Raw genomic sequence first — 46,986 nt, 5'->3', positions numbered from 1 at the left:
TGGGTGATGGCCTGCCAGTTCGAGCCGACGAGCACTGCATTGGCTGGCAACGCCGAATCCGCCCTTGACGCCTATAGCGGGGGATCATCGGCACTCTCCGGAAGATGCGGGCGCTGGGTCTCGGGCGCTGGGTCGGGGGTGGCTTGCGGGTCTCAAAGCCACGCGCGCGCGACCATAGCCGTGCCGGGGGGCGTTTTAAAGCCTCACGATGCGCCGTGCCCGACCCGGCCCGGACCTGGCCACGAGCGGGCGCCGGCGGCGGCCTGCGGCGTCATTAATCTTCACGGTCGAATCGTTGCCGGCCGAAGGGAATCCGCGCCTAAGATTGAATGGACCGACTTTCCGGTGATTCCCTGTCCGTTCGCCGCGGCGCTACCCCATGGCGATCCAAGGGAGAGGAAAACAGTCAAAGAGTCGCGCCGTGGTGGATTTGATTCGCTTGCAGTTGAATCGGAACGAGCATTAAGCAACACTTGCACAGCGCATCGGGGCCGGCCCAAGCCCGCATCCGGAAAGCCTATCCGAAGGGAGCCCTTCTTGTCCGACCCCGTCGTCGAACTGGTCCGTGCGCCGTCGCGCTCGTCCGACGAGGCCCGGCTCTACCGCCTGCAGTTCCTGGCGTCGATGGCGCTGGTGTCGGCGCTCGTCCTCGGGCTTGGCTTCTACTTCGTCTGGCAGCATTGGGCCGACCTGGAGCACGACCTGCACCAGAGCGAGACGCGCTATCTCCAGGAGCAGCGTCAGACCTTGATGCAGGAGGTGGAGAACGCGCAATCCTATCTCGCCTACATGCGCTCGCGCGTCGAGCCGCTGCTGAAGGACCATCTGCGCACCCAGGTGAACGAGGCCTATGCCATCGCCCGCAGCGTCCATGACCGGGAACGGAACATCCTGCCCGAAGCGGCGGTGAAGGAATCGATCAAGCAGACCCTGCGGCCGCTGCGCTTTTCCGGCGGTCGCGGCTACTACTTCATCCACGACATGAACGGCAACTCGGTCCTGATGCCGGTGGATCCGTCGAGGGAGGGGACGCCAAAGGACGGGACGTCGCCCTCCGCCGTGCCCGACACGGCGGAGGATTCGGTCGTGGGCGAGCTGATGCGGGCGGCCCATGACCCCAACCGGCGCGGCTTCGCCCGCTATCGCGTGAGCCAGCCCGACGATCCGACGCAGACCGTCGACAAGCTGGCCTTCGTCCGCCTGTTCGAACCCTATGACTGGCTGATCGGCGCCAGCGATTCTCTGAGCGCCGTGGAGACGCGGCTGCAGCATGAATCGCTGGATCGCCTGCGCGCCTTTCGGTTCGGCGAGACCGGCTTCATCGGCGTGCTGCGCCAGGACGGGCAGGTGCTGCTGTCGCCCACCGCCCCGGCGTCGGAGGGGATGAGCGCCCGCGACCTGCCATGGAAGACCGAGCGCGACATCGTCACACGCATGCTGGACGTCGGGCGCCAGGGCGGCGGCGAGCTGCGCTACGACTGGATCCATCCGGTCTCGGCGCGGCCGACGCCGAAGATGGCCTATGTCTCCGCCCCCAACGTCTGGGGCTGGATCCTGGTCGCCGGCTCCTACATCGACGATGTCGGCCGCGAGATGGAGGCCCGCCGGGCGGAGATCAGCCGCGGCGTCAACCAGCGGGTCTGGACCACGGTCGCCGTGCTGGGCGTGGCGCTGGCGGCCTCGGTCGGCGTGTCGTGGCTGGTCACCGGCTGGATCCGGCGCATCGTCGGCAGCTATCAGTTGCGGGTCCGGCACAGCGACAGCATGCTGCGCGAACGGGCGCGCCAGCTCTATCTCGCCAACTTCTTCATCGACCACGTGTCCGAGATCGTCGTGCTGGCCGATGCCGGCCTGCGCATCGCCTACGTCAACCCGTTCGGCTGCAAGGCGCTGGGCGGCAGGCTGGACGATCTGGTGATGGGGCAGGCCGACCTGCTGAAGCGCTTCGCCGCGGAGGGGGAGGACGCGGCCAGCCATTACGAGACCGCCTATCTCACCGCCGACGGCCGCATGCTGGAGCTTGAGGTCACCGCCAGCCGCATCACCTACGAGGGCGACGTCTATTACTCCGCGATCGCCCGCGACATCAGCGAGCGCAAGCGGGCGGAATGGCAGCTGCGGCTGTCGGCCAAGGTGTTCGACAACGCGGCGGAGGGCATGTTCGTCGCCAACGAACACCGGCAGATCGTCGCCGCCAACGACGCCTTCTCCCGCATCACCGGCTATGGGCGGGACGAGGTGCTGGGCCGCGGCCCGGAATTCCTGCGCTCCGACCGCAACCCGCCGGACTTCTATGAAGAGCTTTGGGTGCAGCTGCGCGCCGAGGGCCATTGGGCCGGCGAGATCTGGAGCACCCGCAAGAACGGCGAGGTGTTTCCGGAATGGCTGAGCGTCAAGCTGGTCAGGAACGAGGACGGCGCCGTCGCCAACTACATCGCCGCCTTCACCGACATCACCGAGACCCGCGCGCAGGAGGAGCGCATCCGCCACCTGGCGCAGTTCGACTTCCTGACCGACCTGCCCAACCGCTTCCTGCTGCGCGACCGGCTGGAGCGCGCGATCCTGGCCGCCGGCCGCCACGGCACCAAGGTGGGGCTGCTGTTCGTCGATCTCGACCGCTTCAAGACCATCAACGACAGTCTGGGCCATCAGGTCGGCGATGGCCTTCTGCGCGAGGTGGCGGTGCGGCTGAGCGGCACCGTGCGGGCCAGCGACACGGTCAGCCGGCAGGGCGGCGACGAGTTCATCATCCTCATCAGCGACATGGACAGCCCGGACGCCGCCGGCACCGTCGCGCGCAAGGTGCTGCACGCCCTGTCGGAACCCTATCTGATCGACGGGCACGAGCTGCAGGTCACGCCGTCCATCGGCATCGCGATCTATCCCGACGACGGCACCGGCATCGACGCGCTGCTGAAGAGCGCCGACATGGCGATGTACGCCGCCAAGGAGGCCGGGCGCGCGACCTACCGGTTCTTCACGCCGGAGCTGAACCGCCGCGCGTCGGATCGCATGTGGACGGAAAACAACCTGCGCCGCGCCTTGGCCAACAACGAGCTGGAGCTGCATTTCCAGCCGCAGTTCTCGCTGGACGACCGCCGGCTGGTCGGGGCGGAGGCGCTGGTGCGCTGGCGCCAGCCCGACGGCACGCTGATCATGCCCGGCCAGTTCATTCCGGTGGCCGAGGATACCGGCCTGATCCTGCCGCTCGGCGATTGGGTGCTGGGCGAGGCTTGCCGCCGGGTGTCGGAACTGCTGCGCCACCGCGACCTGCTGATCGCCATCAACCTGTCGGCGGTGCAGGTGCGCCGCCCCGGATTGGCCGAGCGGGTGGCGGGCTGGCTGTCGGCCTACGGCATCCCGCCGTCGGCGCTGGAACTGGAAGTGACGGAAAGCGTCCTGATGGACGAGTCCGACGTTGTCTCGGAAACCTTCTCGCAGCTGCGCGAGATGGGCGTGCCGCTCGCCATCGACGATTTCGGCACCGGCTATTCCTCGCTGGCCTATCTGAAGCGCTTCCGCGTCGACAAGCTGAAGATCGACCGCAGCTTCGTCAGCGGCCTGCAGGCCGACGACCCGGACAGCGGCGCCATCGCCGAGGCGATCATCGGCATGGCCCGGTCCTTGCGCATGCAGACGCTGGCCGAAGGGGTGGAGACGGAGGAGCAGTACGACTGCCTCGCCGGGATGGGCTGCGACCAGTGCCAGGGCTATCTGCTGGGCCGCCCGATGCCCTACGAGGATTTCCTGGAGTTCGTCCGCCGCGATGCCGCCGCGGCCGGGCTGCTGGTGGCGGAGGTGGTGGACTAGGCGCCCATACCCGCACTGCGATCACCCGTAGCGCAGCAGCCTTGTCCCGTTCGCCTTCAGCCATGCCCGCGGCCATTCCACGCCGGTGCCGTCGGTCAGGCTGGCGCACAGCGCCCAGAAGCGCGGGGAATGGTTCATTTCGCGCAGATGCGCCACCTCATGGCCGACGACATAATCCAGCACCGGTTCGGGCGTCAGGATCAGGCGCCAGGAGAAGGAGAGCCGGCCGGTGGACGAACAGCTGCCCCAGCGGCTCCTGGTGTCGCGGATGGTGACGGCGGCGACGCGGGCGCCGATGGTCGCGGCCTTCAACCGGGCGCGGGCCGCCAGTTCGCGCTTGGCCTCGGCGGTCAGGAAATCGCGGATGCGGCGGGCGATGTGCTCGGGCTGGCCGCCGACCAGCAGGGCGCCGTCCTCGATCCGGGTCGCGCCGCGCAGGGCCGGGTCGTGGCGGATGACATGCTCGACGCCGAGATAGGGCACGCTGGCGCCGTCGGCGAAGGGCAGGGAGGGCGGCATCGCCGCCAACCGTGCCCGCAGCCAGCCGTCATGGCGGCCGACGAACTGGCGGGCGTCGGTTTCCGACACGCCGACCGGCACCACCACCTGGACCAGCCCGCGGCCGGGATCGACGCGCAGGGTCATGCGGGTGGCGCGCGCGCTCTCCCGCAACTCCAGCGGCATGGGCAGGCCGGAAATCTCCAGCGCCCGCGGCGGCTGGGGCGGCCGGGCGGCGGATCGCTTGCGGCGACGGGACGGGGCGGGGCGGCGTTGCACCATGGGCGTCTTATAGCGCGGCCGACGCCGGATGCGGAAGCGTCCTCCGCCCTTTGTCGGAATGGCGCAGCGGCCCGGCTTCTGATCTAAGTCTTAAGGCTTTCGAACGAACTTAGGCCATGGGGTGGACTGAGGTCACATTTGACACGATCGATTGGAGCACAAGATAAAGCAGAGGTAACGCGGCGGTCAGTGGACCTCCCTTTTATCGCCGGTCCTGCCGTCCGTTTTCCTGTTGTTGGTCTTTCCCGTAGCCTTGCCGAGTACACGCCAATGCCTCTCATCCCAGAACAAACGCCGACACGCGAGGATTGGTTGGACGCCCTGCTGTCGGCCGGCGGATCGCCTCAGGCCCTGCTTGGTGAGGATGGGCGCGTGCTGGTGGCGAATCGTGCCTTCGCCGATGCTCTCGGCTGCCCGCCGGACGCGGTGGAGGGGAAGACCCTGGTGGAGGCCGGTCTGCCCGCCGGCACTGCCGACGGGATCGAGGGGCTGCGGCGGCAGGTGATGGAGACCGGGATAGCGGCCAGCGCCGCCGGCCCGCTCCCCGGCCTGCCGTCTGCGCTGGCGCTGTCCCCGGTGGCGGACGCCGGCGGGCGGATCCGCGCGGTGGCGCTGGCGGCTGATGCCCCTGCAGCCGATGCCATTGCCGCCGCCTTGGCCGAAGCACGGGCGGAGACCGCGCAGGCGCGTGCCGATGCCGAACGCGCCCGCACCGCCAAGGGCAAGTTCCTGTCCGCGGCCAGCCACGACCTGCGCCAGCCCTTCCAGGCGATGCACCTGTTCCATCATCTGCTGAGCGGCCGGCTGACCGATCCTGCCTCCATCGAGTTGGCAAACAAGCTGGAGCAGGCGATCATCGGCGGCGAGACCCTGCTGCGCGCCCTGCTGGAGGTGTCGGCGCTGGAAGCCGGGCTGGTCACCGCCAAGCCGCAGACCTTCCCGGTCGACGAACTGCTCGCCAAGATGCTGGAGGAGTTCGGGCCGGAGGCGGAGGCCAAGGGGCTGCGCTTCAACGTCCATCCGCTCGACGCCGAGGTGACCAGCGATCCGGTGCTGATGGAGCGGCTGCTGCGGCCGATCATGGCCAACGCCCTGCGCTACACCCTGAAGGGCGGCATCCTGCTGGCGGCGCGGCGGCGCGGTGCGAACCTGCGCATCGAGGTGTGGGACACCGGCGTCGGCATCGATCCGGCCAACCATGCCGTGATCTTCGAAGACTTCCACCAGCTCGGCAATCCCGGGCGCGACCGTAAGCAGGGGCTGGGCCTTGGTCTCGCCATCGTGCGTCGTCTGGCGCAGGTGCTGGGGCATCCGGTGACCGTGCGCTCCAAGCCCGGCAAGGGCTCCGTCTTCGCGGTGGAGGTGCCGCTGGCCGGCCATGACGGCGACCGGTCGGGTGACGACTCCGCCGACAGCGACCCTGACCCGGCGGTCGGCCAGTCTGCGTCCGCAACTCCGACGGCGGCCGGTACGGTGCTGGTGATCGAGGACGATGCCATGCAGCTGGAGGGGATCGGGCTGCTGTTGCAGGGCTGGGGCTATGCCGTCATCCCTGCCCGCGGCATCGACGAGGCCTGTGCCGGGCTGGACGGGGGCGCCGCCACTCCCGACCTCGTGCTGTCCGACCTGCGCCTGTCGGGGCCGGAGACCGGCATAGACGCCATCCAGGCGGTGCGTGCCCGCTGCGGCCGGCGGGTGCCGGGCGTCATCGTCACCGGCGACACCGATCCCGACCGGCTGCGCAGCGTCGACCGCAGCGGCTTTCCCATGGTCCACAAGCCCTGCGACCCTGCCGCCCTGCGCCGCCTGCTGAGCCACAGCCTGAAGGCCGGACGGGGAGCCCTCCTGGCCGGCGGGCGGCGGCCCGACACCGCCTGCAACACCGGCTGCTCGCGTTAGGCAATCCGCGTTCGTCCATTTTCGTTCCGCAACATTTTATCGGTGCGGTTTTCACGTCATAAAACTGTAAAGCGGCGTCTTGACAGACCCTGGTATGCGTGCGCAGTGTGACGGTTAGAGCAACCAAACAGTTTCGAAAACGATCATCGTACCGCCGGTCTTTTTCGCAACCGCACACAGCGCCGTATGCGTTTGCCACCAAAACTTCACGAAAGCGTCGCGGGATGGCAACCCGTTGCCCTCATGACAACCGCGCACCATACCGGGATAGGGAGACCCACCGCATGTTGACCCGCCGCAAGCTTGCCCTCCTGACGGGCGCCGCCACCGCCACCGCGCTGCTGTTCGCCGCCGCCCTGCCGGGCTCGGCCATGGCGCAGCAGAAGACGGTGGTCGATTTCTGGCACGGCCTGCCGCAGCCGCTGGGCGGCCAGCTGGAGCAGATCGTCAAGGACTTCAACGACAGCCAGCAGGCGGTCCAGGTCAATGCCTCCTACAAGGGCAGCTATCCGGAGACGATGCAGGCGGCCATCGCCGCCTTCCGTGCCGGCAACGCGCCGCACATCGTGCAGATGTTCGAGGTCGGGACCGCCACCATGATGGCCGCCGGCCCGGCGGTAAAGCCGGTCTATCAGCTGATGCAGGAGACGGGGGCGTCCTTCGACGCCAATGCCTACATCCCGGCGGTCAAGGGCTATTACTCGTCCAAGGACGGCAAGATGATGGCGCTGCCGTTCAACAGCTCCACCACCATCATGTTCTACAACAAGGACGCCTTCCAGAAGGCCGGCCTCGATCCCAACAAGCCGCCGGTGACCTGGCCGGAGATGATCGAGGCGGCGAAGAAGCTGAAGGCGTCGGGCTCCACCTGCCCGCTGACCACCTCCTGGCCGGTGTGGGCGCAGTTCGAGCAGCTGGGCGCCATCCACAACACGCCCTTCGCCAGCCAGGCCAACGGCTTCGGCGGCCTGAAGGCCGAGCTGAAGATCAATGCGCCGCTCTACGTCAAGCATGTCCAGACGCTGATCGACATGCAGAAGGACGGTCTGTTCAAGTATGGCGGCCGCGACAACAAGCCTGACGCCCTGTTCCCGTCGGGCGAATGCGCGATGATCCACGCCTCATCGGGCCTGCGCAGCCGCATCCTGAAGGAGGCGACCTTCGCCTGGGGTGCCGCCCCGCTGCCCTACTGGCCGGAATTCGCCAAGGATGGCCCGAAGAACAGCATCATCGGCGGCGCCGCCTTCTGGGTGATGACCTCGCCCAAGCGCACGCCGGCCGAATACAAGGCGGTGTCGCAGTTCTTCACCTACCTCGCCCGGCCCGAGGTCGACGCCAAGTGGCACATGGACACCGGCTATGTCCCGGTGACGATGAAGGGCTTCGAGCTGACCAAGGCTCAGGGCTATTACGAGAAGAACCCCGGCGCCGACGTGCCGGCCGCCCAGCTGACCCGGACGCCGACCACCGAGAACAGCATGGGCCTGCGCCTGGGCAACCTGCCGGAAATCCGCAACATCATCCAGGAAGAGCTTGAGAAGGCCTTCCAGGGCCAGCAGGACGCCAAACAGGCGCTCGACGCCTCGATCAAGCGCGGCAATGCCGTGCTCCGCAACTTCGAGCGGGCCAACAAGGGCTGATCTGCTGAACGTAGTTTCCCTCTCCCGCCCCGGGAGAGGGAAGGGGCCCGCGAAGCGGGAAGGGTGAGGGGGTGTCCAAGGAACCATGTGGTTCTGGATTCTTGCCTTACCCCTCACCCTCCCCACCGCTTTGCGGCGGGTCCCCTCCCTCTCCCGGGGCGGGAAAGGGCATAAAAGAGAAAGACCAACCTTTGCAGCGTCGCGTCACCTTCGACAGCCGGCTGTTGCCCTATCTGCTGCTTGCGCCGCAGGTTGCGGTGACGCTGGTGTTCTTCATCTGGCCGGCGGCCCAGGCGGTTTGGCAGTCGGTGCATCTTCAGGACGCCTTCGGCATCCGCAGCGAGTTCGTCTGGTTCGAGAATTTCACCTATGTGCTGGGCGATCCGAACTATCTCGACACGCTGAAGACCACGGTGATCTTCAGCGTCGCGGTGACGGTGCTGGCGATGGGGGTCGCGCTGCTGCTGGCGGTGCTCGCCGATTCCAAGATCAAGGGCGCCAGCGCCTACAAGACGCTGCTGATCTGGCCCTATGCGCTGGCCCCGGCCGTCGCGGCGGTGCTGTGGATGTTCATCTTCAATCCCGACATCGGGTCCTTCGGCCGCGCGCTGCGGGCGCTCGGCTTTGATTGGGACTACCGGCTGAACGGCGGGCAGGCGCTGCTGATGGTGATCCTCGCCGCCAGTTGGAAGCAGGTGTCCTACAACTTCATCTTCTTCCTGGCCGGGCTGCAGGCGATCCCGCGCTCGGTGATGGAGGCGGCCAGCATCGACGGCGCCGGGCCGGTGCGGCGGTTCTGGACCATCACCTTCCCGCTGCTGTCGCCGACCACCTTCTTCCTGCTGGTGGTCGACATGGTCTATGCCTTCTTCGAGACCTTCGGCACCATCCACGCCCTGACCCAGGGCGGGCCGGGCAAGGCGACGGAGACGCTGATCTTCCGCGTCTATCAGGACGGCGTGGTCAACAACGACCTCGGCGGGTCGTCGGCGCAGTCGGTGATCCTGATGGTGATCGTCATCGCGCTGACCGCGGTGCAGTTCCGCTTCGTCGAGCGCAAGGTCCATTACTCATGAAGCAGACCCGTTTCATCGATCTGGTGCCGCACATCGTCCTGATCGTCGGCGTGCTGATCTTCGCCTATCCGATCTACGTGACGCTGATCGGCTCCACCTGGGATGCCGGCACCATCGGGCGCGGCGGGCTGCCGCTGTGGCCGGGCGGGGAGGGGGCGGCGAACTACGCCCAGGCCTGGGTCGGCGAGGCGGGCGAGCGCGCCATGTACACGCCTGTCCGCACCATGATGCTGAACAGCCTGGTGATGGCGCTGTCCATCGCGCTGGGCAAGATCGCCATCTCCATTCTGTCGGCCTATGCGGTGGCCTTCTTCCGCTTCCCGCTGCGCATGGCCTTCTTCTGGCTGATCTTCATCACGCTGATGCTGCCGGTGGAGGTGCGGATCATCCCGACCTACAAGGTCGTCGCCGATCTGGGCCTGATCAACACCTATGCCGGGCTGGCGATTCCGCTGATCGCCTCGGCCACCGCGACGCTGCTGTTCCGCCAGTTCTTCCTGACCATCCCGGACGAGCTGCTGGAGGCGGCGAAGATCGACGGCGCCGGGCCGGTGCGCTTCTTCATCGACGTGGTTCTGCCGCTGTCGCGCACCAACATCGCGGCGCTGTTCGTCATCCTCTTCATCTATGGCTGGAACCAGTATCTCTGGCCGCTTCTGGTCACCAGCAGCGGCGACATGGAGACCATCGTGACCGGCATCACCAAGATGATCGGTACCGGCGAATCGGCCAACGACTGGCACATCATCATGGCGACCACGGTGCTGGCGATGCTGCCGCCGGTGGCGGTGGTGGTGTTCATGCAGCGCTGGTTCGTCAAAGGTCTTGTGGACAGCGAAAAGTAAGCGCGGGCGAAGGGAAAGAAGAACAATGGCAACCGTTGAAATCCGCAACGTCCGCAAGTCCTACGGCCCGGTCGAAGCGATCAAGGGCATCGACATCGCGATCCAGGACGGCGAATTCCTCGTCCTGCTTGGGCCCTCCGGCTGCGGCAAATCCACCCTGCTGCGCATGGTGGCCGGGCTGGAGGGCATCACCGGCGGCGAGATCGCAATCGGCGGGCGCGTGGTCAATCAACTGGACCCCAAGGACCGCGACATCGCGATGGTGTTCCAGAACTACGCGCTCTACCCGCACATGACGGTCTTCGACAACATGGCCTATGGCCTGAAGATCCGCGGGATTCCAAAGGCGGAGATCCGCGCCCGTGTCGGCAAGGCGGCGGAGATCCTCGAACTCGGCCGTTTCCTCGACCGCCGGCCGAGCCAGCTGTCGGGCGGCCAGCGCCAGCGCGTCGCCATGGGCCGCGCCATCGTGCGCGAACCTGCCGCCTTCCTGTTCGACGAGCCGCTGTCGAATCTGGACGCCAAGCTGCGCACTCAGATGCGGGTGGAGATCAAGCGGCTGCAGGACCGGCTCGGCATCACCAGCCTCTACGTCACCCACGATCAGGTGGAGGCGATGACGCTGGCCGACCGCATCCTGGTGATGAACCATGGCGTGGCCGAGCAGATCGGCACGCCGCTGGAGGTCTATCAGCGCCCGGCCAGCCTGTTCGTCGCCGGTTTCATCGGCTCGCCGCCGATGAATGTGCTGGACGGCCGCATCGACGACCGTGGCGAGGCCGTGCTGCTGCCGCGCGGACAGCGTCTGCCCCTGCCGCAGCCGCGCCCGACCGATGCCGGCCGACCGGTGAAGCTGGGCATCCGGCCGGAGCATCTGGCGGTCGCCGCGGACGGTTTCTCCATCGAGATCGAACTGGTGGAGGCGCTGGGGGCCGACACGGTGGTCTATGGCCGTCTGCCGGACGGCGAGACCCTGCTGGTCCGCATGGCCGGCATCCCCACCGTGCGCGAGCGCGACCGGCTGACGGTCGCCCCGCAGGACGGCGCCCTGCACCTGTTCGACGCGGTGACGGGGCGTCGGATGGAGTGACCGGGGGGAGTTAATCTCCGATCAGAAGTCCGAACAGCGCCCCTTGAACTCCCAGTCGCCGTAGCGGGTCGGCTCCGGCCCCTTCGGGCCGCCGATCTCGCCGGGCTTCTGCTCGGGGCCTTTGGCTTCCGTCCCCTCGGTGGCGGTGTTTTCGGCCACCGCCTCGGCGGCGTCCTGCTGCGGCTTGGTCTGTTCGGTCATCATATCCATCGCGATACTGCGGACATCTTGAACGGGGGCGCGGATCGGGCCCATATCTCGGATCAGGGCGGGTTACCCCGCCTCGGCCCATCCTGAACCGATATGGCGATCATGACCAGCTATCTGAAGACCACCATTCTCCTTGCCGGCCTGACGGCGATCTTCATGGCGGTCGGCTTCCTGCTGGGCGGCAAGACCGGCCTGATCATCGCCTTCGTCATGGCGCTGGGCATGAACCTGTTCAGCTACTGGAATTCGGGCGACATGGTGCTGTCGATGTACGGCGCCCGCGAGGTCGATGGCTACTCGGCTCCCGAATTCCACGGCATCGTCGCCCGGCTGGCGGAGCGCGCCGGCCTGCCGATGCCGCGCGTCTACATCATCGAGAACGACCAGCCCAATGCCTTCGCCACCGGCCGCGATCCGGAGCATGCGGCGGTCGCCGCCACCACCGGCCTGCTGCAGCGGCTGACGCCGGAGGAGATAGCCGGCGTGATGGCCCATGAACTGGCCCATGTGAAGAACCGCGACACCCTCATCATGACCATCACCGCGACCATCGCCGGTGCGGTGTCGATGCTGGCCAATTTCGGCCTGTTCTTCGGCGGCTCCAGCAATGACGAGCGCGGCGGCAACCCGCTGGGCATGGTCGGGGCGATCCTGGCCGCCATCCTCGCCCCCATCGCCGGCACCCTGGTGCAGATGGCGATCAGCCGCACCCGCGAGTTCGAGGCCGACCGCATCGGCGCCGAGATCTGCGGCCGTCCCAACTGGCTGGCCGATGCCCTGACCAACATCCACAACAGCGCCACCCACATTCCCAACTATCAGGCGGAGGCGCATCCGGCGACCGCCCACCTGTTCATCGCCAACCCCCTCAGCGGCGCCAGCATGGCCAGCCTGTTCTCCACCCATCCCGACATGGGCGAGCGGGTGGCACGGCTGCGCGCCATGGCGGCCCAGACCGGCAGCTTCGGCGGTGGTGGGTTCGGGGGTGGCGGCTTCGGTGGCGGCCACACCCCGCCGCGCGATGGCCGCTCGCCCTGGGGGGCGCCGCCGCAGGGTGGCAATCAGGGTGGAACTCAGGGCGGGCAGGGCGGCTTCATGCCGCAGAACCGCCGCGGCCCGTGGGGCTGATCCGGGGCTGATCTCCGCAACGGTCCTCTGGTAAAGCATTGCGCGCCGAAGGGGTAGGCGACTACCCTTCCGGCACGCGCTCAACCATGACGGTCGCCAGGGGAAGCTTGCATGTCCGACGCCGCGAAATACCGCCTCGTTACCCGTTCCGATTTCGACGGGCTCGTCTGCGCCGTCCTGCTGAAGGAACTGGGCATCCTCGACGAGATCAAGTTCGTCCATCCCAAGGACATGCAGGACGGCAAGGTCGAGATCACCGGCCGCGACATCACCACCAACCTGCCATATGTCGAAGGCGCCCATCTGGTGTTCGACCATCACCTGTCGGAGACCATGCGCGTCGGCGAGAAGCCGAACCACATCATCGACCCCAAGGCCCCGTCCGCCGCCCGCGTCGTCTATGATTACTATGGCGGGAAGGAGCGCTTCCCCACCATCTCCGACGAGATGATGCTGGCGGTCGATCAGGCCGACTCGGCGCAGTACCAGCGCGACGACATCCTGAACCCCACCGGCTGGACCCTGCTGAACTTCATCATGGACGCGCGCACCGGCCTGGGCCGCTTCCGCGAGTTCCGGGTGTCGAATTACCAGCTGATGATGGACCTGATCGACTACTGCCGCAGCCACTCCATCGCGCAGATCCTGGAACTGCCCGACGTGAAGGAGCGGGTGGAGCTTTACACCCAGCATGCCGAGCTGTTCGTCGACCAGCTGAAGCGCTGCGCCACCGTGCGCGGCAACGTCGTCGTGCTCGACCTCCGCAAGGAGGAGACGATCTATGCCGGCAACCGCTTCATGATCTACGCGCTGTTCCCCGACACCAACGTCTCGATCCACGTGCTGTGGGGCCTGAAGCAGCAGAACACCGTCCTGGCCTGCGGCAAGTCGATCCTGAACCGCAGTTCGAAGACGGACATCGGTCCGCTGATGCTGCAATATGGCGGCGGCGGCCATCAGGCGGCCGGCACCTGTCAGGTCGACAACGACCGGGCCGAAGAGGTATTGGAGGCCATCGTCGCCCGCATGCGCGCGGACGGCTGACCTTCACTGGCAGAGCCCCCACTGACAAAGCGTTGAGCGATTGAGCGCCTTTCCTCCCTTCCCCGACGGCACCCTGTTCGACGCCGGCTGGCTGTCCGCCCTGTCGGATGAGGTGCCGAGGGCGGAGGCGCTCGACCATGCCCGCCCGGTGGTCGCCGATGCCATCGCCCGCACCGACGCCGCCGGGACGGCGGCGCTGGCCCGCATCGACGCGCTGGTGAGGGGTGCGGCGCTCGACGCGATTCCTGCCCTGCTGGCGGCCGAGACGGTGGAGTTGCCGGATGCCGCCGCGACCGCCGAACGTTCGATCCATGATCTGATGAGCCGCGTCGCCTACAAGCGGCGGGAGCTGATGCCGCTGTTCCCGGACCTGATCGAACGTGTCGCCGCCGTCCATGCCGCCGCGGTGCAGGCTTGCGGCATCGCGCGCTGGCGCCTGATGGCGGCGCGGGCGCGGCTGCAGCCGGGCCGGCCGTCCAGCCCGATCCAGGGTGCCGGCACCCGCTATGTGAAGAGCGACCGCTTCGACGCCCGCGCCGCCGAGAGCCTGCCCGCCATCGACCGCACCCGCGCCGACCGCATCCTGAAACGGCTGGGCGAGGCTCCGGTGCCGGAGGAATTGGAGCTTCGTCCGCTGGATGAGGGCGGCGACCTCTGGACCATCAAGGCCGGCGGGATCAGCCGCTTCATCCTGCGGGTCGAGCGCGACCGGCGGGGACCGTTCTATATGGTTGAGGATGTCGGGCCGCAGGCGGCCTGAACCCTCACGATGCCTGCCGCGACCGCATCTGTTCCCGATAGAAGATGTAGACGCCGCTGCCGACGATGATGATCGTGCCGGCGATCGTCGACAGGCGCAAATCCTCGCCGAACACCATCAGGGAATAGACCGCCGCCCACACCAGCGTCGTGTAGCCGAAGGGCGCCACGGTGGCGGCGGGCGCGGCGCTGTAGGCGCGGATCAGGCAGAAATGGCTGATGCCGCCCAGCGTCCCCAACAGCACCATCAGAGCTGCCGCCGTCAGGTCCGGTGTCACCCAATTGAAGGGCAGGGCCAGGGTGCAGACCACGGTGCCGGCCATGCCGGTGTAGAAGATGGTGGTGGTCGGCGAATCCGCGCCTCTCAGCTTGCGCGTCGCGATCTGGTACAGCGCGTTGCTGAATGCCGCAGCCAGCGGCAGGCCCAACGCCCATTGGAAGGTGCCGCCCACCGGCCCGACGATGATCAGCGCCCCCGCCATGCCCGCCAGCACGCCGACCCAGCGCCGCCAGCCGACCTTCTCGCCCAGCAGGGGGACCGACAGCGCCGTGATCAGGACCGGCGCGGCGGCGGCGATCGCCTGCACCTCGGCAAAGGGGATGCTGCGCAAAGCCAGGACGGCGAACAACGTGGTCGCCAGCAGCAGACAGGAGCGGACGAGTTGCAGGGGCAACCGGTGCGACACCATCAGATGCGGGCTGTGCCATGCGACGACCGCGCCCACCAGGATCATGTGGACCGCGAAGCGCGCCCAGGCGACCTCCACCACCGGATAGCTTCGGGTCAGAACACGGATGGTGGCATCCTGGGTGACGAACAGCAGCGTCGTCAGCATCATCCAGAAGATGCCGGCCCGCCCCGACCGCCGCTCGGCCAATGAATGCTCTGCCTGCGTCGCGTCGCCGGCTGGCGTCCCCACAGCCGTCGTCTCCCCCGTCCCCATGGCCCCACTTTCCCCAAGGTTGCCATACTAGTATATGGACGATGGGGGCGCGGTGCCCTGCCAAGGGCGTGACATTGCCGTGTCGGTTGTGCAGGGCTGCGGAGCGTCAGATCCCCGCCACGCCCCACAGCAGCAGCGCCACCAGCCCGACCAGCAGCAATGCTGCGACGGCGGAGAGGGCGAGCGCTCGCCCGATATCGCCGGGGGTGGCGCGGGCTCGGCCGTCGCCGATCCAATTCTCGGTGATGACCACCCCGCCGTCGCGGTGCGGGCCGCCCAGCGCCAGCCCCAGAGCGCCCGCCATCGCGGCGATGGGCCAGCCCATGTTCAGCGACGGGTGCTTGCGCGCGTCACGGCCCAGCGCACGGAAAGCGGCGCCGGCCTTGGCAGTGCCGATGAAGGGCGCGGCCAGCGCCAGCAGCAGACCGGCCAGCCGGGCGGGCAGGGCGTTCAGCGCATCGTCCAGCGTCGCCGCCGTCAGGCCGAAGCGGCCATGGCGGACGCCGGGGCTGCCCAGCGCGGCGTCGGCGCCGTCCAGCGCGGTCCAGACGAACAGGCCGGGCACGCCGAGCAGGGCATAGCCGAAGACCGGCGCCACCAGCTTGCGGTCGAAGGCGCGGGCGGCGGCCTCCACCGCGGCGCGGGCGATGCCGTGCTCGTCCAGGCCGTAGACATGGCGGCGGGTCAGCGACTGGATCGCCTCCTGGGCGGGCACCCGCCCACCGCTTTCCAGCGCACGGCGCACCGCGCGGATGCGCGTCCAGGCGGCCCGGCCGCGCAGGCCGCAGAGCAGGGCCAGCAGTTCGACCATCCAGCCGCGGCCGATGGAGCCGATCCACTCGACCAGCAGCCCGGCCGCCACCGCGATCAGCACCAGCGCCAGCACCACCAGCGCCCCGCGGATCACCTGGGCCGACTTGCCCCGCTCCGCCCGGTTCAGCCGGGCATCGGCGGCGTTGCAGAATCGCCGCGCCAGCCCTGCCGGGTCGGGCAGGATGCGGTCCAGCCAGTCGCCGAACAGCGCGTCGATCCCAAGCGCCAGCAGCAGGAGCAGCAGCGGGCCGGGACCGCCGAAGGCCGAACCGAACATGAGGTCTCCGCGAAGTAGAGTCCGGCTGTCAGCGCGCGCCGGCTTGGCGCAGCAGGGTGCCGACGCGGGCGTTGCGGCTGTCCTGCGCCCAGTTCAAGGCGGTCCGGCCGGTGAAGTCGGAACGGTCGACCTGCGCACCGGCCTTCAGCAGCCGGTCCACCACCTCGGCCCGGCCGCTGCGGGCGGCGACCATCAGCGGGGTCATGCCCTCGCGGTTCTCCATGTCGACCTTGGCGCCCTTTTTCAGCAGCAGGTCGATCAGCTCCGGATTGCCGTTCTCCGCCGCTGCCAGCAGCGGGGTGTTGCCGGCCTTGTCGGCGCGGTTGACATTAGCGCCGCTCTCCAGCAGCAGCTTGGCGATGGCCGGGCTGGAGCGGTCGACGGCGGCCAGCAGGGCGGTCTTGCCGTGGATGTCGGCCTGATTCGGGTTCTCGCCCCGCAACAGGGCGCCCTTCGTCTTGGCGACGTCGCCGTCATTGACCGCCTGCATCAGCCCGGTGTCCTGGAACAGGCTGATCTGGGCGAGGGCCGGGGCGGCGGAACCGGCGGACAGGCCGGCGGCGAACAGGGTGGCGAGCAGGAGCCGCTTCATGGCGGGTATCCTTCCTTGACAGCAGGGGTGCCGGATACTAGCCAAAAGACGGGTCCTTTTGCCAGATCGGCATTCATCTCCAAGCCTGCTGCATCGACAGGTTGAAGCTCATGCTCCGCAATCCGCTGGCCCGCCACATCGCGCTCTTCCTGCTGGTGAAGGCCGTGCTGATCGGGTTGGGCCTGTGGTGGTTCCTGGGCGCCATGCCGGAACCGCGCGGCATGGTGTCTCCGCCGGTCACATCGTCGCGACCCTGAGCGGAACCTTATCCCCGCTTTGCGGTTGGATCCGGATTGTTCGGACTTCCTGCGAAGCGAAGGGGTGGAGGCATGATCGAGAGCCGCGACCAGAACCCGACCACGATCGATTCCAGCGCCTGGACTGGAGACACCGGAAGCTCCGGCACCGATGCCGCGGTGCGCGAGGCCGTGGCGGTCTTCGACAGCCGCGACGCCCTGCAGAGCGCCATCGACGACCTGACGCTGGCCGGATTCCAGCGCCACGAGCTGAGCGTGCTGGCCAATGACGAGACGATCCGCGAGCGTCTGGGCGGCGTGCCCGACGATGTCGGCAGCCTCGCCCACGATCCCAACGCGCCGCGCCAAGCCTACATTTCGCCGGAGGATGTCGGCAGCGGCAAGGGCGCCGCGGTCGGCTTCCCCGCCTATGTCGGGGCGATCATCGCCACCGGCGCGGTGCTGGCCACCGGCGGCACGGCGCTCGCCGCCGCCGCGGCTGCTGCCGCCGCCGGGGTGGGCAGCGGAGCGGCGGGGTCCTTCCTGTCGCAATGGATCACCGACAAGCGCAACGAGCCCATGCTGCAGCAGCTCGACAAGGGCGGCATCCTGCTGTGGGTCAATGTCGGCGACGCCGCGCGCGAACGCATCGCGCTGGAGGTCCTGAACCGCCACGCCGCCCATCCGGCCGAGGTCCACGAGGTTCGCCAGACCGGATCCGAGTGATCGCTCTGCGGATCGTCACCCCCGCCGGCCACGGCGGACCAGGGCGTCGGGGGTGAAGTCCTGCGGCGTCAGCGGTGCGCCGAACACCGCCGGCGGCAGTCCGTTATCAAGGCCGCGGGCGGTGTAGCGGTCGGCGGTCAGGTCGAAGGCGAACTCCACCGCCGGCACAAGGGCGGGGATCTGCCAATGCTGCACCGGGTGCGCCTCGGCGTAGCGCAGCAGGTCGCCCTTGCCGTCGTAATGCTCCGACGCCAGGATCTGCCAGCTGTCCTCGTCCAGGTAATAGGTGCGGTCGGGCAGGGCGTGCTGGAAATTCGACTTCAGCCGAGCATCGACCACCCAGACCCTGTGCATCTCATAGCGCAGGAACTGCGGGTTGGGATGCCCCGGCCACAGGATGTCCCGCATCGTCAGGCCGGGGTTGGACAGCCGGTAGGCGTTGTAGGGCATATACATCTCGCGCCGCGTCACCAGCGTATAGTCGAAGCGGTCGAGCGCGCCGCTGAACATGTCCAGCATGTCGGCGGTGCAGATGCCGCCCGTCACCGGGTCCGGCGTGTCATAGGCGAAGTCGGGCGCCCTCACCACGCGGCCACGTTCCCCTTCCCGCGCCCAGGCGTGGGTGCGCGCGGCGATGGGGTCGAGGGTCCCCTGCAGGATCAGGCTGCTGCCGGCCTGCTCCTTCGGTTCCAGGATGGTGCGGCGATAGAGCAGCGGCGGTGCCGCCATGTCGCCGTCGGCATAGGGGGAGGCGAACTCCTCCCGCAGCTTCGTCATCGAACGGCTGCCGTCGCCGGACTGGACCACGGTCAGGCTGGTGCGCGACACGCTGCCGCCGCGCCAGCGCAGCTTGTGGTTCCACATCGCCTGCACGCCGTTGGCCGGAATGGGAAACGGCACGCCGACCGACGCATCGCGCAAGGCCAGACCGTTTTCCCCCAAACCGGCGCGATCGGCGTTGGCGAGCGTGGCGTCATAGATCCGCTGCGGTGCGGCGGCGCTGCGGTGGCAGGGGAACAGCGCCAGTTCGAAGCTTTCCGGATATTTCGCCAGCAGCGCCTGCTGCCCGGCGGTCAGTCGGACCTTGTAGCGCTCGACATCGGCGGCGCCGACGGTGAACCAGCGGACATCCTCGATATAGGGGTCGGGCGAAGGGCGGCCGGGCACATAGCCGCGCGGCGCCTCGGTCAGGCCGCCGGTCCAGCGCGGGATCGCCCGCGTGCGGTTGCCGGCCTGTACCGCGCCGAAGGGGGTCAGCTCCTCGCCCAGCCGCGGGACCCCGACATCGGGCGGAGCGTCCTGGGCGAAGGCAGGCGGGGCGGCGGCCGTGGCGGCAACCCCCAGCAGCAGGCCGAGAGCCTCCCGCCGGCCGGGCCGGAAATCGAGTCGGAAATCCGTCGGTTCACTCATACCGGATCGCTCATGTCCTTAGCCGCTCCGTTCCGGCGAGGTCCTGTTCGATGGCGCCGCAGGTCGCGGCGAAGCTCTCGCTCAGCCGGTCGGCCGCTTCCGCCAGCCGGTCGAGCGGAGCGCCTTCGGTGGCGGCCAGTTCCAGAAGGCGGGCCGCCTCCGCCAGCGGTTTGGCGCCGGCGTTGCGGGAGGAGCCCTTCAGATTGTGGGCGCAGGCCCGCACCCAGTCACGGTCGCCGTTGCCGAGCGCTGTCATAAGGTCGGCAAGCACGCCGCGGCCGATGGTGACGAAATCGTTCAGCAGTTCCGCCAGCATCGCCGCATCGCCGCCGCACAGCGCGCGCAGAGTGCCGAGATCGACCAAAGCGTCGCTGCCGGCGGCAGTCGGCGTCGTTGGTGCCGGCGAGGGCGTCACCATGGCGGCATCGGCCGGGGCCGGCGGCATCCAGCGGGCGAGCGTCACCGCCAGTTGCGACAGTTCCAGCGGCTTGCTCAGCACATCGTCCATGCCGGCTGCGCGGTAGCTCTCGATGTCGGCCGGTGCGGCGTTGGCGGTGATGGCGACGATGGGCAGGCGGCGGCCCGCGCCGCCCGACGCCTCGCCGCTGCGGACCTGACGGGTCAGTTCGAACCCATCGATCTCCGGCATCTGCACGTCGGTCAGCAGCATGGCGTAGCGGCGCCGGCCCTGCCGCATGGCGTCGAGCGCCGCCAGCGCCTCCGCCCCGCCCGGCGCCATCTCCGCGGCATAGCCCAACGCCTGCAGTTGCATCTGCAGGACCTTGCGGTTCACCGGGTTGTCTTCCGCGACCAGGATCAGCCGCCCCTGGGCCATCGCCTCCTCGACGCTGGGCGCTCCCTGGCCGTTGGCAGGGCCGGCCGTGCCGCGCCCGGCCCTGGTCGAGGACTGTGCCGTCGAGGAACGGTGGGGGTGGGTCTGGGCCGCCGGCTGGGAAGGGCACAGACGACCCGCGGCGATGGCCACCGCGCGCAGCAGCACCAGCCGGCGCAGCGGCCGGCTCAGCACCATCGTGCCCGGCTCCGCGCCCCGCGTGCCGGGGAGGGAATCGGGACCGGGCTTCCCACCGGTTTCGTGGCAGAGCAGGACCACCGGCGGCCGGGCCTCGCCGCTGCGGCGACCCAACTCCTCCGGTGCGCAGGCGGCGGCGGGGATGTGCAGCGCCTCGTCGATGGCGACGACCCCGACGGCGCAGCCGGCCTCGCGCGCGATACGGGCCTGGGCCGCCAGTTCGGGCGGCGAGGCGGCGGGCAGCACGCGGGCGCCGGCCTGCTCCAGATAGCGGGCGAGGAAGCCGCGCTCCATGTCGTCGGGCACGCCCAGCAGGACCGTCAGCCCGTCCAGCCCGATGGCGTCCTGGCTGTCCTCCGCCGACGCCGGACCGGCGGCGCGGTCCATCGGCAGGCGCAGCCAGAAGGTGGAGCCTTCGCCGGGCTTGCTCTCCACCCCGATCTCGCCGCCCATCAGCGCCGCCAGCCGCCGGCTGATCGACAGCCCCAGCCCGGTGCCGCCGAAACGCCGGGTGGTGGAGCTTTCGGCCTGGGTGAAGGGCTGGAACAGGCGCTGGCACGAGGCCTCGGCGATGCCGATGCCGGTATCGGACACGGCGATGCGCAGCAGCGGCTCGGCCTCGGCTGGCTCCAACTCGGCGCGCAGCACGACCCGGCCGGCTTCGGTGAACTTGATGGCGTTGCCGGCCAGGTTGAACAGGATCTGGCGCAGCCGCACCGGATCGCCCAGCACCGCCTGCGGAATCGCCGGGTCCACATAGGTCAGCAGCGTCAGCCCCTTGGCCCCGGCGGCGGGCGCCAGCGTTTCCGCCACCCCTTCGACCAGGGCCGGCACCGACATCGCCACCCGCTCCAGATCCATCTTCCCGGCTTCGATCTTCGAGAAGTCCAGGATGTCGTCGATGATCCGCAGCAGGGCGTTGGCCGATTCGCGCATGGTGCCGACGGTGTCGCGCTGCTGCTCGTCCAGGTCGGTCCGTTCCAGCAGGCCCAGCATTCCCAGCACCCCGTTCATCGGCGTGCGGATCTCGTGGCTCATGGTGGCGAGAAAGGCGGATTTGGCCCTGGTCGCCTCTTCCGCCTGCTCGCGGCTCTCGCGCAGCTCGCGCGTGCGCTCCGCCACCCGGGTTTCGATCGACTGGATCTGGTCGAAGGCGCGCAAGGCCGCGATCACCGCGGTGAACAGGCTTTCGGCCGACAGATCGGCCTTCGGCTTGTAGTCGTTGATGTCGTAATCGACGATCACGTCGCGCTGCGGCGCCTGTCCCGGCTGGCCGGTGCGCAGAATGATGCGGATGTCGCGGTTGCCCAGTTCGTCGCGGATCCAGCGCACCAGCTTCAGGCCGGAATCGTCCTCCTCCATCACCACGTCCAGCAGGATCACGGCGATGTCGCGCCGGTGTTCCAGCACGTTGCGGGCGTCCGCCGCGGTGAAGCTGCTGATCAGGTCCAGCCGCCGCCGCTGGAAGGTGACGTCGGCCAGCAGCAATCCGGTCATGGAATGCACGTCGGACTCGTCGTCGACCACCAGGATCGGCCAGGGCGGTGCCGCCGGGTCGACGATGGCCGCACGGGCCGCCGCCACCGCGCCATGCCCGGCCGCGGCACTGTCCGCCTCTTCGTCGGCGAACAGAATCTCGTCGTCGTCGTAGGCGCCGCTGCTCATGCGGGTTCCTTCTCCAGCGATACGGGCTCCAGCGAAACGGGCGTCGTCGTGAGCGAAGCTGTGGGGGGCGAGGCGGTTGCTGCGGTCTTCGGGATGCGCAGCGTGAAGGTAGTTCCATCGCCGGGAACGCTGTCAACCGAGATCCGCCCGCCCAGCGACTGCGTCACCAGATTGAAGACGATGTGCAACCCCAGCCCGCTGCCGCCCGACCCGCGCCGCGTGGTGAAGAAGGGCTCGAACACCTTCGGCAGGTTCTCCGTGGGGATGCCGACGCCGTCGTCGGCGAAGCGGATCTCCACCTCGCCGTCCGCCGTCTCGTCCACGTCGATGACCATGTGCCCCTTGCTGTCGGCCGGGAAGGCGTGGGTCAGCGCGTTCATCACCAGATTGGTCACCACCTGGCTCAGCGCGCCGGGGAAGCTGTCCATCACGATGCCGGGCGAACAGGCGATGGCGACCCGGTGGCGGCTCTTGCGCAGGGTGGGGCCGAGCGAGGTGACCACCTCCTCCAGATAGGCCAGCAGGTCGAAGCGGCGCCGCTCCTCGCTGGTCTGGTCGACGGCGACGCGCTTGAAGCTCTGGATCAGCTCGGCCGCGCGGGTCAGGTTCTGTTCGATCAGGCGGGAGGATTCGCCGGCGGTGGCGACATAGGCGGCGAGTTCGGACTTTTTCATCGTTCCGCCTTCGAACGCTTCGGCCAGCGTCGCGGTCCGCCCCGACAGGTGGGTGGCGCAGCCGAAAGCGATGCCGATGGGGGTGTTGATCTCGTGCGCGACGCCGGCGACCAGCAGGGCGAGCGAAGCCATCTTCTCCGCCTGGACCAGACTGGCCTGGGTCTCCTTCAGGTCGGCATAGGCGCGTTCCAGCTCCTGCATCGCATTGAAGATCTCCTCGGCCGAGCGCGCCTCCACCGTCACGTCGGTCAGGGTGCGGACGAAGCCGCCCTCCGGCAGCGGGTTGGTGCGCACCTCGACGATACGGCCGTCGGGGCGGCGGCGCTTGAAGGTGAAGGGCTGGTCGATCATCCCCGCCGGCTCGCCCAGCGGGATCCCGAACCCATCGTCGGACGCCGCTCCGGTGGCCGCCATACCGGTGCCCCCTGGGCCGGTTCCGAAACTCAGATACAGGTCGGGATCGTCGCCCATCTCGCCGAACTCGCCCTGGCGGCGCTGGATCGCCACGATGTCGGCGAAGCGCGGGTTGCCCGACAGCACCTCCGGCGCGATGTTCAGCAGTTCCGCGGCGCGGCGGTTGGCCGTCACCACCCGCCCGTCGCCGTCGACCTTGATGATCCCCTGGTCGGTGTTGTCCAGCGTCACCTGCAGCACATTGCGTTCATGCGCCAGATCCAGTTCCGCCCGCACCCGTTCGGTGATGTCGGACATGGTTCCGGTCAGGCGCAGCGCGCGGCCGTCCGCGTCGCGCTGGGCGGTGGCGCGATCCTCGATCCAGGCCCATTGCCCGTCGCGCCGCCGCATGCGGTAGACGGCGGTGTAGGCCATGGCGTGATCGCGCAGGCGCCGTCGCGATTCGGCCATCACCCGTTCCGCCTCGTCCGGGTGCAGCAGCGAAGACCAAGTCTCCGCCGTCATCGGCAATTCGCTGGAGCCATAGCCGAGCAGGGCGGGAAACTCCTTCGACCACCAATAATGCCCGGTGTGCAGGTCATAGTCCCAGACGGAGGAGCGGGTCGCGGTGATCGCCAGCGCCAGCCGCTGCTCGCTCTTGCGCAGGGCCGCCTCCTCCTGTCCCAGCCGGGCGAGCATCGCGTTGTAGGCCTGGATCACCCGGCCCAGCTCGTCGGCGGCAACCCAGTCCACCGGCTCGTGGCCGCCGCGCTCCGCTTCCAGGATGGAGGCGATCAGCCGCCCCAGCGGCCGCCCGACCGTCAGCCGCAACGCCGCCAGCGCCGCCGCGATGGTGCCGGCCAGCATCAGCAGAAGCAGTGTCGCGGTGTTCATCACCTCCTGCCGCAGCTGTTCGCGCACGACGTCCTGGCTGTAATGCAGCGTGAGGGTGCCGACCTGGAGATTCTGCACCCGGATCGCACGGCGCTCGACAAGGGCGTCGTCGGCGGCCGGGCAGTCCGATCCCGGCCAGACGAACCGCCCCTCCGCCAGATCGTCGCTGACCTCGACGCAGACCAGTTCCCGGTTGGCGCCGATGGCCTGGATGACGTTGCGGATCGCCGGGACGTCGAAGGTCCACAGGCTGTTGGTCAACGCCGCCGCGTTGATGTCGGCGATGGCCGCCACCTTTTCCCGCAGCCCGGCCCGAAGATCCTTGTAGCGGTCGTAATAGAACAGGGCAGAGCACAGCGAGACGGCCACCACCAGACTCGGCACGAGGATCAGAAGGAACTTGGCGGATACCGTCGGGACACGACGCCACGCCTCAGCGATCCTGGTCATGCATTGCCGTTCCGGAGGTTCTTGGTGAAGGCGATTGGGCGGGACGTGCGGACTGGGCGGGGCCCGGCGGTGGACGCCCGCAACTGATGTATCTTGAGCCGGCGATGCCGGTTCGGCACGCGGCGCGCGTGCCTTCCCGGATATGTTCTACTCCCTTGCGTGCAACCCGTCCATGGGGGTGAATCCCGAGGCCGGCCATGGAAGCAATGTCGCAGTTCCGGGAAATACTGCGCAGCCGCAGTATCGACACTTGAGACAAGGCGACGGAATGCACTACTGTGCATAAGCAATGTGCCTGGGTTTCGCGCGCATTCGTATGGATGCGGCCAAGGCTGCGGACCAGTTGAGGGGATTTATGGATTTCAAGACGACCAATACAGGCGATGCGACCGAAGTCAGGCTGACCGGCCGCCTGGAATTTACCGATCATGACAAGCTGCACGAACTGGTGGACCTGTTGGGGCATACCAGCACACGGCGCTTCGTCCTCGACCTGTCTGCGCTGGAGTTCGTCGACTCCGCCGGTCTCGGCATGCTGCTGATCCTCCAGGACGAGGCCGAGAACCACGAGATCAAGCTGGTGGTTCGCGGCCCGGCGGGAGACGTCAGGCGGTCGATCGAACTCGCGCGGCTGAGCGAGATCATCACCATCGAGCCCTGAGCGGCCGAATTCGAACCGCGGGGACGGAGCGATCCGATCCCGCCTGCCTGCCGGTTTCCGTCCGATGGGAGTTTGCCGCATGGACGCCGCTCATCACGACCGCAGGGCCGAGCCTCCGGCCGAAGCGGCTTTGCGTGGCTTCAGCCTGCTGCGCGACCGGGTGCCTGCCGACATGGCCGCCCGCGTCCTTGCGCGCTTCTGCGGAACGGACCAGCAGCCGGGCGACGGTCCTGCGTCCCCGGACGCGCGGCCGGGGGAGCGCTCAGGCGAGCGGCCGAGCGAAAATGTGGTGGAAACGCTGCTGATGGACCGGGCGGACCGCGACCGGCTGCGCGCCGCCTTCGACCGCGGCCCGTTCCTGACGGTGGAACTGGGTGAGGGTGCCGACGAGGCGGCGGCCCTGCTGGACGACTGGACGGGCGCGCCGGCGGCGGACCATCCGGACCTGCCCGGATTCTATCTATCGCTGACCACCGGTACCGCCTATGGCCTGCAATGCCCGGTGCTGGTCTGCGACGAGCTGGTGCGGCGCGGCGCGCTCGATCCGCAACGCCGCTCCAACGTGGAGCTTTGCCTGCACGAGGCGGTCGCCAACGCCATCGTCCATGGCAACCTCGGACTTTCCAGCGCGGTGAAGGGGGAGCCGGGCGGCTACCGCCGCTTCAGCGAGATGATGCGCGACCGGCTGGGCGATCCCGCCGTGGTGCGGCGCCGGCTGGACATCTTCTGCCGCTGGAACGAGCGCAGCATCGCCATCGCGGTGGTGGACCAGGGCGGCGGCTTCGACACCGAACTGGCTCCGGCCATCAGCGGCAACAAGGCGCGGTCGGGCCGCGGCTTCGTCTTCATGCGCACGCTGGCCTCGCGGGTGACGGTGACCGATGGCGGGCGCTGCACCGTCCTGCAGTTCGAGCGCTGACGGAGCGTCCATGGCCGGGCCCGCCCTGTCGCTGTCGGACTGCCGCGTCCTGATCGTCGACGACAACGAATTCAACCGCAAATCCCTTGCCCTGGTGATCCGCCGCGCCGGCATCACCGACATCGCCTTCGCCGAGAATGGGCGGGAAGGGCTGGCGGCCGTCGACCGCTTCCGTCCCGACCTCGTCCTGCTCGACGTCGACATGCCGGTGATGAACGGCTGGCAGATGTGCGAGGCGCTGCGCCGCAACGCCACCCACGAAGAGCTTCCGGTGCTGTTCCAGACCGCGCTGGACAGCGACGAGGAGCAGGTGCGCTGTTTCGAGGCCGGCGGCAGCGACTTCATCTCCAAGCCGATCAAGCCGGGCGAATGCGTGGCCCGCGTCCGCCACCAGCTGGAGAAGCGCAAGCTGTTCGGCGACCTTGCCGCCTTCCGCGAGCGGGTCCAGCGCGAGCTGTCGCATGCCCGCGCCATGCAGACCTCGCTTCTGCCGGAGAACCGCCGGCTGGCCGAGGTGGCCGACCGCTATGGCCTGACGCTGGATGCGCATTTCGAGACGTCGTCGGAACTGGGCGGCGATTTCTGGGGCCTCTACCCGCTGGGCGACCGGCGGCTGGGGCTGCTGATGGTCGATTTCGCCGGGCACGGCATCACCGCGGCGATCAACACCTTCCGCCTGCACACGCTGATCGACCGCTTCCCGATGCAGCACATGGCGCCGTCGCAATGGCTGGTGCAGTTGAACTCCGCCCTGAAGGACGTGCTGCCGACGGGTCAGTTCGCCACCGCCTTCTTCGGCATCCTCGACCTTGCCATCGACACGCTGACCTTTGCCGCGGCCGGTTCGCCCAACCCGGTTCTGGGAACGCCGTCCGCCACCAGGGGGAACGCGCCGGATATCCGCCTGCTCGATTCGGCGGGGCTGGTGCTGGGCGCCTCGCGCCGGGCGCAGTATGTCGACCAGAGCCATCGCCTGCCGCGCGGCGGCTTCCTGTTCCTGTACAGCGACGCCCTGATCGAATGCGGTGGTGAGGAGTGCGGCCCGCTGGGGCAGGACGCGGTGCCCGACTTCGTCCGCGACGGGCTGGCCCGTGACCGCCAGCGTCCTCTGCGCCCGATGATGGACAGCTTCTATGCCCGCACCAGCCTGCCGCTGCGCGACGACCTGACCGCCGTCTGGGTCGCCAGACGGGCGTGAGAGGGCGTGAGCTTTACGGCGCGAACTGCTCCTTCAGGATGCGTTCTTCGAAGTTCAGTTCGGGGTCGAACAGCAGGGTCAGGCCGACGTCGCGGCATTCCTGCACTTCGACCCGCAGGACCTCGCGCACCTCGGTGAAGTCGGCGACGGCGCTGACCGGGCGCTTGGTCTCCTCCAGCACGTCGAAGCAGATGCGGGCGGCATGGGGAAGCAGGGCGCCACGCCAGCGCCGCGGGCGGAAGGCGCTGATCGGGGTCAGGGCCAGCACGCCGGCGTTCAGCGGCACGATCGGGCCATGGGCCGACAGATTGTAGGCGGTGCTGCCGGCCGGCGTCGCTACCAGCGCGCCGTCGCAGATCAGCTCCGGCAGCCGGACCACCCCGTCGATGGTGATGCGCAGCTTCGCCGCCTGCCGCGTCTCGCGCAGCAGCGATACCTCGTTGATGCCCAGCGCCTCCACCCGCTCGCCGTTGACCCGTGTGGCCACCATGCGCAGCGGGTGCAGGCGGACATGCTGGGACGCGACGATGCGCTCCGCCAGATCCTCCTCGCGGTAGACATTCAGCAGGAAGCCGACCGACCCGCGGTTCATGCCGTAGACCGGCGTCGGCCGCTGGCGGTTGCGGGTCAGCGCCCGGTGCAGCGTTTCCAGCAGGAAGCCGTCGCCGCCCAGCGCGACGATCACGTCGGCCTCGTCCGCCGTGGCGTTGCCGTAGCGGTGGACCAGCCGGGTACGGGCCGCCCGCGCCTCCTCCGTATCGGCGCAGGCGAAAGCGATGCGCAGCGCGTCGGGCGCGGGCATCAGCGGCGCCTGCGCGTCGGCGGAGTGGGGAAGGGCGGGCGCAGCGGCGGACTGCATGGCGACGGGATCGGTCATGCCGCGACCATAGCGCAGTCCGGCAGTCGCGCAAAAGTATCGCGCGATGACGAGGCGATGCAAAAGAGCGCATCCATCTGTCGCACAACGAAAAAGGGGACCGCGGACGGCCCCCTTTTTTACGATATGGAACGGATCGGCCGAGGTTACTCGACCATCTCCGACACCATCTCCTCGTCATCGTCGCCGGAGGTGCGCTTCGGCCGGTTGCCTTCGGCATAGTCGAAGGCCGGCTTGTCGTCCTTGACGGTGACCTTGACCAGACCGCCCTTGCTGAGCTTGCCGAACAGCAGCTCTTCCGCCAGCGGCTTCTTGATGTACTCCTGGATCACGCGGCCAAGCGGGCGGGCGCCATAGAGCGGATCGTAGCCCTTCTTGCCCAGCCACTCGCGCGCCTCTTCGTTCAGCTCGATGGACACGCCGCGGTCTTCCAGCTGCGCTTCCATCTGCATGATGAACTTGTCGACGACGCGGTTGATCACCTCCTGCGTCAGCGGCGCGAACGGGATGATCGCGTCGAGACGGTTGCGGAACTCCGGCGTGAACATCTTCTCGACCGCTTCGATGTCCTCGCCGACCCGGCGGTCACGCTCGAAGCCGATGGCGGGCTTGGCCATGTCGGCGGCCCCGGCGTTCGAAGTCATGATCAGGATGACGTTGCGGAAATCGACGATCTTGCCGTTGTGGTCGGTCAGCTTGCCGTGGTCCATGATCTGCAACAGAATGTTGAACAGATCCGGATGGGCCTTCTCGATCTCGTCCAGCAGCAGGACGCAGTGCGGGTGCTGGTCGATGGCGTCGGTCAGCATGCCGCCCTGGTCGAAGCCGACATAGCCCGGCGGGGCGCCGATCAGGCGCGACACCGTGTGCCGCTCCATGTACTCGGACATGTCGAAGCGGGTCAGTTCGATGCCGAGAGTCATGGCGAGCTGGCGGGCCACCTCGGTCTTGCCGACACCGGTCGGGCCGGTGAACAGGTAGTTGCCGATGGGCTTCTCCGGCTCGCGCAGGCCGGCACGGGCCAGCTTGATCGCGGAGACCAGCGCGTCGATCGCCTTGTTCTGGCCGAAGACCATGGTCTTCAGGTCGCGCTCCAGGTTCAGGAGCGTTTCCTTGTCGTCGCGGCTGACCGACTTCGGCGGGATGCGGGCGATCTTGGCGACCACCGCCTCCACGTCCTTCACGCCGATCTTCTTGCGGCGCTTGTTCTCCGGCAGCAGCATCTGCGCCGCACCGACCTCGTCAATGATGTCAATGGCTTTGTCGGGCAGCTTGCGGTCGCCGATATACTTGGCCGACAGCTCCACCGCGACGCGGATGGCGTCGTTGGTGTAGGTGACCTTGTGGTGCTTCTCGTAGTAGGGCTTCAGGCCTTGCAGGATCTTGATCGCATCCTCGACCGACGGCTCGTTGACGTCGATCTTCTGGAAGCGGCGGACCAGCGCCCGGTCCTTCTCGAAGTAGCTGCGGTATTCCTTGTAGGTGGTCGACCCGATGCAGCGCAGCGAACCGGAGGCCAGGGCCGGCTTCAGCAGGTTCGAGGCATCCATCGCCCCGCCCGAGGTGGCGCCGGCGCCGATCACCGTGTGGATTTCGTCGATGAAGAGGATTGCCCCCTCCGTCGCCTCAAGCTCCGACACGACGGCCTTCAGCCGCTCCTCGAAATCGCCGCGATAGCGGGTGCCGGCCAGCAGCGAGCCCATGTCGAGCGCGAAGATGGTGGCGTTGCGCAGCACCTCCGGCACTTCCTGCTGGACGATGCGGCGGGCGAGGCCCTCGGCGATGGCGGTCTTGCCCACACCGGGGTCGCCGACGTAGAGCGGGTTGTTCTTCGACCGCCGGCACAGGATCTGGATGGTCCGTTCGACCTCCTGCTCCCGGCCGATCAGCGGATCGATCTTCCCGCCGGACGCCTTCTTGTTCAGGTTGACACAATACGCCTCTAGCGCTTCGCTGCCTTTTTTCACGACCTTCTCCGCCGCCGCCTCGTCGTCAGCGCCCGAGACACGCTTTGTTTCCGAGCGGCCCGGAGCCTTCGCGATTCCGTGAGAGATGTAGTTGACCGCGTCGAACCGGGTCATCTCCTGCTCCTGCAGGAAATAGACTGCGTGGCTCTCGCGTTCAGAGAACAAGGCAACGAGCACATTTGCTCCCGTCACCTCCTCACGTCCCGACGACTGGACGTGGATGGCCGCACGCTGCAGAACCCGTTGGAAACCAGCCGTCGGCTTGGCATCATCAGGCCTGTTCGTGATAAGGTTCGCCAGTTCGTTGTCGAGGTAATCCGACAGTTCCGCGCGCAGACGGTCGAGGTCGATCCCGCAAGCGCGCAAGACGGCGGTAGCATCGGAGTCTTCGGTCAACGCGAGCAGAAGATGTTCGAGCGTCGCGTATTCATGCCTGCGCTCGTTCGCGTGGGCCAGGGCTCGGTGCAGCGTCTGTTCCAGGTTACGCGACAGCATGTGTGGGTCTAATCCTTTTCTAACGTGCATTGCAGCGGATGCTGGTGCTGGCGCGCAAAGTCCATCACCTGCGTGACTTTCGTCTCCGCCACCTCGTAGGTGAACACGCCGCACAACCCCACACCCCGCCGGTGCACATGCAGCATGATCTGGGTCGCTTCCTCCCGCGATTTGCTGAAGAAGCGTTCGAGAACGAGAACGACGAACTCCATCGGAGTATAATCGTCGTTCAACATCAAGACCTTATACATCGACGGCTTTTTGGTCTTTGGCTTGGCCTTTACGACCACGCCGCTGTTCGTGCCGTCGTTGCCCTGCTTGTCAGAGTCGGCCATGGTCCCAGTCGAATGTCATCGCGATGCACTGTCACTGTGAATGATATGGTCATTTCGGGCGCGGTGGGAAGGGGCCGTTTTCGGTCTCTCTCCATTTGGCAGACCCTCCTTTGGTCCGGTCGGCCGTCCGATACCCCGAATTAGGAGACACCCCTTCCGGTTGGGCCGCAATCGGCGGGAAACCCTAAGCCTTTGTGCGGTATCGCGAGGGCAGGGGGCCAGGGCAGGGGGGCTTCCGGACGCAAAACGGCCCGGCACCCCTGTGCGGGATGCCGGGCCGCTGCGATGCGGTCGGTCAGGTGGGCATGGGACGCCCGCCGGTCAAGCCGGGAGGATCAAATCCCGGCCCGTGGGCGCCGGTCAGGCGGCGACCTGCTTCTTCGACAGGACCTCGACCGTGGCGTTGACGCGGGCGCTCAGCGGAGCCAGCGCCTCGTTGGCGACCTTGACGGTCAGCTCATGCAGCTTGGTGCTCTCGGACACGAAGGCGTCGAGGCTGGCCTTGGTGTAGGCCTTCTGCAGTTCGACCAGTTCCTGGATCGTCTTCACCGCCAGCATGGACTTGGCGTTCGACACGCCCTTCTCCAGCGAGGACTGGGTGAAGGCGGCGACCTGCTTGCCGGCCTCTTCCGCGCCCTTGGCGACGACGGTGCCGGACTGCACGAACGCGTCGACATTCCCCTTGGTGAGGGCGGTCAGCTCCTCATAGCCCTTCATCACCTGGGCGGAGGCCTTTTCCATCTGCTCCTGCTGGGCCTTCACGAGGCCTTCCAGGTTCTGCTTGGCGGTGGCGATGGCGTCTTCGACGGACTTGGTGACGGCGGCGATCTGGTCGGACATGGCTATGCTCCTCGCGCTCTCTCAGGGGTCAACCGCGCGGCCCCGACGATGCGGCGACCGGGCGCGGAGTGGGTTGAGGCCCTCGGACCCCGAAGGACCGGGCGCCCGAGATATGCTGCACTGCAACATGAGCAGAATGTAAGGAACCCCGGGCGCGGAGTCAATGGGTATTGTGCACTGCACAAAAGCCGCGGGCGTGCATCGGACGGAACCCGGAACGCAATACGGCCCGGCAACCGCGTGGTGGTTGCCGGGCCGTTTGCGGGGCCGGGGTCCATGGCTGAACCCCGGCCGTCAGGTCGCGTCCGATCGGGCCGATCAGGCGGCGAGCGGCTTGGAGAAGGTCTCCACCGTCGCGGTGACGCGGGCGTTCAGCGGGGCCAGCGCCTCGTTGGTGACCTTGGTGGTCAGCTCCTGCAGGCGGCTGGTCTCGGCCAGCATCGCGTCGAAGCTCGACTTCAGGAAATCGTTCTGCAGCTCAACCACTTCCTGCAGGGACTTGGCGGTCAGCAGGGCCTTGCCGGTGGTGATGGACTTGTCCAGCGCCGACTGGCCATAGGCGACCACCTCGCGGCCCAGATCCTCGGCGCCCTTGGCGGCGATGGTGCTGCTGGCGATCAGCGCCTCGACATTGGCCTTGCCAGTGGCCTGCAGGTCCTCATAGCTCTTCAGCAGCTGGGCGGCGGTCTTCTCGAACTGCTCCTTGGCGGCGGTCGCGGTCTGCTCGAACTGCTTGACCGTCTGCTCCTGGCCGGCCTTCACCAGACCCTCGTACTGCTCCTTGGCCTGGGCGGCGACGGTCTCGAGCGATTTCGGCGTAAACTGGTTCATGACGCGCGTTCCTTCCTGGCTGATGCCGGCGTATGGAGAGTGGGCCCGCCCGCCGCAAAGCGTGGCGCGGAGCCGGCCGGCAGCGGTGTGCGTTGCATTTTTACGTTGTGCAGCCGTTGTCACGGTTTTCCAGGCGACCCCAGGTCAGCCCCGAAAATGCTGCACTGCAATATAAGGATTTTATGGGCTAGACACTGCGCGGTGTCAACAGTCCGTTCGGCAGGTATGCGGCTTACTCCGTTGTGCCGAACTTACCCCGAAAGCGTGAAATTCCCATGACACCATAGACGCCTTCGTTGTGGGCGGAGGCGGCGGTCGCGGAAGCGGCGGCAAGTCTTCGGCGGAGACTGTCCTTAACGAAGACTTTACCGGCGCTGGGACAAGTGTAGCGTGGCCGTGGAGGGGATTCGCCTCGGCCATTGGTCAGGTGCGGCGCTTGGACGCGGCGCACAGGGCCATCCCTTCGTCAGGCCGCATCTTCGGGACCATTTCGACCATGACCTATTGCCTTGGCATCAAGACCCGCGACGGCCTGATCGGTCTGTCGGACGGCCGGATCACCAGCGGATCGCAACTGTCGTCGGCCCGCAAGGTGACGATGATGGGCAGCGGCGGCGACCGCTTCTTCATCATGAACTCCGGCCTGCGCAGCGTCCGCGACAAGACGCTGGCCTATCTGCGCCGCGACATGCAGAAGCGCCGGGGCGAGGCCTATGCCACCATGCTTGACGCGGTGTCGGCCTTCACCACCTGCCTGCGGCAGGTCGCCGCGGAGGACCGGGAGTCGCTGGAGGCGTCCAAGCTGCACTTCAACCTGCACGCCATCATCGGCGGCCAGCTGGCCGAGGACCGCGAACCCTTCATGTTCCTGGTCTATCCGGAGGGCAACTGGATCGAGGTGGACGAACGCACGCCCTACCTGTCGATCGGCGCCACCGCCTATGGCAAGCCGATCCTGGACCGCGCGCTGACCTACGGCACCGACATGCAGACGGCGCTGAAGCTGGCCTATCTGTCCTTCGACAGCACCCGCTTCTCCACCAACGACGTCGGCTTCCCCATCGACATGGTGTCCTACCATGCGGAGTCGCGCAGCTGGCGCCAGTCGAACTACGACTATGACGATCTCAGCGAACAGCGCCAGTGGTGGAACCGCAACCTGACGGAACTGGCCCGCCGCATGCCGGACGGCCCGTGGGTCGAGACGCTGGTCCCGGAAGAGATGCGCCCGCGCCAGCCGGCCGAAGAGGCGGTCTGACAGGCGGCCCGAAAGGACGTGGCCTGACTGGCGATCAGTTTCCCGGAAGGGCGCTCAGCAGCAGCGCCCCGAAGGGGGCGGTCGGGCCAACCAGCCCGTAGTGGCCCAATCCATCCCGGCCGACCTGAATCTCGAAGAACACCCCGCCGTCGGCCAGTTGGCCGGAGGAGGGCAGGGTGCGTGGCGCATCGTCGGGGTCCGGCAGGCCGGGGAAGGCGACGCCGGTCGGGTCGAGTCCGCGCAGAAGTTCCGGGAAGCGGGCGTCGGTGAAGCGGCTGGACGGGTAGGGAAAGGCGGTGAAGAACCACTGGCCGGCACGGCAGCCGTTGATCAGCCAATAGAAACCGTTGGACGGCAGCCGCAGCCCCTGGGGAGGCGGGTCGAACGCCCCGTCGTCGCGCAGACGGCCGATGAAGTTGTCATATTGCGCCGCGGTCAGCTGCAGGGTCGCCGTGCGGCCGCGCGCCGCGGAGAACGGGTCGGTCAGCGTCATGCGGGCGAGGTCGGTCGCCTCGATCACATGCGCCTCCACCGCCGCGCCGCCGCGGTCGGGATCGCCGACGACGTCATAGGTGCGCACGTGCCGATTGTAGTCGGCGTTGAAGATCAGGCGGAAGCGGTCGGCGCCGTCCTTGCCGCAGCGCGACCGCAGATCGTCGCCATTGAGATAGCTGAACCAGGTCAGCTTGCGCGCCAGCGGATTGTCGGTCGGTCCCACCGAGCCGCAGCCGGCGAGCGCCAGCAGGGAGGCGGCCATGGCCGCCGCCATCGCCCCCCGGGCAAAACGCCGGGCCAGGCCATGGCGGAAAAGGGTGGCCGGAACGGTTCTTTGATGACCACGACTCATTGTCGCTTGCCTCGCGTCTGCGGCCCCTGGTAGGTGGAGAAGAAAGGGCGCCGCGGCAAGCCCCGGATGGCGGGCTTCGGCCTGTCGGATGGCGCCGGTAACCCGTCTGCCCCCTGCCGTAACCCTTCCGCCGTGCCGTGTCCGCCTTTCCATTCCCTCGTCATGCAGGACCCGCAATTTTGGCCACAGAAACTGCGAAAAGCCAAAGCAGTAAATTAACGAATTCATGCTAGACACTGATTTCGCACGAATTTACCATTGAACCAAGCACCAGTATCTAGCGGTTGGCGGGGCCATCATGAGTGTAACGCGCAACACCGTTCGTAACGGATTGTTTCCGTTCGCCTTTCGCGCGGCGGACACGAACGGGGGGCGGAGTTCGGCGGGTGTGGGTCGCCATTTGTTCGCGGCCGCCGCGCTGCTGGGCATGGTGGCCGCCGGAGCCGGCCTGTCCGCCGCCGAGGCGCTGGCGGCAAAGGCCGCGGCCATCGTCGTCGATGCCCGGACCGGGCAGGTGCTGATCGACCAGGATGCCGACGCGATCACCTATCCGGCGTCCCTGACCAAGATGATGACCCTGTACCTGACCTTCGATGCGCTGGATGACGGTCGCCTGACCCTCGACCAGCAATTGCCGGTCTCGTCCTGGGCGGAGAGCATGTCGCCGACCAAGCTGGGCCTGCGCGCCGGCCAGACCCTGAAGGTGGAGACGGCGATCCTCGGCCTCGTCACCAAGTCGGCCAACGACGCCGCGGTGGTGCTGGCGGAGGCGCTGGGCGGCACCGAGTCGCGCTTTGCGGAGATGATGACGCGTAAGGCCCGTGAAATCGGCATGCGCCACACCGTCTACCGCAACGCCTCCGGCCTGCCGAACATGGAGCAGGTGACGACCGCCCGCGACTACGCGATGCTGTCCCGCGCGCTGATGCGCGACCATGCCAAGTACTATCCCTATTTCAGCCGCCGCAACTTCGCATATGGCGGCCGCACCCTGGCCAACCACAATCACCTGATGTCCCGCTACGAGGGGATGGACGGCATCAAGACCGGCTATACCGTCGCGTCCGGCTTCAACCTCGCCGCCTCGGCGGTGCGGGACGGGCGGCGTCTGGTCGGCGTGGTGATGGGCGGCAAGTCGGCCGTGTCGCGCGACAACAAGATGGCGGCCCTGCTCGATCAGGCCTTCGGCCGGCCCAGCCGGGGCAACGAGGACGCGCCGGTGATGGCGAGCCTCGACACCACCCGCTCCGACGCCACCGACGGCGAGGGGGATGATGATGAAGAGCCGGTGGTGAAGGCCAAGCCGGTCCGCGCCTCCCTGCAGACGGCAGCGATCCCGGTCGCGGCTCCGAAGGAAGAGAAGGCGAGCCGCGGCAGCGCCTCTTCGCATTGGGGTGTCCAGGTCGGTGCCTTCTCCAGCAAGGCGGCCGGCAACAAGGCGGTGAGCCAGGCGGTCAAGCAGGCGCCGTTCCTGCTGCGGACGGCCAAGCCCAGCGTCGTGCAGGCGAAGACCGGCAAGGAGACCGTCTATCGTGCCCGCCTGACCGGGTTGGACGAAAAGGACGCCCGCAAGGCCTGCGCCGTTCTGACCAAGCACGGCCACCACTGCGTCGCCGTGTCGCCGGGCGAGCGGGGCTGACGACGGCAGCCGCGGGCGGCCGGGCTCAGTCCTGCGCCGCGGCGGCGCTCCGCTTCAGGAACCCGATGGCCGGCGCCAGCGTGCCGGCCAATTCCTCGGCCAACTGCGCCTGATCGGTGCCCGGCCGCTCCAGGCCGGCTTCCAGGGCACGGGCCGCCCGGCGCAAGGCCAGACAACCATATTGGCCCGACACGCCGGCGATCTTGTGGGCCATCGCCCCGGCCGTTGTCCGGTCCCCCTCCTTCAACGCCGCGGCCAGCGCCTTCCCATGCTGGTCCAGAACCGCGGCCGTCCGGTCGAGCAGTTCGGCGGCGCGGGCGGCGGGCAGCATCTCCCGCATCGTTCTGATCGCCCCCTCATCGAAGGCCGGCCCGGTTGACGGTGGTGCGGCTTGCGGCCCGTCTCCCGGCATCAAGGACAAGGCGTCCAGTCGCAGCGGCTTGGTCAGCATGCCGTCGGCGCCGCTGTCGGTGCAGCGGGCGCGTCCTTGCGCGGTGGCGCTGGCGGTCAGCATGAGAATGCGCGGGGCGGCGCCGTTCGGCTGCCGGCGGATGGCGCGCACCGCCTCGTCGCCGGGCAGGCCGGGCAGGTCCAGATCCATCAGGATCAGGTCGAAACCGCCCTGCGCAGCCGCCGCGACGGCAGCCGGTCCATCTTCCACCGCCACCACCCGATGGCCGGCACGTTCCAGCAGGGCGCGGGCGGCAAGGCGGGTAACCGTCTCGTCCTCCGCCAGCAGGATCTGCAAGGGCTGTGCTTCGCCCGTCCGGTCCGCCGTCATGCCGATCCGCTCTCCCTGGTTGATATGATCGCTCACTCTACCCGGTTTCGCGTCGTGGCGCACCGGTAAGGTCAGGGGAGCGGCGGGATCACACCGTGGGCGAGGCCTGGGTGAACATCGGATCCTCGATCCGGTGCAGGCGCCCGGCGCCGGTCATCGCGGCGCGCAGCAGCAGGGTCTTGCGGCGGGCAGCGGCCAGCTTGGCGACCGGCGCCTCGCGCAGGACCTCCGCGCCATAGGCGTCGGCAACCATCAGCCCGCAATCCTCCGGGATCAGTTCGGTCGGGAACCCGTCGTCGACGGCAAAATAGAAGGCGTCGCACCAGTCGCGATACTCCTGCCATTTCTGGTCGGAGCGGAAATCGGGAACGCCGCTCTTCACTTCGACGATCAGGATGCTGCCGGCCTCGTCGATGGCAAGAACGTCGGCCCGCCGGCCGCTCGCCAGCCGGAATTCGGTCAGGGTCGCATAGCCGCGCAACGCCAGCGCCCGCCGCACGCCACGGAAGATCGGCGGCGCACCCCCGGCCGGGAGGCCGGAGCCGCTGTCGGATACCGGAACGGCAAAATCGTCGCTCATGGCGCGGTGCCACCATCGAAATAGGAACGGGTAGGGAACATGGCCCCACAATGACCGGTCCGCGCGTCGTCGCCAAGGGGCAAAAGTATGGCTGGTCGCGATCAGGCCATCCCAATCAGGCCGCCCCAATCAGGCCACCCGAGTCAGCTTGGCAGAATGACCGGGGGCAGGGGGGCCGGACGGCAGCGGTCGCGCGGCAGGCTGCGCTCGGCGGGGAAGACCAGCACCGCCGCAGTACCGACCCCCGGCTGGCTGGTCAGCTCCAGCCGTCCGCCATGCATCTCAACCAGCCGCTTGACGATCGGCAGCCCCAGCCCGGTCCCACGGGAGTTGCGGGCGATGGTGGAGTCCGACGGCTCGAAGGGGTGGAGGATGTGCGGAAGGTCGGCGGTCGGGATGCCGACGCCGGTGTCGGCCACCATCAGCCCGAGCCCGCCGTCGGGCATGAGATTCACGGTCAACACCACTTCACCGCTGGGACGGGTGTGGGTGACGGCGTTCGACAGCAGGTTGGTCAGCATCTGGGTCAGCGCCTGGGCGTCGCCCCGCAGCAACGGCAGGCCGGCCGGCACCTCCCGGCGCATGCGGACGTCGCCTTCCGCCGCCGCCTCCTGCAGGGCGGAAAAGACCCGCAGCGACAGCGTGTCCAGATCCACCCCGTCCTCCGCCAGCGGCATCCCGCCGCTGTCCAGGCGCGACAGCTCCAGAATGTCGTCGATCAGCGCCAGCAGGTGGGTGCCGGCATCGCGGATGTCGCCGGCATAGCTGCGGTAACGTGGATTGCCGAGCGGCCCGAACGGCTCAGACAGCAGCATTTCCGAGAAGCCCAGCACCGCATTCAGCGGCGTGCGCAGCTCGTGGCTCATCTGGGCCAGGAAGGCGCTCTTGGCGCGGCTGGCGCTTTCCGCTTCCGCACGGGCGGCGCGTGCCTCCGTCTCGCGGATGCGCAGCCGCTCCTCGTTCAGCTTCAGCGTGGTGACGTCGGTGTAATGGACCAGCACGCCGCCCGGCACCGCATGTTCGCGGCTGAGCAGCCAGCGCCCGTCGGGCAGCGGCACCACCACCGGCGGCTCCTGGCGGCGATGGCGCTCCAGCCGGGCCGTCATCCAGACCGCTCGCTCCTCGTCGGTGGTCAGGCGCGGATCGGCCAGGGCGAAGCCGCGGGCCAGATCCTCGAACGGCACGCCGGGAACCAGCCGGTCGGCCAGGGTGGGCAGGTCCTTCTTCAGCCGGCCGTTGGCGTGGACCAGACGGTCCGCGTGATCGAACAGGGCGAAGCTCTCGGCGCTGTGTTCCAGCGCCGCGGTCAGGCTTTCGGCCAGCGCCTCCGCCACGGACGGGTTCTCGGGGCCGAGATCGGTCAGGATGGCGCACAGGCCGCCGGGGGCCGGTCCGGCAGCAACCCGCCAGCGCACCGGCGTCGTCCCGCGCCGGGCGGCGACGGTGCGCTCCACCGGGCCATGCAGGGCATCGGCCAATGCGGCGAACAGTCCGGGGCAGGCGGCATCGGTGCCACTCCCGCGCAGCCGCTTGCCGGTCAGCGGAGCGACGCCCAGCAGCCGCTCCGCCGCCGGGTTGGCCGACTGCCATTCCAGGTCCGTCAGCGCGCCGGTGCAATCGGTGTGCGTTTTGAAGAGCGCAACGGCGTCCGGCAGTTGCAGCATGGCGAACAGCAGCGGATCGATCGACGGGAATTCCCCGGCAACGGCCCTGTCGTGCCCACCATCGGCACAAGTCTGCGTGTCGCAATCCATTCCGCCATCATTGCAGACCATTCCTAAAAAACACTGAAGGCCCGGCTTGTGAGGTCAGCGAATATTTGTCGAATTGTAACAGGGGAGGCTGGCTGTTCAAGCAGTTCTGTGGATTTGCCGAAAAAGCAACGAAAGGTTTGATTGAGGATACCGCAGTGATCTTCGCGTGAAGTCTGCCGAATGGCGGGCTTTGCAACGGGCCGCGCCTTCCATAGTGTTGAGTCCCATCGGAGCATGAGGCATGGGATGCAGGTGTGACCGTGAACGGCAGCCAAGACGACGCCGGCGGTGCTGTGCCGGCCATTCTGGTGTTCGGAGCCAACGGACTGCTGGTCGATTGGACGCCCGCGGCAGCGGACCTGCCCGCGCTCGCCGGCCGCCTGATCGCCGGTCTGTCGGACGAGGATCTGTGTACCCACCTCTCCTCCGGCGCGGAATTGGGCGTGATGTCGACGGGCGAGATGCCAGGGGACGTGATGCCGGAGCACACGGTCCTGCCGCTTGCCAACGGCGGCGCGGTTTGGCGGTTCCAAGGTTCGCCTTCGTCATCGAATTCCCGCAATGCTGCGGCCTCGCCGATGGGCGATCCCGCCGGGCGCCTTTTCGCCGCCGCGAGCCACGACCTGCGCCAGCCTTTGGCGGCGCTGTCCCTGCTGATCGGCACGCTCGATGGCAGGCTGGGTGGCAGGCTTGATGGCCGGCAGGATCGCGACCTGCTGCGCTCGATGGCCCAGGCGGTGGAATCGATGCGCAGCATGGTCGACGGCCATTTCGACCTCGTCCGTCTTGAAAGCGGCCTCACCGAGCCGGACATCCGCACCCACGCGGTCAACGGCGTGCTGATGCGCCTCGCGCTGGAGGTGGCGCCGCGCTTTGCCGACCGTGGGCTGCGCTTCACCGTGATGCCCTGTTCCGCCATGGTGCGGACTGATTCGGCTTTGCTCGAACGTCTGCTGCATGGCCTGGTTGCCAATGCCCTGCGCGGGACGATCCGGGGCCGCGTGCTGCTGGGCTGCCGCACGCGCGGAGACCGTCTGCGCATCGAGCTGTGGGACAGCGGCCGTGGCCTGTCGCCGCAACGTCTGGCCTCCCTTCGGGCGGAACTGGCGAAGCAGGCCGGCGAAGGGGCGGGATCGCTGGGGCTGGACCTGACCCTGGTGCGCGGCCTTGCGCGGAAGCTTGGCCTCGGGCTGGAAGTCTGCGCCGAGGAGGGGCGGGGCACCGTCATCGCCGTCGTGGTTCCCCTGTCGGTCGAAACGGGCGCCGACGCGACCGATGCCTCCAGCCGGGAGGAGGCCGTCGCGGCCCCTGCGCCGGACAGCAGCACCGCCGACATCAGCCGCACCCGCATCCTGGTGATCGAGGACGACCCCATGGTGCTGGCCGCGCTGGAGGCGCTGCTGGGGCAATGGGGGTGCAGCGTCGTCGGGGCGGAGTCCTACGACATGGCCGTCGAACGGATCGGTCCGGCCCCGGAGCCCTTCGACCTCGTCATCTCCGATCTGCGGCTGAAGGGAGCGGCCAACGGCATCGTCGCCATCCGGCAGATCGCCAAGCTGTTCGACCGTCCCGTGCCTGGCATGATCCTGACCGGCGATACCGATCCCAAGCGCCTGCGCGAGGCGCGGTTGTCCGGGTACCCTCTGCTTCACAAGCCGGTCGCGCCGCTCGCCCTGCGTGCCGCCGTCGTCCGTCTGCTCGGACATGATCCCCTTTGATAACAAAGATCAAGTTTGGAAATCGGGTCTTCTGGAAAAACGTGTCGAATATATAGTGTCGGATCTTTCGGCCTCTGCTGCAGTGCAGTGACATTCCTGAAACAGAGGCGGGGGATGCGGCGAAATGCAACAAGGTTGCGACGTTTATTCGCAAGGCAAGCCCATTCTTCTCCTCCAATCGGCGGAGTGAACCCTTCCTTTGGTTTGATGGTGAACTTAAACATACCCATTTATGCTTTCGCTTCGTTATGATCCGGGTTGAGCAGCGACTGTTCGAACGGATGGGGTGGGGGGCGTTCGGATGAACCGGCGATATCGGGCGGGGGGAAGGACGGCAGCGCTGCCGGTGATCGTCATCGCCGGGCTGTTCCTGTCGCTATCGGCCTTTCTGTTGGTCCGCAGCGCGACAAGCCAAGCCGAACATGCCCTGGCCGACCGTCAGGCGATCCAGCTCCACGACGAGCTGAAGGCGAGCTTCGAGCATCAGAGCGTGCTGCTGCGTGCGCTCAGCGGTCCGTTGGCCGGCCCCGCCCCGGTGACGGATGCGAGCTTCGCGTCGGCGGCCGAACCCCTGCTGCCGCTTTATCCCAATCTGCGGGCGGTCGCCTGGGCCCGACGGATTTCCAAACGGAACGTGCCTCTGCTTGAGCGGGCGATGCGCTCGGCCGGCTACTCCTCGTTCGCGGTTCGCAATGCCGATGGGGGAAGCGGTCCGGAATACGGACGCGGTCCCGAATACGACACCGCCGGGATGGCAGCCGACCGGTTCGTCAACGTGCTGGCCGAACCACAATCCGCCGCCGGACTGATCGGCCTCGACATGGCCAGTCTTTCCGGCCAGCGCGACGTGCTGGTGCGGTCCTGCGCCGCCAATCGTCTGGTCGCGGCAGAAGGCGAGCCGTTGCGGGCGAATTTGGGCGAGAATTCCGTGCTGCTCTACCTGCCGGTCTATACCCGCGAAGTCGAAGACGATCCGGGCCGGCTGGTCGAGCCCATCGTCTGCGATCTGCTCACCGGTTTCCTGTGGACCAGTTTCGACATCGGGCAGTTGCTGCGGGATGCGGTGCGCCGGGTCGGCCTTTCCATCGGCGACGTCTATCTTCTGGAGCCGCCGGTCCGGCCGGATATGGGCGTGCCACGGATGCTGGCCGCCGAAGGGGCGATCGGCCGTCCCGGAGAGCTGCCCCATCCGCCGGTCGATCCCCTCACCGTCGAGCAGCTGACGGGAGACGCGGCGCCGCATGCCATCGTCCGCGACATCGCCTTTGCCGGGCGGGTGTGGCGGCTCTATGTGCTGCCGGACGCGGCGCGGCTGTTCAGCGCGGACGACCGGTTGGCCTGGACCATGCTGATCGGCGGGATTCTCCTGACCGCGGGTGTCGCGGCCTATGTCCTGCGGGAAGCGCGCACCAAGCGCCTGCTGCGGACCGAGGCGCGTGCCCGTGCCGCCATGGCCCGCGCCCTGCGCGAGAGCGAGGAACGCTTCCGGCTGGCGCTGCGCTATTCCAAGGTCACGTTGTTCAGCCAGGACTGTAACCTGAGGCATCTGTGGATCTATTGCCCACGCACCGACCTGCATCCGGAGCGGATGATCGGCCGGACCGATGCCGAGCTGTTCCCCGCGGACGAGGCGGCGCGGATGTCGGCCATCAAGCGGTCCGTGATCGAAAGCGGCATCGGCACCCGGTGCGAGCTGGAGGTGACCTATGGCGGCAGCCGGCGGGTGCTCGACCTGTCGGTGGAGCCGATGCGCGACGAAACCGGGGCGGTGGCCGGCGTCGTCTGCGCTGCCATCGACATGACGGAGTCGGTCGAGATCCGGGAGGCGCTGTCCCGCGCCCATGCCGATGCGGAGCGGGCCAATCAGGCGAAGAGCCGCTTCCTGGCCGCCGCCAGCCACGATCTCCGCCAGCCTTTCCAGGCGATGAGCCTGTTCCACCACATCCTGATGAGCAAGCTGGACGATCCCCAGCAGGTGGAGGTGGCGAACAAGCTGGGGGAGGCGCTGACCGCCGGCAACACGCTGCTGTCCACCCTGCTCGACACCTCCGCGCTGGAGGTCGGCAACGTCAAGCCGCGGGTGGCGGAATTCGACGTCCAGGACATCCTCGCCCGGTTGTCGGTCGAGATCGGCGATCAGGCGATCGACCGCGGGCTCCAGCTGCGGACCGTCGACTGTTCCGCCCGGGTGCAGAGCGATCCGATCCTGCTGGAGCGGATGGTCCGCAACCTGCTGGTCAACGCCCTGCGCTACACCACGGAGGGACGGATCCTGCTGGGCTGCCGGCGCCGGTCGGACGCCGATGGCGGGTTCCGCCTGTCCATCGAGGTGTGGGACACCGGCCCCGGCATCGCCGAGGCGGAAATGGCGGCGATCTTCGAGGATTTCTACCGCTGCGGCACCGATCAGCGCGACAGCGGCCGGGGACTGGGACTGGGGTTGTCCATCGTCCGCCGCATGTCCCAGATGCTGGACCATCCCGTCACCGTGCGGTCGCAGGTGGGGCGCGGCACCGTCTTCGCCGTCAGCGTGCCGCTGGTCGAGCAGCGCTGCCACTGCAGCGCCGCGGCGGAGTGAGCCGCCGCTCTCGCCTCCTGTCCTGGTTCCTCCATACCGCAGCGCGCAATGGTGGCAGTCCTGCCAGCGGGTCCGCTTTTCCCGTCCGTGTCCGCGCAAGTTTCGGTTATGCTGCGGCTGCTCACTGCACCGAAACGATCCCAGTAACCCAGCTGCAACAATAGCTTGGCGACTTTATTGATGTAGGTCATTGGGCCCCTTCGCCATAGGGGCTATTGCTTTCGCATAAGCACACTCCTTGGATAATCCTTGGAGGGCGAAGGTTCCGCTTCGACGGAACCCAACAAGACGGAGTCCGGCCCGTCGCCATGGCATGCCCCCGAAGGGCGCCGACGGCAATGGGAACCGGGCTTGGGGGGATACGGCCTGCCGCCGCGACGGATGCCCCGCCCCAATGGGGCATCCGTTCCGGTCACCGGCATTCGGGCTTCCGCCGCGATGAGGCGGGGTCCGTTGGTCGGGCGCCGCGATCCTTTTCAGGAGCATTCTAGTATGGACACCGCCATCGCCGCCCTCTCCGCCGCCCCGGCGGGTCGCAGCGGCCTCGTTCCGACCGGCAAGAACGGCAGCCCCATGATCGAAAACGTCACGTTCGAGGAAATCCACATCGGCCAGCAGGCCAGCCTGTCGCGCCGCCTGACCATGTCCGACATCGAGCTGTTCGCGACGGTGTCCGGCGACCTCAACCCGTCCCATGTCGACGAGGATTATGCCGTCGACCACAAGGTGGTCGGGCATGGCATGTGGTCGGGCTCGCTGATCTCCGCCGTTCTCGGCACCCTGCTGCCCGGCCCCGGCACCGTCTATGTCGGCCAGGATCTGCGGTTCGAGCGTCCGGTCCTGCTGGGCGACATCGTCACCGTGACGGTCACCGCCAAGTCCAAGGATGCGGTGCGCAAGACGGTCGTCTTCGACTGCCTCGCCGCCAACCAGGATGGCAAGACCGTCGCGACCGGCATCGCCGAGGTGATCGCCCCGACCGAGAAGGTGCGCCGCGCCGCCGCGGAGCTGCCGCAGGTGCAGGTGATCCGCCATGACGGCCACGAGCTGATGCTGAAGAAGTGCGAGTCGCTGCCGCCGGTGCCGACCGCCGTCGTCCATCCCTGCGACGAAAGCTCGCTGCGTGGCGCCGTCGAGGCGGCGGAGGCCAACCTGATCGACCCGGTGCTGGTCGGTCCGGAAGCCAAGATCCGCTCCATCGCCGACACGTACGGCCTGGACATCTCCCGCTACCGCATCGTCGACGTCGCCCACAGCCATGCCTCGGCCGAGACCGGCGTGCGGCTGGCCCGCACCGGCGAGTGCGAGGCGGTGATGAAGGGCAGCCTGCACACCGACGAGCTGATGGGCGAGGTGGTGCGGAAGGAGACCGGGCTGCGCACCGGCCGCCGCCTGAGCCACGTCTTCGTGATGAACGTCCCGACCTACCCGCGTCCGCTGCTGATCACCGATGCGGCGATCAACATCTACCCGACGCTGGAGGACAAGGTCAGCATCGTGCAGAACGCCATCGACCTCGCCAAGGTGCTGGGGACCGAGGTGCCGCGCGTCGCCATCCTGTCGGCGGTCGAGACCATCAACACCAAGATCGCCTCGACACTGGAAGCCGCCGCGCTGTGCAAGATGGCCGACCGCGGCCAGATCACCGGCGGCATCCTCGACGGCCCGCTGGCCTTCGACAACGCCATCAGCCGCGAGGCCGCCATCACCAAGGGCATCAAGTCCGAGGTGGCCGGGCAGGCCGACATCCTGCTCGTCCCCGACCTGGAGGCCGGCAACATGCTGGCCAAGCAGCTGTCCTTCCTGGCCCATGCGGACGCCGCCGGCATCGTGCTGGGCGCCCGTGTGCCGATCATCCTGACCAGCCGCGCCGACAATGTGCGCACCCGTCTGGCGTCCTGCGCCGTGGCCGTCCTGTCGGCCGCCGCCCGCCGCCGTGGCGCCACCGCCGCGGCCGAGTGAGAAAGCCAGACGTCATGTCCAACGCGATCCTCGTCATCAATGCCGGCTCCTCCAGCCTGAAATTCTCGGTGTTCCGGGATCATGGCGGCGGGGATCCGGTGGTCGCCATCAACGGTCAGATCTCGGGCATCGGCACCCAGCCGGTGTTCGAGGCCAAGGACGCCCAGCGCCGCCCGCTCGCCGAAAAGAGCTGGGGGGCGGGGGAGCCGAGCGACCGCACGGCCCTGCTGTCCTACCTGCTGGACTGGATCGAGGAACGGCTAGAGGGGGCGACGCTGATCGCCGCCGGTCACCGGGTGGTTCATGGCGGCGTCCGCCACGCCACCCCGGTGCTGCTGACCTCCGCCGTGCTGGATGAGCTGGACGGTCTGGTCCCGCTCGCCCCGCTGCACCAGCCGCACAACCTCGCCGCCATCCGCGCGCTGGCGGAGGCGCATCCGGAGCTGCCGCAGGTCGCCTGCTTCGACACCGCCTTCCACCGCAACCAGCCCTGGCAGGCACAGACCTTCGCCATCCCGCGGGAGCTGACGGAGGAGGGCGTGCGCCGTTATGGCTTCCACGGCCTGTCCTACGAGTACATCTCCCGCCGCCTGCCGGAAATCGCGCCGGAGCTGGGCGATTCGCGGGTGGTCGTCGCCCATCTCGGCAGCGGCGCCAGCATGTGCGCCATCCATGGCGGGCGCAGCGTCGACAGCACCATGGGCTTCACCGCCCTGGATGGCCTGCCGATGGGCACCCGCTGCGGCACCATCGATCCCGGCGTGCTGATCTACCTGATGCGCAAGGGCATGGATGCCGGCGCCATCGAAAAGCTGCTCTACAACAAGTCCGGCCTGCTCGGCGTGTCGGGCATCTCCAACGACATGCGCGCTCTGCTGGAGAGCCGCGACCCGCATGCGCAGGAGGCGGTGGAGCTGTTCTGCTTCCGCATCGCCAAGGAGACCGGCGCGCTTGCCGCCTCGATGGGCGGGGTGGATGCCGTGGTGTTCACCGCCGGCATCGGCGAACGCTCCGCCCCCGTGCGGGCGCGGGTCGGCGACAAGCTGGCCTGGATGGGCGTCGAGATCGACGCGGCGGCGAATGAGGCCAATGCGGCGAAGATTTCCACGTCGCGCAGCCGCCTGCCGGTCTTTGTCATCCCGACCGACGAGGAACGGATGATCGCGCTGCACACCCGCAAGGTGCTGACGGGGCGGTGAGTGTTTTTGGGGCGTTAGACCCCCACCCTAACCCTCCCCCGCTGGGCGGGGGAGGGGATACGCGCTTGTTCGGCAGAGTGGCGGCAGTCCCTCCCCCGCCCAGCTCTCGCACAAAGCTTTGCTTTGTGCTGACGCGGCAGGCGGACCGTAGGTCCGCTGAGA

At 68.1% G+C, this 46,986-nt stretch carries 37 protein-coding genes; 20 read left to right on the top strand and 17 right to left on the bottom strand.

The window, feature by feature from the left end; translation table 11 throughout:
- The first annotated feature begins 537 nt into the window (after positions 1 to 537).
- Complete coding sequence (locus tag TSH20_RS14940; protein ID WP_109075479.1) at positions 538 to 3,810, top strand: EAL domain-containing protein; 3,273 nt, start codon at positions 538 to 540, stop codon at positions 3,808 to 3,810.
- Between the two features lie 21 nt (positions 3,811 to 3,831).
- Here TSH20_RS14940 and TSH20_RS14935 read toward each other — a convergent pair whose 3' ends face one another.
- Positions 3,832 to 4,590 (bottom strand): SprT family zinc-dependent metalloprotease, encoded by a 759-nt coding sequence (locus TSH20_RS14935; protein ID WP_109075478.1) that lies wholly within the window; start codon positions 4,588 to 4,590, stop codon positions 3,832 to 3,834.
- A 312-nt stretch (positions 4,591 to 4,902) separates the two neighbouring features.
- Between TSH20_RS14935 and TSH20_RS14930 the strand changes: the two genes are divergently transcribed.
- The 5 genes from TSH20_RS14930 to TSH20_RS14910 all read left to right on the top strand — a co-directional run bounded on the left by TSH20_RS14930 (position 4,903) and on the right by TSH20_RS14910 (position 11,140).
- The gene (locus TSH20_RS14930; RefSeq protein ID WP_247871651.1) at positions 4,903 to 6,489 is read left to right on the top strand and encodes an ATP-binding protein; all 1,587 of its coding nucleotides are present in this window, start codon (positions 4,903 to 4,905) and stop codon (positions 6,487 to 6,489) included.
- A gap of 284 nt (positions 6,490 to 6,773) precedes the next feature.
- Complete coding sequence (ugpB, locus tag TSH20_RS14925; RefSeq protein WP_109075476.1) at positions 6,774 to 8,129, top strand: sn-glycerol-3-phosphate ABC transporter substrate-binding protein UgpB; 1,356 nt, start codon at positions 6,774 to 6,776, stop codon at positions 8,127 to 8,129.
- Positions 8,130 to 8,320: 191 nt separating this feature from the next.
- Positions 8,321 to 9,205, top strand: coding sequence for a sn-glycerol-3-phosphate ABC transporter permease UgpA (gene ugpA / locus TSH20_RS14920; RefSeq protein WP_109075475.1), 885 nt, complete (start codon positions 8,321 to 8,323; stop codon positions 9,203 to 9,205).
- Entirely contained in the window at positions 9,202 to 10,050 is an 849-nt protein-coding gene (gene ugpE, locus TSH20_RS14915; protein ID WP_109075474.1) for a sn-glycerol-3-phosphate ABC transporter permease UgpE, read from the top strand. Before ugpA ends, ugpE begins: the two co-directional genes overlap by 4 nt.
- 25 nt (positions 10,051 to 10,075) lie before the next feature.
- On the top strand, positions 10,076 to 11,140 hold the full coding sequence (locus tag TSH20_RS14910) for a sn-glycerol-3-phosphate import ATP-binding protein UgpC (protein WP_109075473.1): 1,065 nt from the start codon (positions 10,076 to 10,078) through the stop codon (positions 11,138 to 11,140).
- Positions 11,141 to 11,161: 21 nt separating this feature from the next.
- On the opposite strand, the gene TSH20_RS14905 is transcribed toward TSH20_RS14910, so the two are convergent.
- On the bottom strand, positions 11,162 to 11,350 hold the full coding sequence (locus tag TSH20_RS14905) for a succinate dehydrogenase assembly factor 4 (RefSeq protein WP_109075484.1): 189 nt from the start codon (positions 11,348 to 11,350) through the stop codon (positions 11,162 to 11,164).
- A 93-nt stretch (positions 11,351 to 11,443) separates the two neighbouring features.
- Between TSH20_RS14905 and htpX the strand changes: the two genes are divergently transcribed.
- The 3 genes from htpX (at position 11,444) to TSH20_RS14890 (ending at position 14,282) form a co-directional block, all read left to right on the top strand.
- Positions 11,444 to 12,478: a zinc metalloprotease HtpX gene (gene htpX, locus TSH20_RS14900; RefSeq protein ID WP_109075472.1), complete on the top strand. Its 1,035-nt coding sequence runs from the start codon at positions 11,444 to 11,446 to the stop codon at positions 12,476 to 12,478.
- A gap of 111 nt (positions 12,479 to 12,589) precedes the next feature.
- Positions 12,590 to 13,522: an exopolyphosphatase gene (locus TSH20_RS14895; RefSeq protein WP_109075471.1), complete on the top strand. Its 933-nt coding sequence runs from the start codon at positions 12,590 to 12,592 to the stop codon at positions 13,520 to 13,522.
- Between the two features lie 40 nt (positions 13,523 to 13,562).
- A complete protein-coding gene (locus tag TSH20_RS14890) occupies positions 13,563 to 14,282 on the top strand; it encodes a hypothetical protein (RefSeq protein ID WP_109075470.1) in 720 nt (239 codons plus the stop codon).
- A gap of 4 nt (positions 14,283 to 14,286) precedes the next feature.
- On the opposite strand, the gene TSH20_RS14885 is transcribed toward TSH20_RS14890, so the two are convergent.
- The 3 genes from TSH20_RS14885 to TSH20_RS14875 form a co-directional block, all read right to left on the bottom strand.
- Positions 14,287 to 15,201: a DMT family transporter gene (locus TSH20_RS14885; protein WP_247871652.1), complete on the bottom strand. Its 915-nt coding sequence runs from the start codon at positions 15,199 to 15,201 to the stop codon at positions 14,287 to 14,289.
- Between the two features lie 130 nt (positions 15,202 to 15,331).
- Positions 15,332 to 16,315 (bottom strand): CobD/CbiB family cobalamin biosynthesis protein, encoded by a 984-nt coding sequence (locus tag TSH20_RS14880; RefSeq protein ID WP_109075468.1) that lies wholly within the window; start codon positions 16,313 to 16,315, stop codon positions 15,332 to 15,334.
- A 28-nt stretch (positions 16,316 to 16,343) separates the two neighbouring features.
- Positions 16,344 to 16,907: an ankyrin repeat domain-containing protein gene (locus tag TSH20_RS14875; protein ID WP_109075467.1), complete on the bottom strand. Its 564-nt coding sequence runs from the start codon at positions 16,905 to 16,907 to the stop codon at positions 16,344 to 16,346.
- A gap of 110 nt (positions 16,908 to 17,017) precedes the next feature.
- On the opposite strand from TSH20_RS14875, the gene TSH20_RS35315 reads away from it, so the two are divergent.
- Positions 17,018 to 17,164 (top strand): hypothetical protein, encoded by a 147-nt coding sequence (locus TSH20_RS35315; RefSeq protein ID WP_169055045.1) that lies wholly within the window; start codon positions 17,018 to 17,020, stop codon positions 17,162 to 17,164.
- 72 nt (positions 17,165 to 17,236) lie between these two features.
- Complete coding sequence (locus TSH20_RS14870; protein WP_109075466.1) at positions 17,237 to 17,869, top strand: general stress protein; 633 nt, start codon at positions 17,237 to 17,239, stop codon at positions 17,867 to 17,869.
- A gap of 15 nt (positions 17,870 to 17,884) precedes the next feature.
- Here the strand turns inward: TSH20_RS14870 and TSH20_RS14865 are convergent, their stop codons facing one another.
- The 3 genes from TSH20_RS14865 to TSH20_RS14855 are packed head-to-tail and all read right to left on the bottom strand — an operon-like array spanning position 17,885 to position 24,385.
- Positions 17,885 to 19,279, bottom strand: a complete 1,395-nt coding sequence (locus tag TSH20_RS14865; RefSeq protein ID WP_109075465.1) for a DUF1329 domain-containing protein — start codon at positions 19,277 to 19,279, stop codon at positions 17,885 to 17,887.
- A gap of 10 nt (positions 19,280 to 19,289) precedes the next feature.
- Positions 19,290 to 21,974: an ATP-binding protein gene (locus TSH20_RS14860; protein WP_109075464.1), complete on the bottom strand. Its 2,685-nt coding sequence runs from the start codon at positions 21,972 to 21,974 to the stop codon at positions 19,290 to 19,292.
- On the bottom strand, positions 21,971 to 24,385 hold the full coding sequence (locus TSH20_RS14855; protein ID WP_109075463.1) for an ATP-binding protein: 2,415 nt from the start codon (positions 24,383 to 24,385) through the stop codon (positions 21,971 to 21,973). The genes TSH20_RS14860 and TSH20_RS14855 overlap by 4 nt, the downstream gene beginning before the upstream one ends.
- A 355-nt stretch (positions 24,386 to 24,740) precedes the next feature.
- Between TSH20_RS14855 and TSH20_RS14850 the strand changes: the two genes are divergently transcribed.
- From TSH20_RS14850 to TSH20_RS14840, 3 genes are all read left to right on the top strand, one after another.
- Positions 24,741 to 25,046 carry an STAS domain-containing protein gene (locus TSH20_RS14850; RefSeq protein ID WP_109075462.1) on the top strand — a complete coding sequence of 102 codons (306 nt, stop codon included), beginning with the start codon at positions 24,741 to 24,743 and terminating at the stop codon, positions 25,044 to 25,046.
- Positions 25,047 to 25,125: 79 nt separating this feature from the next.
- Complete coding sequence (locus TSH20_RS14845) at positions 25,126 to 25,965, top strand: ATP-binding protein (RefSeq protein WP_247871653.1); 840 nt, start codon at positions 25,126 to 25,128, stop codon at positions 25,963 to 25,965.
- A gap of 10 nt (positions 25,966 to 25,975) precedes the next feature.
- Positions 25,976 to 27,163 (top strand): fused response regulator/phosphatase, encoded by a 1,188-nt coding sequence (locus TSH20_RS14840; RefSeq protein WP_109075460.1) that lies wholly within the window; start codon positions 25,976 to 25,978, stop codon positions 27,161 to 27,163.
- Between the two features lie 13 nt (positions 27,164 to 27,176).
- Here the strand turns inward: TSH20_RS14840 and TSH20_RS14835 are convergent, their stop codons facing one another.
- The 5 genes from TSH20_RS14835 to phaP all read right to left on the bottom strand — a co-directional run bounded on the left by TSH20_RS14835 (position 27,177) and on the right by phaP (position 32,508).
- Entirely contained in the window at positions 27,177 to 27,965 is a 789-nt protein-coding gene (locus tag TSH20_RS14835) for an NAD kinase (protein ID WP_109075483.1), read from the bottom strand.
- Positions 27,966 to 28,186: 221 nt separating this feature from the next.
- The gene (gene clpA, locus TSH20_RS14830) at positions 28,187 to 30,502 is read right to left on the bottom strand and encodes an ATP-dependent Clp protease ATP-binding subunit ClpA (RefSeq protein WP_109075459.1); all 2,316 of its coding nucleotides are present in this window, start codon (positions 30,500 to 30,502) and stop codon (positions 28,187 to 28,189) included.
- Positions 30,503 to 30,510: 8 nt separating this feature from the next.
- Positions 30,511 to 30,837, bottom strand: coding sequence for an ATP-dependent Clp protease adapter ClpS (clpS, locus tag TSH20_RS14825; protein WP_063633957.1), 327 nt, complete (start codon positions 30,835 to 30,837; stop codon positions 30,511 to 30,513).
- Between the two features lie 360 nt (positions 30,838 to 31,197).
- Positions 31,198 to 31,677 (bottom strand): phasin family protein, encoded by a 480-nt coding sequence (locus TSH20_RS14820; RefSeq protein WP_109075458.1) that lies wholly within the window; start codon positions 31,675 to 31,677, stop codon positions 31,198 to 31,200.
- 318 nt (positions 31,678 to 31,995) lie between these two features.
- Complete coding sequence (gene phaP / locus TSH20_RS14815; protein WP_109075457.1) at positions 31,996 to 32,508, bottom strand: TIGR01841 family phasin; 513 nt, start codon at positions 32,506 to 32,508, stop codon at positions 31,996 to 31,998.
- A 496-nt stretch (positions 32,509 to 33,004) separates the two neighbouring features.
- Here phaP and TSH20_RS14810 point away from each other — a divergent pair, with 496 nt between their 5' ends.
- Entirely contained in the window at positions 33,005 to 33,766 is a 762-nt protein-coding gene (locus TSH20_RS14810) for a peptidase (protein WP_109075456.1), read from the top strand.
- Between the two features lie 34 nt (positions 33,767 to 33,800).
- Here TSH20_RS14810 and TSH20_RS14805 read toward each other — a convergent pair whose 3' ends face one another.
- The gene (locus TSH20_RS14805; RefSeq protein WP_109075455.1) at positions 33,801 to 34,523 is read right to left on the bottom strand and encodes a hypothetical protein; all 723 of its coding nucleotides are present in this window, start codon (positions 34,521 to 34,523) and stop codon (positions 33,801 to 33,803) included.
- Positions 34,524 to 35,001: 478 nt separating this feature from the next.
- On the opposite strand from TSH20_RS14805, the gene TSH20_RS14800 reads away from it, so the two are divergent.
- Complete coding sequence (locus tag TSH20_RS14800) at positions 35,002 to 36,252, top strand: D-alanyl-D-alanine carboxypeptidase family protein (protein ID WP_109075454.1); 1,251 nt, start codon at positions 35,002 to 35,004, stop codon at positions 36,250 to 36,252.
- 25 nt (positions 36,253 to 36,277) lie between these two features.
- Here the strand turns inward: TSH20_RS14800 and TSH20_RS14795 are convergent, their stop codons facing one another.
- The 3 genes from TSH20_RS14795 to TSH20_RS14785 form a co-directional block, all read right to left on the bottom strand.
- A complete protein-coding gene (locus tag TSH20_RS14795) occupies positions 36,278 to 37,069 on the bottom strand; it encodes a response regulator (protein WP_247871654.1) in 792 nt (263 codons plus the stop codon).
- 52 nt (positions 37,070 to 37,121) lie between these two features.
- Complete coding sequence (locus TSH20_RS14790) at positions 37,122 to 37,613, bottom strand: MmcB family DNA repair protein (RefSeq protein ID WP_109075452.1); 492 nt, start codon at positions 37,611 to 37,613, stop codon at positions 37,122 to 37,124.
- A 143-nt stretch (positions 37,614 to 37,756) separates the two neighbouring features.
- A complete protein-coding gene (locus TSH20_RS14785) occupies positions 37,757 to 39,367 on the bottom strand; it encodes a PAS domain-containing sensor histidine kinase (protein WP_247871655.1) in 1,611 nt (536 codons plus the stop codon).
- Between the two features lie 260 nt (positions 39,368 to 39,627).
- Here TSH20_RS14785 and TSH20_RS14780 point away from each other — a divergent pair, with 260 nt between their 5' ends.
- From TSH20_RS14780 to TSH20_RS14765, 4 genes are all read left to right on the top strand, one after another.
- The gene (locus tag TSH20_RS14780; RefSeq protein WP_109075482.1) at positions 39,628 to 41,085 is read left to right on the top strand and encodes a hybrid sensor histidine kinase/response regulator; all 1,458 of its coding nucleotides are present in this window, start codon (positions 39,628 to 39,630) and stop codon (positions 41,083 to 41,085) included.
- Positions 41,086 to 41,386: 301 nt separating this feature from the next.
- A complete protein-coding gene (locus TSH20_RS14775) occupies positions 41,387 to 43,663 on the top strand; it encodes an ATP-binding protein (protein WP_109075451.1) in 2,277 nt (758 codons plus the stop codon).
- A gap of 573 nt (positions 43,664 to 44,236) precedes the next feature.
- The gene (locus tag TSH20_RS14770; RefSeq protein ID WP_109075480.1) at positions 44,237 to 45,625 is read left to right on the top strand and encodes a bifunctional enoyl-CoA hydratase/phosphate acetyltransferase; all 1,389 of its coding nucleotides are present in this window, start codon (positions 44,237 to 44,239) and stop codon (positions 45,623 to 45,625) included.
- Positions 45,626 to 45,639: 14 nt separating this feature from the next.
- Positions 45,640 to 46,824, top strand: a complete 1,185-nt coding sequence (locus TSH20_RS14765) for an acetate/propionate family kinase (protein ID WP_109075450.1) — start codon at positions 45,640 to 45,642, stop codon at positions 46,822 to 46,824.
- Positions 46,825 to 46,986: the final 162 nt, after the last annotated feature.

It is taken from the genome of Azospirillum sp. TSH20, from assembly GCF_003115935.1.
Taxonomy (GTDB): domain Bacteria; phylum Pseudomonadota; class Alphaproteobacteria; order Azospirillales; family Azospirillaceae; genus Azospirillum.
The sequence above is the reverse complement of the archived record's forward strand: the minus strand, read 5'-3'. Positions and strand labels throughout refer to the sequence as shown.

Coding starts and splice junctions, on each gene's coding strand:
- TSH20_RS14905 (WP_109075484.1), bottom strand. CDS start 11,350: ATGGATATGATGACCGAACAGACCAAGCCGCAGCAGGACGCCGCCGAG.
- htpX (WP_109075472.1), top strand. CDS start 11,444: ATGGCGATCATGACCAGCTATCTGAAGACCACCATTCTCCTTGCCGGC.
- TSH20_RS14775 (WP_109075451.1), top strand. CDS start 41,387: ATGAACCGGCGATATCGGGCGGGGGGAAGGACGGCAGCGCTGCCGGTG.
- TSH20_RS14875 (WP_109075467.1), bottom strand. CDS start 16,907: ATGAAGCGGCTCCTGCTCGCCACCCTGTTCGCCGCCGGCCTGTCCGCC.
- TSH20_RS14850 (WP_109075462.1), top strand. CDS start 24,741: ATGGATTTCAAGACGACCAATACAGGCGATGCGACCGAAGTCAGGCTG.
- TSH20_RS14805 (WP_109075455.1), bottom strand. CDS start 34,523: ATGGCCGCCTCCCTGCTGGCGCTCGCCGGCTGCGGCTCGGTGGGACCG.
- TSH20_RS14845 (WP_247871653.1), top strand. CDS start 25,126: ATGGACGCCGCTCATCACGACCGCAGGGCCGAGCCTCCGGCCGAAGCG.
- TSH20_RS14770 (WP_109075480.1), top strand. CDS start 44,237: ATGATCGAAAACGTCACGTTCGAGGAAATCCACATCGGCCAGCAGGCC.
- TSH20_RS14765 (WP_109075450.1), top strand. CDS start 45,640: ATGTCCAACGCGATCCTCGTCATCAATGCCGGCTCCTCCAGCCTGAAA.
- TSH20_RS14785 (WP_247871655.1), bottom strand. CDS start 39,367: ATGGATTGCGACACGCAGACTTGTGCCGATGGTGGGCACGACAGGGCC.
- TSH20_RS14855 (WP_109075463.1), bottom strand. CDS start 24,385: ATGACCAGGATCGCTGAGGCGTGGCGTCGTGTCCCGACGGTATCCGCC.
- clpA (WP_109075459.1), bottom strand. CDS start 30,502: ATGCTGTCGCGTAACCTGGAACAGACGCTGCACCGAGCCCTGGCCCAC.
- TSH20_RS14910 (WP_109075473.1), top strand. CDS start 10,076: ATGGCAACCGTTGAAATCCGCAACGTCCGCAAGTCCTACGGCCCGGTC.
- TSH20_RS14790 (WP_109075452.1), bottom strand. CDS start 37,613: ATGAGCGACGATTTTGCCGTTCCGGTATCCGACAGCGGCTCCGGCCTC.
- TSH20_RS14860 (WP_109075464.1), bottom strand. CDS start 21,974: ATGAGCAGCGGCGCCTACGACGACGACGAGATTCTGTTCGCCGACGAA.
- TSH20_RS14840 (WP_109075460.1), top strand. CDS start 25,976: ATGGCCGGGCCCGCCCTGTCGCTGTCGGACTGCCGCGTCCTGATCGTC.
- TSH20_RS14820 (WP_109075458.1), bottom strand. CDS start 31,677: ATGTCCGACCAGATCGCCGCCGTCACCAAGTCCGTCGAAGACGCCATC.
- TSH20_RS14865 (WP_109075465.1), bottom strand. CDS start 19,279: ATGAGTGAACCGACGGATTTCCGACTCGATTTCCGGCCCGGCCGGCGG.
- TSH20_RS14810 (WP_109075456.1), top strand. CDS start 33,005: ATGACCTATTGCCTTGGCATCAAGACCCGCGACGGCCTGATCGGTCTG.
- TSH20_RS14880 (WP_109075468.1), bottom strand. CDS start 16,315: ATGTTCGGTTCGGCCTTCGGCGGTCCCGGCCCGCTGCTGCTCCTGCTG.
- TSH20_RS14870 (WP_109075466.1), top strand. CDS start 17,237: ATGATCGAGAGCCGCGACCAGAACCCGACCACGATCGATTCCAGCGCC.
- TSH20_RS14895 (WP_109075471.1), top strand. CDS start 12,590: ATGTCCGACGCCGCGAAATACCGCCTCGTTACCCGTTCCGATTTCGAC.
- TSH20_RS14835 (WP_109075483.1), bottom strand. CDS start 27,965: ATGCCCGCGCCCGACGCGCTGCGCATCGCTTTCGCCTGCGCCGATACG.
- clpS (WP_063633957.1), bottom strand. CDS start 30,837: ATGGCCGACTCTGACAAGCAGGGCAACGACGGCACGAACAGCGGCGTG.
- ugpB (WP_109075476.1), top strand. CDS start 6,774: ATGTTGACCCGCCGCAAGCTTGCCCTCCTGACGGGCGCCGCCACCGCC.
- ugpE (WP_109075474.1), top strand. CDS start 9,202: ATGAAGCAGACCCGTTTCATCGATCTGGTGCCGCACATCGTCCTGATC.
- phaP (WP_109075457.1), bottom strand. CDS start 32,508: ATGAACCAGTTTACGCCGAAATCGCTCGAGACCGTCGCCGCCCAGGCC.
- TSH20_RS14935 (WP_109075478.1), bottom strand. CDS start 4,590: ATGGTGCAACGCCGCCCCGCCCCGTCCCGTCGCCGCAAGCGATCCGCC.
- TSH20_RS35315 (WP_169055045.1), top strand. CDS start 17,018: ATGCTCCGCAATCCGCTGGCCCGCCACATCGCGCTCTTCCTGCTGGTG.